This is a genomic window from Streptomyces sp. NPDC051684, from assembly GCF_044453445.1.
Classification (GTDB): domain Bacteria; phylum Actinomycetota; class Actinomycetes; order Streptomycetales; family Streptomycetaceae; genus Streptomyces.
Genome location: NZ_JBITCS010000010.1, coordinates 120,039 through 176,058 on the forward strand (window position 1 = coordinate 120,039; position 56,020 = coordinate 176,058).

Below are 56,020 nucleotides of genomic sequence, written 5' to 3' on the forward strand. Positions count from 1 at the left end.
ATGCGCAGCGGCGAGGCGCCGAAGACCCGCGCGGACTCCTCGTAGGACCGCGGGGTGGTGTCCATGAAGTCCTTGAGGATGAAGATCGCGGCGGGCAGCAGTCCGCCGGTCAGGACGAGGATCACGCCGAGGTAGGAGTCGACCAGGTTGAGGTCGGCGGCAAGGAGGAAGATCGGCACCATGGCCGCCGTGCCGGTGACGATCGACGACAGCAGCAGCAGCGCGTACAGCAGTCCGTCGCGGCCGGGGATGCGAACGCGGCTGAGCGCGTAGGCGGCGAGCGCCGACAGGACCACGACGAGGGCGGCCGTGCCGAAGGCGAGGATCACCGAGTTGGCCAGCGAGGTCATGGCGTTGGGGTTGTCGATGAGCCGTCGGAAGTTGTCCAGGGTGAACTCGGGCAGCGTGGCGGTGATGCCCGGGTGCTTGTCGAACGGCGCGGTCACCAGCCACAGCATCGGCAGCGCGAAGAAGGCGAGACCGAGTGCGACGAGGACGTATCTGCCGATGCCACGCAGCAGTGCGGCGACCGGCCCCTTGGGGTGTGCGGCGTTCATGCGGCCTCGGCCTCCTTCGCCGTAGCGCGTTCCTTCTTCTTGCGCCCGAGCAGCCGCAGGTACACGAACGCGACCACGAGGTTGACCAGCAGCATCAACAGGGAGATCGCGGCGCCGTAGCCGAGTTGTCCGCTGCCGAGGGCGGTCTGGTAGATGAAGACCGGCAGCGTCTCGGTCTTCCCGTCGGGGCCGCCCGCGGTGATGAGGTACGGGGAGAAGTCGTTGAACGTCCACAGGCTGATCAGCAGCAGGTTCGTCAGGACGTGGCCGCGCACGCAGGGGAAGACGACGTCGCGCAGCTGCTCCCAGCGGGACGCGCCGACGAGCCGGGCGGTCTCCAGGTGGGAGGCCGGTACGTTTCCGAGGGCGGCGCTGTAGAGCATCATCGAGAAGGCGGTGCCGCGCCAGATGTTGTAGACGATGATCGACAGCATCGGGTGGTCGAGCAGCCAGGCGGCGCCGGGCGTGTGCAGCAGGGCGTTGAGGGTGCCGCCGTCCCGGTCGAGGAACGCGATCCACAGGAACGCGACGACCGAGCTGGGCAGGATCCACGACAGCATGACAAGGGCCTCGAACAGTCCCTTGAGCCAGCCGGCCCGCTCGCGCATCCACCAGGCGAGGACGAAGCCGAGCACGGCCTGGCCGATGACGGCGGATCCGGCGACGAACAGCAGGGTCAACCACAGCGACTTGAGGAATCCGTCGTCGCCGAGGGCCTGCTTGATGTTGTCGAGCCCGACGAAGCTCGGGTCGATGGCCGGCAGGCCGGTGAGCCGGTAGTCGGTCGCTCCCAGATAGAGCGTCCACAGGGCGGGCGCCACCAGGAACAGGGCGATCAGTACGAGCGCCGGGGCGATGAACCCGGCGGCCCGCCTGCGGCCGAGTCCGACGGCGTCCGATGCGGGCGCGGGGGCCGGGGCCCGGGTCGGTTCGGCGGACGTCCCGGGTTCAGCCGGCGATGTCGTCGCTGCCACCGAGCACCTCCTTCAACTGTGCGGAGTACGCGGCCGCGGCCTGCTCGGGCGAACGCCCCGACACCACCTGCGCGGTGGCCTCCTGGAGCGCGATCGACACCTCGGGGTAGGCGGCGAGGCCGGGTCGGTACGTGGTGACGGGGAGCGCCTTGTCGGCGGCGAACTTCAGCATGGGGTCGCGGGCGAGGACGGCCTTGTTGACGTCGTCGCGTTCGGTGATCTGCGCGGTGTCGCCGAGGCGGGCGCGCAGCGCGGCGGGCGAGTGCAGTGCACACAGCAGCTCGAAGGCGAGGTCGGGGTGGCGGGTGTGCGGGTTGAGTACGTGCACGCCGCCGCCGGAGACGCTGACGAACTCCCGTCCGCCGAGGCCCTTTCCGCGGGCGCGGGCCGGGAAGAGGGCGTATCCGACATCGTTGTCACGCCGCTTCATCGGGGAGGTTCCGGTCTTCGGTGCGATCACGTCGCGCCAGAAGTAGTCGCCCTCGGCGAGGATGCCGACGCGGCCGTCGGCGAACATCTGGAAGGACTTGTCGCGCCCCTTGGCCTCCTGCTGCAGCCGGGGGTCACCGAGTCCCGCACCCTTGCCGTAGACGTCCTGGTAGAAGCCGAGCACGGCGCGCAGTTCGGGGGTGGCTCCCGCCCACTTGCCACCAGACTCGACACTCCCGCCGGCACCGGCGAGCAAGGGCAACAGCCCCTGCATGGTGGTGGCCTCGCCCATCGCCGTCCCGGCGTTGAGCTGCAGCGGCACCACGCCGTCGAGCCGCTTGAGCCGGCGCGCGGCGTCGAGGATCTCCCGCCAGTCGCGCGGCTGCCAGTCCTCGGGCAGCCCCGCCTTGCGGAACAGCACCTTGTTGTAGAAGAGGACGCGCGCGTCGGTGCCGGCCGGGATGCCGTAGAGCTCGTTCTCGAACGTGGCCGGCCGGCGCACCTGACGGCTGATCTGCCGCCAGCCCTCCCACCGCTCGAAGTCGGCCCCGACCACGGGCCGCAGCGGCTCGATGTACCCGGCCTGCGCGAACTCGCCGACCCAGATGCCGTCGAGTGCCATGATGTCGGGTCCCGCGTGGGCCTTGAGGTCGAGAGCGAGCTTCGTCTTGTACTGCTCGTCGTCGACGCCGCTGGGGGCGTACTCCACCCTGACCCGGCGCCCCTTGGCCCGCTGGGCGCGCTCGAACCGGGGGATCACCCAGTTCTGGATCCAGTCCGCCTCGTCGGCGTTCTTGCCACCGGACACCGCGTTCGTGGCGATCGTCAGCAGCATGCTGTCGCCCCCACCACCGTCCCCGTGTGTGAGGTCGAGCGCTGTCCCGCATCCCGAGAGCAGCATCGATCCCGCACCGAGAGCGGCCGCTGTCAACGCGGTTCGCCGCGCGACGACTTCCATTCGGCCTCCTTGCACGAAATGATCGTGCGCAAGATTCACACGACATCGCGTTGGCATGAAGACCTAATGTCTTAACATTTTGGCATCGCCCGTCGAGAGGTCGACGTGCCCGTCCTGGGAGGCACGCGAGGTGTGGACCGAGGTCGCGGTTCCGCCGGTTGGTGATGTCTCGCACCCGACGCCGCCTGGGCGGAGCCGGGCGCAACTCCCCTCTGAACGCGGCGGGTTCCGTATTTCCCCGATTTCCCCGCCGACGTGTCCCGACCGTTACGCCGCATGTGATGCCCGCCACAGCATCCTGGTACGTACCTTGCTGTGGTGTCCCCATGCGCATTCTTCGAAGACTTCTGATCGTGGCCGTGATCCTCGCGGCCATTCTCACGGGCGCCGACCGACTCGCTGTTCACATCGCCGAAGGGCGCGCCGCCGACCAGCTGCGCGCCTCGGCCGGATTCGGCGAGTCCACCTCGGTGTCCATCACCGGATTTCCCTTCCTGACCCAGATCGCGGCAAACGACCTCGACGAGCTGTACGCCCACGTCGACCACTACGAGTCGGCCCTGCCCGGTGGCGGTACCGGACGCGTTGATGATCTCGAACTGCGGCTTCACAACGTCCAGTTCGGCAACAGCTACCGCACCGCCGTCGCCCGCGACGCGACCGGCAGTGCGCTCGTCCCGTACGCCGAGTTGCTGCACGCTGCCCCGAACAGCGACCGGGTCAAGGTCACCTCGCTGTCCGACGGCGGCAAGGGCCGCGTCAGAATTGCCCTCCGGGCCGCCGACGGTGGCGAGCACACGCTCTACAGCTCCGTCTCCGTCGAGGGCGACACCCTGCGCTTGCGTGCCCAGGGTGTCCCACAGGTTCCCGGAGTCTCTGCGGACCAGATCCGCGCCGCGACAAGCATTCAGCAGACCCTCACCCGGCTGCCCGGCGGCATCAGCCTGAAGGACGCCAAGCCACTCCGCTCCGGCCTGCAACTGACGGTCGGAGGCTCGGACGTATCGCTGACCGGCTGAGGTGGGCACGTTCAGGGATCGAAGGGCGAACCGCATGCCCAGCCAGCGTGCATGGCATGCACCGGCAGGCTCGGAGACAGGGGTTGGCACGGACCGGAGTCCACGAACCCGGTTCGCCCGGCCGCGAACCGGGTTAAGTTGTGCCGCGTGCCGGAGACGATCTCCGGCCACAGGGGAGGGGCGAAAGTGGAGCAGAACAGGCGGGACGGTGTCTCGCGTCGCGGGCTGATCAGAGGCGGGCTGCTGGCGGTGGCGGCTTCCGGTGTGGCGGTGGTCGGCCTTGCCGGACCGGCGAGCGCGGCCGTGGTGAATCTCGGCCTCGACCGCCAGGGCGCCAAACGAATCCAGCGATGGATCCTCACCATGTACGGCTACACGGGCTCGATCGACGGGGCGCTCGGGACCAACAGCTGGAAGGCGATGCAGCGCTTCCTGGCCACCTGGCCCAGCCAGCCCTCGCCCTACAAGGGCTCGATCGACGGGGTCGTGGGGCCCAAGACGATCGTGTCGCTGCAGGCCAACCTGAAGAAGTTCCACGGTTACAAGGGGGCCCTCGACGGCGTCGCAGGATCGGGGACCCAGGCGGCGTTCCGGCGCATGGCCTACTCCAACCCGCCGGTCTGACCGTCTGGGGTCGAGGGGGACGCCGGCACGTCGGAGGTGCTGTTCTTGTTCAAGGTTGAGTTGGATCTCGTCGTGCGTGATCTGAAGCCCGCCGATCTGACGTCCTGCTCATGGGCCGGCTCCGACCAGCATCTCCAGGGTGTCGCACGGCAGTTGGAGCGGGCTCAAGCCGGTGACGTCGACTATCTGGCCGTCTGCACGCGCGCCAACATCCCGATCGCGAAGGGCGGTGTGGACTACCGGGCGACTGAAGGTGCTGGAACTCTGTGGCAGCTCGCCGTCCACCCCGCCCTGCAATCGTGCGGAATCGGAACCGTCCTCGTCGCGGCTGCGGAGCAACGCATCATGGACCGCGGTCTTCGGTGGGCGGAGCTGGGCGTGGAAGAGCGGAATCCACGTGCTCGCGCCCTGTACGAACGGCTGGGCTACATCGCGTACGACAGTCGGCCCGACTCGTGGGACGAGCAAGCCCCTGACGGAACCCTGCGACGATACGAAACCGTGTGCACGTTGATGCGGAAGCACTTGTCGTAGGCGGAGCATCGGTTGATGGACCCGGGCCGCGGGCGCCGATCGCGCACCCTCGGTCATCTGGGGCTGTTCGGGGCGTACTTGAGGGACGGACGTACGCGCGCCGGCGGGGTCCTCCGAGCCCCTATGTCTTTGGTCGACCTGCGTGGCTCACAATGCGGGCATGGATGATCAGGGTGGGGACTCGGTGTCGGTGTGGCGGGTGGGCAGGTCGGCTCGCGTGGCCGGCTTCGTGATCCCGGGGGTCGTCGGGGTGAAGGCGTTCATCGGCTGGGCGGGGTGGTTTTCCTCTCCCGAAGTGGACGGCGCGCGGTCGGCTGGGCTGTGGACGGGGCTGGCCGTCGGCGCGACGTTGTTCTTCTGGTGGGCGATTCTCCGGGTCCGACTTCAGGTGGGTCCTGACGGGATCGTGGCGGTCAATCCGTGGGGGACCCACCGCTTGGGGCTGGATGAGGTGGCCTCGGTGAGGCTTGGTGCGTGGGGCGCGGAGTTCCATCACCGAGACGGCTTCAAGACCACGGCGTATGCGCTGAGCGAGCTGGCGTCGGGAACCTCGCAGGAGGACCGGTTCGCCGAGTTGCTGGCTGTTCTGGAGGCGGAGCCCACTCGGTCACCGCGCGACGCGTGACGGAGCCTAGGGCTTGTCGTTTGGATCAGGCCGGATCAGGGAGCGGGGCCTGGTGCGTGCGATCGCAAGGCGGAGGAGGGAGGCGACGCGGAGCGTCGTCGACCGACGACAACGCCGCGAGCGTGCGTGCCAGGCCCCGCGAGCCCGGCCTGATCCAAACGACAAGCCCTAGCGGGGTGCCGAGGAGCCGGGCGAGCGGCCTGACGGCCTCGGGCAGGGTGCCGTACCAGAGCATGCGCTTGTCCAGGCCCGACACGTGTCTCGCGCCTGTGCAGGAGGAGGTTGAGGTGCGGGTCAAGTGGGTCGACGGCGCGTTGCCTTGTGTGCACCGGCAGATCGCCCGATTATCGCCGGTATGCACGAAGACTGCACAAAATCTGGACATGAGGGTCTGCGGGTCGGCTTGCGCAGAGTGGCCGTGGGGGCCGTTGTGGCCGTGACGGTCGGCTGTGCCGCCGTACCGGCTCTGGCGGTCTCCGCACCCCCCGGGCCCCCGAGTGTCGTCAGTGGCGAGAATCCTGTCCCGGAGGCCGGCGGCGGGTACGGGGCCTCGGACACTCCGCGTGAGGACCGGCCGCCTTCGACCGGGTATGGCGACGAGGGGGACGGCTACGGCTCGGAGAACGAGCCTTCCGGCTATGGGGAGGAAGAGACGCCCGCCCCTACGCCGTCGTCGCCGGTGGGAACCCCCGTCTCCCCTTCCCCGACCGGGAGCGGGCCGGTCACGCCACCCGCGACCCCGACACCGAGCGCACCGAGCCCGTCGAACCGGGGCGCAACGCCGCCCGCAACCCCCACCCCTCCGCCGGCTGTCACGACACCGCCGGCACCGTCACCCGCCTCCCCCTCCCGTAGGCCCCAACTCGCCGAGACGGGGCAGGAGTCCAGGAGCTACACCCTTGGGGGGATCGCCGCGGTGCTTGTCGCCGTCGGCGTCGGCCTCTGCGTCCTCGCCTGCAAAAGGTGGTCCGGCGTGTTCACGAAGCGCTTTGACCAGTAGCACGCGAAAGCTTGAAGGTCCTGCTCCGTCTGCGATGTGACCGTTCCTCGCCACCGTCGGGGTTCCAGGCGTGCCCGCCCGTCTGGAGCCCTGTCCGCCTTCGGAAGGTGCGCGGTCAGCTGGTCCAGGGAGGGGGCGACCGGACTGTCCAAACAGTCTCCAGGCAGGAAGTGCAGTGCGGCCATCTCGGAGAGATGCTTGAAGTGCCGGCGAGCAGCCACAGCCTGGCCGACCGCCGCCGAAGAAGCGGGGCCCGAGTCGCCGGAGCGGATGAGGGGTGGTCGCCCGCAGGCATGCGAAGGGACTTGAGTCTCCAGTAGGGGGAGACGCAAAGGTGGGGACATGCACGGTGACACGCTCTACTCGATCGGCGAACTCGCCCGGCGGACCGGTCTCACGGTCAAGACCATTCGGTTCTACTCCGATCGCGGAATCGTGGCGCCGACGGACCGCAGCCCGGCCGGCTACCGCCTCTACGGAATCGACGCCGTCGCACGCCTGGACCTCGTGCGGACTCTGCGCGAGCTGGGACTGGACCTTCCCACGATCCGCAAGGTCGTGGACCGCGAGCTCTCGCTTCCCGAGGTCGCCGCGGCGCACGCCGAAGCGCTGGCAGTGCAGATCCGCGTCCTGCGCCTGCAGCGTGCGGTGCTGACGGCGGTGGCCGAGCGCGGGTCCACACCTGAGGAGACGGAACTCATGCACCGACTGGCCCAGCTCTCTGAAGACGAACGCAGACGTCTGATCGGAGATTTCCTCGACGCCGTATTCGGTGGTCTTGACGCCGCTCCCGCATTCGCGGGGGTCATGCGCTCGATGACCCCCGAGTTGCCCGACAGCCCGGAGACGGAACAGATCCAGGCGTGGGTGGAGTTGGCTGAAATGTCCCTGGACCCGGGTTTCCGCGCCGCCGTGCGGCGGATGACCGAGGGCCAGGCAGCCGAGCAGGCCCGGAGCGGCCTGATGGGCCCGCGTCGCGACATTGCCGCAGCCGTCCGTGCCCAGGCCGGCCCGGCCCTGACCGCCGGAATCGACCCGGCCTCGGCCCAAGCGGATCCGATCGTCGCGGCGTTCACCGCGCACTACGCGGAGCTCCTCGGCCGCCCCGACGACGTCGAGCTTCGCCGTCGGCTGGCGACTCGGCTGGAGAGGGTGAACGACCCGCGCAGGGAGCGCTACCTCCAACTGCTCGCAGTGGTCAACGGCTGGCCGGCCCCGGAGAGTCTGGCTCCGGTGTTCGACTGGTCCGTCAAGGCTCTCCGCATCCGGACACCGCAATGACGGGGAGGTCGCAAGGCGGCAGGGCGGTCCCCTCGCCGCTCTCTCCCGCTCTCGTTCCTCGCCCCTGGCGCATGGCGGGCGCTTGAGGCACAACCCGGTTCGGTTCGCGAACAGTTGGTGGGCAATGCAGTGAGGGGGCGTCCTCAGTCCGACGCCCGTACCTCCAACCCACTGAGTTCCGCCGTGAACTGCGCACCGGCGAGCAGCGCCAGGTTGGACAACCACAGCCAGATGAGGAACACCACGGCGCCCGCCAGTGAACCGTAGAGCTTGCTGTAGGTGCTCAACTCCGAGGTGTAGAGCGCGAATCCGGCGGAGGCGCACAGCCACAGGGCGGCGGCCAGGGCGCCGCCGGGGATGCTGTGGGCGCGGGCGCGGGCCTGCGCGGGGCCGGTGCGGAAGACGATGACGACGAGCAGGGCGACCACACAGAGGAGCATGGGCCAGCGCAGCAGGCTCCACGCCCACGTGGCGGCGGTGTCGAGGCCGAGGTAGCGGCCCAGTGTCTCGGCGACCGGGCCGGTCATCAGGAGCACCAGAGCGCTGAGGACGAGGATGCCGAGCAGGGCGAGCGCCGTGCCCAGAATGCGGTGGGCCTTGTGCCAGGTCGAGCGGCGGTCCGCGACCCGGTGCATGCGGTGGACCGCGCGACGGAACACCGCGAGGTAACTGGAGGCCGACCACAGCGCGCTGACCGCGCCGCCGGCCAGCAGGGTCCAGGCAGCCGTGCCGTGGTACAGCGCTCGGGACAGGACGTCGTGGAGTTGGGTGCCGGACTGGCCGGGAGCGTACGCGGTGACATGGGCGATGAACTCCTCGGCCGTGTCCGGGCTGATGACGCTGAACGCCAGGGAGATGACCAGCAGGGAGGGCAGCACGGTCAGGATGGCGTAGTACGTGAGCGCGGCCGCGGAGTCCGACAGGTCGTCGCGCCACATCGACACCGGGGTACGGCGCAGCGCCGCACGCCAGGCGGACACGCGGCTGTCACCTCTTGAGGGGAGGGGGCGTGGGTCCCGCCCGTGCGGCGTTCCGTCGAGGGCGTGCGGGTCAGCGGACATGTGGTCTGCGGTGGGAGCGTGCGGAGAAGCGGATGTGCATGCGGAAACGGTACGGGGCGAGAGCGTCTCCCGTGTCGGAGGCGATCCTGGTCAAGTGGGGGAGGACGGTGGAGGGTGTGGTGTCGTGGTGGAGACGTACGCGGAGCACGGCGTCGAGTTGGCGTGCCCGTGCCGCGACCCGTACCCGGGGGCGACAGTGGGTGACGCCGTCGACGCTCTCCACGAGCGTGGCCAGTGTGTCCTCCAGGGCTCGGGTGCGCAGCTGGCTCCGTGAGGCGGGCAGGGTCATCAACCGCCGTTTCCCGGTGCGCAGTTGCCGCACACCCCACCAGGCGAGCAGGACGGCGGCGACCGTCGAGGCGGCCATGACGGTGGGCACCCACCACTCCTGGCCGCGCAGCGAGGCCAGGCGCTCAGGCGCGACGAGCGGGGTGTGGGGGCCGAGGGCGGACCACCGCTCCGGGACGGCGGACCGCCAAGATGAGCGCCCCAGGCAGAGCCGGCCGCCTGCCGCCACGGCGACCAGGCCGCACAGGGCCAGCGCGACCCGGTTCAGGATCGTACGGCTACGGGGCATCTGTGGCACGGCCCTTCTGCTGAGGTGACTCTTCCGTCGGCGGGGTGCCGTCGAGGGGCCGCTGGCCGTCGTCGCCGTCTCCCTCGCCCTGGTCCGCCTCGGCCGTCCAGGCGCTGTCGGCACGGACCTTGACGCGTACTCTCGGCGAACGCCGCAGGCAACAGCCGTCGAGGACCTCGCGTGCCGTGGTCTCGACGCCGCGTCGCGCCACTGCCCGTTCCCCGAAGGCCAGTTGGGCACGGACGGCGACGCGGCGCCGGTGTACCCGGACGCGTACGGCGCCGATCCCCGGGACGTCCCCCGCGGCGTCACGCACCACAAGTGCGAGGGCCTTACGGTCCATGGCCGCCCGCAGCTGTGCGGCAGGGGAGTCCACGCTGAGCAGCCCGCGGCGCCCGGGGGTGACCGCCAGGGCGATCATCAGGATGCCGAGGGCGGCGAGAGCACCCGCGGCGATGGTGGCGAAGGGGGCGTCCGGGCCGTGCCGCTCCAGCCAGTGGACCGTATCGGCGCGCCAGGAGGCGGCCGGGCGGTGTGCCAGATGCACCCTGACCAGGTCGACCACCAGCGCGCCGCAGGCGGTGGCGGCCGTCAGGGCGAGCAGTGCCGTTGGCAGTCTGCGCGGCGACCACCAGCGCAAGGGTGTGCGTCGGCCGGCGTCGCGATCCGTGGCGCCGGTGTCGGCGCCCGTCGTGGACACCGGCGCGGTCCTCGCGGCCGCTACGGGCAGGAGCCCGGTGACCTGGATCCGTGCCGCTCTGATGTGAAGGCCCGTCAACTCGCCTGTGCGCCGGGTGACATGGTCCTGGATCGTACGTGTCGCTTCGGGCAGGGGGGCCGGGAACGGCACCGCCACCTTCACCGCTACATCTGCCCGGCGTCCCCGCACGGTCGCGGAACCCGTCCCGCTGCCGCCGGGGGCGGGCACGGCCTCCCCGGCCGCACGCCCGGCGATCCTGCGTACGGCGCGGTCCGAGACGACCGTCGTGCCCCGCTCGGCGGCCTCGGTCATCGCCGGCTCCGTTGCCGGCTGTCGAGCAGCTCCTCGACACGCCCGCCGGTGTCGAACCAGTGGCCCACCGCACCGCCCAGAGCGCCGAGGGCGGCCACCAGCAAGAACGCCCCGAAACCCCCGAAGTACCCCGCAAAGGCCAACGCCGTCCCGGCGAGCATCCCGGCCATCGCTCTGGTCACTGTCATCGCTGCCACCTCACCCCTTCTCGGCCGGTGCCACGGGCCCGGCCGCCGCGTACGAGAAACCGGTCACTCCACGCGGTTCTCCGCGGCGGGTGCCTCGTCGTCCTCGGGCAGGTGGACGTCGTTGATCGTGACGTTCACCTCCACCACCTCCAGGCCGGTGATGCGCTCCACCGCGGAGATCACGTTCTCGCGCACGTCGCGGGCCAGGTCCGCGATCGGGACCCCGTACTCGACGACCAGGTCGATGTCGACGGCCGTCTGCCGCTCGCCGACCTCGACCTTCACACCCCGTCCGACGTTCGGCCGCCCGCCCGGCACCCGGTCGCGCACGGCGCCGATGGTGCGGGAGAGGCCGCCGCCCATGTCGTGGACGCCGGGGATCTCCCGCGCCGCGATCCCGGCGATCTTCACCACGACGACATCGGCGATGGACGTCCTGCCGCGGTCGGCGGCCGGCTGGTCGGCCCCCGTCGCGCCGCCGAACACGGCCGTCGTCTGCTCCGCCCGGCCGGACCGCTCCAGCGGCACGTTCTTGGCGGCCGGTGCGCTCTGCGTGTTCGTGGTCATGGCGTGTCCTTCTTCCTGCGGTCGGTGACATGTCCTTACGTGGATAGACCCGCCCCGGACGCATCTGTGACGCGCCGAAAGGAAGAACTTTTCGGGACGCCCCGGCCGAGGCGTCGTCCGTCGCGCCGGTTCCACCGGTTTCATCGATTGCGTCGATTCTTCGGCCACGTCGCGGCCGACCTCGAAATGCCGCGTCACAGATGCGGCGCAGGTGTGTCCAACAGTCAGGAAGACACGAGAGGAGCCACTCAGTGGCGGGTGCCCGCAGAGACACCGCACCGCCGGAGGGCGGCGGCGCGAACGACGACACGCTGCTGGCGGTCCGGGCCGCGGAAGGGGACGAGGAGGCCTTCGCCGTTCTCGTCCAGCGGCACGCTCCGGCGCTGCTGCGGCTGGCCACGCGCCTGCTCGGAACGCGCACTGAGGCGGAGGACGCCGTGCAGGACGCCTTCGTCAGCGCGTGGCGGCGGCTCCCCGAGTTCCACGGCTCGGCGTCGTTCGGCACCTGGACGTACCGCATCGTCACCAACCGGTGCCTGAACATCCTGCGCTCCCGCAGGCCGGTCGTGCCGCTGGAGACGGCCGCGGAGGTCCCCGCGCCCGAGCACACCGTCTCACCGGCCCGGATCACCGAGGCCCGCGACGCCGTACGCGAACTGGGCGCGGCCCTCGACCAGCTGTCGGCCGAACGGCGCGCGTGCTGGGTGCTGCGCGAACTGGACGGCAGACCCTACGACTTCATCGCGGACGCGGTCGGGATCAGCCAGGAGGCTGTCCGTGCCCGTGTCTTCCGTGCACGACGCTGCCTGACTCAAGCACTGGGGGCCTGGCGATGACCGCTCACACCGACCCGCCCAACACCCACTCCGAGGACGCCGACGACGAGCAGCTGCCCTGCGGCCGCCTGCTGTCCCAGGTGTGGTCGGCGTGGGAGGAGGGCGCCGACGACCCGCACCTGCACGCCTGCCCGCACTGCCGGGCCGCCGTCCAGGATCTCGATCAGCTGGAGTCCGCGGTACGCGACCTGCGCGGGCATCTCCTGGACGACGACCCCGGCCACGACGCCGCGGTCGCGCTGACCCGCCGCGTCATGGACGTCGTACGACTCGAACTGCGTCCCGGCCGCCCGCTGCCGCTGGGGGAGCCCGACGAGGACCTGTGGGTGATGGAGGCGGTCGCCGCGCGGACCCTGCGTGCGGCCGCCGAGACCGTGCCCGGCGTGCGGGCCGGTTCCTGCCGCCTTCGGCCGCTGCCCGGGCCGGAGACACCGGACCGGGTCGAGGTCGCACTCGAGATCCACGCACCGTTCGACGCCTTCCTCCCCGACCTCGCGGAGGATGTCCGTACGCGGGTGTGGCACGCGGCGGACCGCGAACTGGGCATGCCCGTCGCGGCCGTGGACATCCGTGTCACCGACCTCGCCGGCCTCATCGACGCCCCCGACAGCACGACCACCACCGATGGACAGGAGGGCTGAGCCCGATGACCACGACCGGCGCCCCCGACCACTTCACCGACGACATCGCCCGCGCCGTGGCCGATGTGCCCGGGGTGGCCTTCCTCAAGCCCGATCTCGCCGGGCGCCTGCGTTCCGCGCTCCGCGGGCCGTCGGGTGTGCGGCTCACCTCTCCGCGGGGTCCGGACGGTACCTGGCACATCGAGATCCAGGTCGTCGCGCTCGCCCGCTCCCGCACGGTGGACGTGGCCCGTGCCGTCTGCCGTACGGCCGAGGAACACCTGGCCAAGGCTGTCCCGGACCAGTGCGGTCGTGCTCACGTGACTGTCACCGTCACGGGACTGATCTGACCGGGAACGGTGTTGAAGGGCAGGCCGGCCCGTGGACCGGCCCGGTCGCCGACCAAGCCTTTCCACGGCGGGCGCCGAATGACCAGTAGCGGGCGTTCCACGGTCACGTCGTGGGGCAGAGAGGGGACACATGACCGAGTCCGGGCAAAGAACCACTGCGGCGGGTACCGGCGGTGCGCTGGTGCCGTACCGAACCCCGCCGGGGGCGCGCGCCGCCGTCCTGTTCCTGCACGGCGGCCGTGCGGACGGCCGTTCCCCGTCACGGCCCTGGCACCTCGCGGCGCTGCGCATGCGGCCCTTCGTGCGCGCGACCGCGGCGGCCCTGGCGGACGACCCCGTCCTCCTGGCGCGGGTGCGGTACCGGGTGCGCGGCTGGAACGGGCCCGACGCCGACGCCCTGCACGACGCGGAACGGGCGCTGGACGAGCTGACCCGGCTCGCCGGCGACGTGCCGGTGGTACTCGTGGGCCACTCCATGGGCGCCCGCGCCGCTCTGCGCGCCGCACGGGCGCCCCAGGTCGGGGCCGTGGTGGCGCTGGCCCCTTGGTGTCCGCAGGACGAACCCGTCGCGCATTTGAGGGGCAAGGACGTCCTGGTGCTCCACGGCGACCACGACCGCGTCACCGATCCGCGGGCCTCGGCCGCGTTCGTCCGCCGCGCGCGAGCGGCAGGCGCACGGGCGGACATGTCCTTCGTACCCGGCGGCGACCACGCGATGCTGCGCACCAGCACACACTGGCACCGCACCACTGTCTCGGCGGTCGTGGACTTCGTCTCCCGCGGGTAGTCGCGGTCCGGCGCGAGGAGGTGGGCGAGCGCCACGTCGCTGCGCCCGGCCGGGCACTCCGAACTGTCATTTCAGCCGAGCCTCTACGCGCGTTCCAGGACCGCCGACGAGACGAAACGGTGTGTCACGAGGGCGCGTCGGCCACCCTCAGTAGCCCCACCGCACGGACAAGGGTGCTCACCAGTTCGTCGGCCCGCTCGCGCTCGCACCCCGCGACGTACTGAAGTGTGATCCCCTCCATGCCCGCGACGACGAGTCGCGCCAGGGTTTCCGCCTGTGGGAGAGGGGCCTCGCCGGCACGGCGCGCGGCGGACGTGAGGATCTCGGTCATCGCCACCGCGTACTCCTCGTACGCGGAGCGGCTCCTGCCCTTGTCGCCCGGCAACCGCAGCCAGTGCAGCACGAGTTCCCAGGTGGCGACCTGCTCCTCGGGGTCCTCGCCCATCCGGGACCACGCGGCGCCGCATGCCGCCGTCACGGCGTCAGCGACACCGACGCTGTCTGCGGTCGCGGCCCGGACGTGGTCGATGAAGTCACCGACCACGTAGTCGTACACGGCCTGCATCAGCTCGTCCTTGCCGGAGAAGCAGTAGTGCAGGCTGGCCAGCGGCGCCCCGGCCTCCTCCGCGATCCGCCGCGTCGTCGCGCCGCTGACTCCGTACTTGGTCACGACCTTCGTCGTGGCGCGGACGAACTGACGGCGGCGCTCGGCCACCGGTATGTGCGCCATGCGATTCCTCTCTCCCGTTGATCCAGCTTCTTGATCCAACCTCTTGACGGTCAAGTTGGCCGGTCGACATAGTCGAGCGACCAACTTGACGTTCGCGCGCAACGTACCCACGCAACATGTCCCGTGAAAAGGGGAGTTCGACATGCCGGTCATTCAGGACTACGCGGATGCCATTACCGTCGCCGACCTGGAGCGCGACCCCTATCCGATCTACCGCAGGCTGCGCGCCGAGGCGCCGGTCTGCTACGTGCCCGCGGTCGACCTGTGGCTCGTGACGCGCCGGGCGGACGTGGCCGCCGTCGGCAACGACCCGGACACCTTCTCCGCCGCCCTGCCCGACGCTCCCGTCAACCGTGCCTTCGGCGAACCCAACATCCTCACCGCCACGGGTGAAGCGCACCGCGAACTGCGCGGCAGCCTGGAGGCCAAGTACAAGCCCCGTGAAGTGGCCCGCTACATAGACGAGTTGATCGAGCCGATCGTGGCAGAGCGGCTCAAGGCGCTGGATGGGCGGGCCGAAGCCGACCTGCTCGCCGAGTACTTCGAGCCGATCTCCGTGCGCAGCCTCGCCGAGGTGCTCGGCATGGGCGAGTTCTCCTCCGACACACTGCGCCGCTGGTTCCGCGGGCTCGCCGAGGGAGCCATCAACTTCGAGCACGACCCGGCCCGGCAGGCGGTGTCCGACGCCACCGTCCAGGAGATGCTCACCGCGATGGGCCCGCTCCTCGACCGGATGGAGCGCGAGCCCGACGACAGCACCATCGCGCACATGCTCTGGTCCGGCCGGAACGAGGCGGCGGACGGGCGTGGGCCGCGCGAGCGCGCGGCGGTGCTGCCCTCGCTGCGGGTCATCATCCTCGGCGGCATGCAGGAGCCGGGCCACGGCGCCGCGTCCACGCTCTACGGCCTGCTCTCCGACTCCGAGCAACTCGCCACCGTCCTCACCGACCCGGAGGGGTGCTGCGCGACGGCGGTGGAGGAGGGCATCCGCTGGGTGTCCCCGATCGGCACTCAGGCCCGCCTGGTGACCAGGCCGACCGAACTCGGTGGCGTTCAACTGCCCGCGGGCGCCAAGGTCAGTGCCGTCCTCGCCTCCGCCAACCGCGACGAGGCGGTGTTCGAGGACCCCGACCGCTTCCGGCTGGACCGCAGCTCGCGCCGGAGCATGCCCTTCGGATTCGGGCTGCACTTCTGCGTGGGCCACGCCTTCGCGCGCTCGCAGATGCGGATCGCGCTGACGCGTCTGCTTCAGCGTTTCCCGGATCTGCGGCTGCGGTCGGGGGAGCCGGTGGAATTCCGGGGGTGGGAGTTCCGGGCGCCGAGCAGCTTGTGGGTGTCGCTCGACGGCCGCGCGTAGCCGTCGGGCACAAGCGCGGGGGGAGCCAAGAGTTTTCCGCAACGGAGCCTTGCCGGAAAGTCGTTTGGGCCCGCATGATCTCTCTGTCGGTCCCCCGACGGAGCGCTTCGCCCCCATGGTGCCGCCGCACCGCGGCATGCCCCGCTCCGCCGTGAACTCCCCGGCTCTCTCCCGGATTTCCGTATGTGAGGAGCGCGACATGGCCGCAGGCCCACTCGCCGAACCCGCCGCCCCAGCCCGCCCCGCCGCCCCGGAAGGGGGTCGCCTGGGCACTGCGTCGATCGTGTTCTTCGTCGTCGCCGCGTCCGCGCCCCTGACCGTCGCGGCAGGCGGACTCCCGCAGTCCCTCGCTGTCACCGGCGTACTCGGCCAGCCTCTGATCTACCTGGGCCTCGCTGCCGTCCTGGTGGTGTTCGGCGCCGGGTACGCCGCCATGAGCCGGCGGATCAGTGGGGCGGGCGCGTTCTACGCCTACATCGCCGCGGGCCTCGGCCGTGCCACCGGCACCGGTGCGGCCTTCGTGGCACTGCTCGCCTACAACGCGATGCAGGTCGGCATCGCCGGGCTCTTCGGCTTCACCACGGCCGACTTCATCCACGCCAAGACGGGTGCCGACGTGCCGTGGTGGGTGATCCTGTTGGTGACCGTGGTCGTCGTCGGGGTGCTCGGCTTCCTGCGCATCGACCTCAACGCCCGCGTCCTGGTCACCCTCCTCACCATCGAGACACTGACCGTCCTCGTCTTCAACATCGCCGAGGTCGTCACCACCCATCACCCCCTCAGCACCGAGCCGTTCACCTGGGACGCCGCCACCACCGGCGGCGTGGGCTCGGCCGCCTGCTTCGCGATCGCCGGCTTCATGGGCTTCGAGTCCGGGGCCATCTACGGCCAGGAGTGTAAGGACCCGCAGCGCACCGTCCCGCGGGCCACGTATCTCGCGGTGGCACTGATCGGTGTGTTCTACGCCTTCACCAGCTGGGCCATGGTCGTGGGCACCGGAACCGACGACGCCGTCGGCATGTCCGCCAAGTACGGCCCCGATCTGCTCTTCGTGCTCTCCCGCGACAGCCTCGGCGGGCTCTTCGCCGACTTCGCCCACCTCTTCCTGATCACCAGCATGCTGGCGGCGCTGATCTCCTTCCACAACGCCGTCGCGCGCTACTTCCAGGTGCTCGGTCAGGACCGCGCCCTCCCGCGCCGACTGGGCCGCACCCACCCGCGCTTCGGCTCCCCGTACATGGGATCGCTCGCCCAGAGCGCGCTGGCCGTCGTCGTCGTGATCGTCTTCGCGGCGCTGGGACTCGACCCGGTCGCCACCCTCTTCACCTGGCTGACCAACGTCGGCGCACTCGGGGTGATCCTGCTGCTGGCCGCCACCTCCTTCTCCGTCGTCGCCTACTTCCGCCGCCACGACGCGAGCGGCACCACCTTCTGGTCACGGATGCTCGCTCCGGTCGTCTCCGGCGTGGTGCTCCTCACCGTCGCCGTCGCGATCTGGGACAACTTCCCGGTGCTGCTCGGCACGGAGGGCGACTCCTCGCTCTCCTGGATCCTGCCGGGCCTGGTCGTCTTCTGCGGGGCGGCGGGCGTCGCCTACGGGCTCGTGCTGAAGGCCCGGCGGCCGGAGGTGTACGCGGTGCTGGCGAGCGGGGAGGCGGAGCGCCGCGCTCGCTGACACCCTCACCCCGCCCGGTACACCACCTCGCCCTCCACCAGTGTCATGTCGACCGGCAGCTCCGGCAGTTCGGCCGGTGGTGTGCGCAGGAGGGAACCACCGAGGACGCACAGATCGGCGACCTTGCCCGGTTCGAGGGTGCCCTTCCAGCTCTCCGCGTGGTCCTGCCAGGCCGCGGTCGCGGTGCAGCTGCGGACCGCCTCGGCCAGGGTGACGCGTTCGGCGGGGCCGACCGGGGACGGCCCGCCACGGGTGTCGCGCAGTACGGCGGAGGAGATGCCGCGCAGCCAGTCCGGTTCGACGCACGGCGCGTCGGAACCGGTCGTCGCGCGCACACCCGCCGACAGCGCAGAGCGCAGCGGGAACGCGCGCTCGGCGTGGTCCGTGTCGAGCATCCTCACCATCATGTCGGAGGCCAGCCACCGCAGTCCGGGGTTCATGCTGGCGCCGATGCCGAGCCCCGCCATGGTGCGCAGCGCGTCCGGGGCGATGTCGGCGATCGCCGCTTGCGCGAGCGGCATGAACAGCCCGTACCAGGGGAGCAGGACGAGGATCACGAGCAGCGCGGGCAGACCGCCCAGCCGCGGCAGCAGGGCCATGCCCACCGCGCTCAGCAGAAGCACGACCGCCCCCGGCACGAGACGCGCCCGGCGCGGCCCGGCCCCGCGCAGCAGCAGCCGGTCGGCGAGCACTCCGACGAACAGACAACCGATGGTGAACACGGCCCAGAACGCGCTGTTGGCGATCCCCATCTGCGTCGCGGATTAGCCGAGCGCCCGGACCATGAACAGCGGCAGCCAGCTCGTCATGACGGAGGTGCCCCACGCCATCGCGAACATGCCGACCACGCACGCCCACCAGGTACGGCTGCGCAGCATCGCGCGCAGGTCCGCGCGGGCCCTGCCCCGGCCCGGGCGCGGGGCGGACGCCGTGGCGTACGGGCCGGTGCCGCCGAGGGTCAGCCACAGCACGAGCCACACCGCGCCGGCCACGGCCAGCACCGTGAACACGTTGTGCCAGCCGTGCCGTTCGGCGACCCAGGTCAGCGCCGGGCTCGCCACCATCACGCCGAGCCCCGTGCCGGTCAGCAGCAGCCCGCTCGGCAGCGTCCGCCGCCGGGTCGGGAACCACGAGAACGCCGCCGCCATCGCCGGCGGCACGCCAGGGCCCTCGGCGGCGCCCAGCGCCACCCGCGTCAAGAGCAGGACCGCGAAACCGGCGGAGAAGGCGAACGGAAGCTGCGCCAGCGACCACAGCACCGCGCAGCCGACCAGCAGCCGGCCGGCTCTCCACCGGGCGCCGAAGAGGCCGACGGCGATCGACGAGGCGCTGAAGAGGAAGTGGAACGCGCCGGAGAGCAGGCCGAACTCGCTGTTGCTCAGCCCGAGGTCACGCGTGAGTGGCTCCGCGACCAGGCCCAACGCGGCCTTGTCGGCGAAGTTGACGAAGACGAAGAGGAGCAGGATCCCGGTGACGGTCCAGGCGCGAACCGATCGCGAGCGAGGGAACACGGAATGCCTCCTGAGAGGGGCGTGGAAGTGCTGCGCACCCTCCCAGCGGCAGCCTGCGGCGACGTCATCCGGCAGGGGTGATCTCCCGGGTCACCTGCGGACGGCCGAGCCGTTCGGCGGCCTCGGCGCGGCAGGTCACACCGAGCTTGCGATAGATGTGCCGCAGGTGTGTCTTCACGGTGTTGACCGACACGAAGAGGCCGGCCGCGATCCGCTCGTTCGACGCGCCCTGAGTGAGGAGCGCCGCGACGGCCCGCTCCTGGACGGTGAGCGACGCCAGCGACGCGGGCACGTCCCGGGCCAGCTCCTCGGCCGCCGCCCGCGCGAAGCGGTGGAGGTGCGGGCCCTCCGGGGTGTCCGCGCACCGTGCGGCGGCCTCGGCGAGACGGTCGTGCAGATCCTTCGCGTCGTCCAGTACCGAGCGCACCAGACCGTGCCGCGCGGCGAGCGCGGCGGCCCGCCGCAGCGCGGGCACGGGGTCGTCGGCGGCACGGGCGCGCGCGAGCAGTGCCCGCACATGGTGGCGGGGCGCGCGGTGCGGATCGGACCCGGCGGCTTCGGCAACCGGCCTCGTCCAGCCGGCCTCCGCCGCGTACCCGGCGAGGGCGGCTTCCTCGCCCGAGGCCGACGGCGCGGCCGACGAGGAGGCGACCTCCGTGAACCAGGGATGGGCCGCCGCGGCATCGCCGGAGCGCAGCAGCGCCAGGGCGCGGCCGACGGCCACCGCGCGGGCCAGGGCGGGGTCGTGCGAGCGGTGCGGGTTGGCGCCGGCCGCGGCCTCGAAGTGCCGCTCCGCCTCCCGGGCCCGGCCCTGCCCGTGCAACAGCAGCGCCAGGTCCAGCGAGATGCGGGCCAGGGTCTGCGGCCAGGCCGCGCCGTGGCACAGCCGCAGGGCGCCGCGCAACGCGGCCTCCGCCTGCTCGGCCTCGTTCCGCTCGTGGTGCACGAGGCCCCGCGCGAGGAGGAGTTCGGCGCGGCCCGCGAAGTCGCTGAGGCCGTGCCGGTCGGCCAGGCGTTCCCCGGTCTCATAGTCCGCCTCGGCCTCGCGCAGGCGCCCGGCACGCGCCGCCAGCTGGGCGCGGATGCCGTGCAGCCGGATCGCGCCCGCCGGATGCTCCGACTCCGGCAGCAGACCGAGCGCCTCGCGGGTCGCGTCCTCCGCCTCCTCGGCGCGCCCGAGCAGCGTCAGCGCCACGGCGCGCTGCACGCCCAACGAGATGCGCTCGCCGACGGCGTCCTCCGCGTGGCCCTCCTCGGCGGCGAGCACCGCCAGGCGTCGCGCCTCGTCGGCCAGTTCGAGGGTGCGCTCCAGATCACCGACGGTCCGCGCGGCGAACGCCCGGATGGCGGCCGCACGCATCCGCACCAGCAGCGGCGCGTCCGCACCCAGCCGCGCCGCCCACGCCTCGGCCTCGTCGGGCGAGCCGCGCAGAGCGATGTTCCACGCCAGCTCGCTGGCCAGGGCGGGGCTGAGCTCGTGCCGCCCGGCGGGGCCGCCGTGCCGGGTGCCGAGTGCCAGCAGCCAGCGGTGCGCCTGTTCGGTGCGGCCCGTGCGCAACAGCCAGTCGCTGTGCCGTTCGAGGAGGCGGGCCGCGTCCCCGGTGGCGCCCGCCGCGACCGCGCAGTCGACCGCCGCGGCGATCTCACCCTGCTCCTCCAGCAGGGAGCACAGGCGCGGCACAAGACCCCGCGCGTCGGACGTGGCCCGCAAGGTGTGGCCCGCCGCGTGCAGTGCCTCACGCAGCAAGGGGTGGACGGAGCGGCCCCCGTCGGGGAGCACGCCCGTGTCCATGAGACGCCGCGCGGAGCCCGCCGCCTGCGGACCGACCAACTGCTCGGCGGCCACGGGATCGAGGCGGGGCGCGGCCGCGGACAGGACGAGGACGGCCAGTTCCGGGCCGCCGAGGAGGTCGATGATCTCTTCGCGCACATAGCGCAGGAGCGCGGGTGAGGCACCGCCGACCTCCTCGACCGGTGTCCCGTCCGCCCACGCTTCGAGGGCCAGGCGCAGCCCGCTCACCCAGCCCGAGGCCCGCGCCGTCAGCGCCCGCACCACACCCGGCGGGCACGCGGGATGCGCGGCGGCGGCGACCCGCCGGGCCTCGTCCTCGGTCAGCCGCAGCGTCCCCGCGTCCACCCGCGTCCGTACGCCCGCAGTGAGGACGCTGCCCGGCAGCTCCGGGAACTCCCCGCGCGCCGTGACGACGAGGCGCACACCCGGCGGCAGCCACCGCGCGAGCCCGGCCAGCGCCGACCGCAGCGGGCCGGGGTGACCGGGCAGCAGCCCGTCGACGACGAGCAGGGGTTCGCCGCCGCCGGCCCCCGCCTCCGAGAGCAGATCGACGACATCCGCCAACTCGGCCGCCTCGTCCGCCGCAGGGGCGGGAGCGGCACCGCCGGCCGCCACCGCCGCAGCCACGCGCGCCCACAGCCGGGCCGGCTCGCGGTCACCCGCATCCAGCGCACACCACGCGACCCGCCGCCCCCGCGCCAGCTCGGCACGGGCCCACTCGGCCACCGCCACCGTCTTGCCGTATCCGGCGGGCGCGGTGACCAGGACGACCGGGCCGCGCGCCGCGTCCAGCCGGTGCAGGACGCCGGGCCGCGGCACACACAGCGCCGCCGGGCCCGGCAGGGTCACCTGCGTCGTCAAAACCCGAGCCACGTGTATCTCACCCCTGACATCACCCACCGGGGAGGACGCCACGCCTCCCGCGTCCCACGACCATGCACAGCATGCCGCACCCCAACGCATCCCCGCGCCGCCCCGACCTGGTGGTCTTCATCGCCGACCAACTGCGCGCCGACCATCTCGGCTTCGGCGGCAACAGTGTCGTGCACACCCCGCACCTCGACGCGCTCGCGGCCCGCTCGGCCCGCTTCGACCACGCCTACGTGACCTGCCCGGTCTGCATGCCCAACCGCGCCTCCATCGTCACCGGACGCATGCCGTCGGCCCACGGCACCCGGCACAACGGCATCCCGCTGCACCGTGACGTCCAGACCTTCCCGCGGCTGCTGCGCGAGGCCGGCTGGCGCACGGCCGCCGTGGGCAAGCTGCACTTCCAGAACATGGGGTGGGGCTGGGAGGACCATCAGCTCGCCGACTTCGAGGCGGCCGGGTTCCGTGGCACCGGGTGGCTGGAGCGGCCCGGCGACCGCGACTGGTACGCCTACGAGGACCTCCATCGCCACCTCGCCGAACGCGTGGCCCTGCCGGGCGACTACTACGGGTTCGACTCCGTCGACCTGGTCGTGGGCCACTCCGACTTCGCGAGCGGGCACTACGCGCACTGGCTCGCCGACCGGGGCATCGACCCGCGCGGCGCCCGCGGCCGGGCCAACTCGCCCTCTGCGTATGACGGGTGGGAGCAGGTGTACGCCTCGGCGCTGCCCGAGGAGCTCTACCCGACCCGCTTCGTGACCGAACACGCCACGACCCGGCTCAAGGAATTCGCGGCGGCCCGCGCGGCGGGCGATGACGCGCCGTTCCTGCTGTTCGTGTCCTACCCCGACCCGCACCACCCGTTCACCCCGCCGCGCCGCTGGTACGAGCGGTACACGGCGGCCGACATGCCGCTGCCGCGCACCTTCGGTGGGGCCGAGGGGCCCGCCATGCCGCACTTCGCCGCCATGGCCGAGCGCCGCGGCACCCCGGACCGGGACGCGACGGTCACCTGGGCGATCGCCGAAGAGCAGCTGCGGCACGCGATGGCCGCCGAGTTCGGCATGATCTCGCTGCTCGACGAGAGTGTCGGTGACGTGCTCGCCACCCTCGACGAACTCGGCCTCGCCGACGACACCGCCGTCGCCTTCACCAGCGACCACGGCGACATGTTCGGCGACCACGGGCTGATGCTGAAGCAGTTCACGCACTACGAGGGGTGCGTACGCGTGCCCCTGACGCTCGCGCTGCCCGGCGCCGACGCCCCGCGCGGCGAGCGGAACGCGCTCGTGTCCTCGCTCGACCTCGCCGCGACCGCCCTCGACCTGGCGGGCCTGCCGCGCCACCACGGCATGCAGGGCCAGAGTCTCCTGCCGCTCACCCGCGACCCCGAAATCCGGCCGCGCGAGCAGCTGTTGATCGAGGAGGACGAGCCCTTCGGCCTGCAAGGGCTGCCGGGACCGGTCCGCATGCGCAGCCTGGTCACCGAATCGGCCCGGCTGACCGTCTACGACACCGTCCCCGGCGGCGAGCTGTACGACCTGGCCGTCGACCCCGACGAGACCGTCAACCTGCACGCCGGCAAGGCGCCCGCGCTCCGCGCCGAACTGACCGAACGCCTCGCCCGGGAGCTCGTCGCCGCCAACGACAGCGGCCGGGTGCCGAGCGCCACCGGATGACCCGACCCTCTGCCACTCCTCCCCGTGGAGTTCCCCGTGACCGTCCTCACCCCGCAACCCGTCCGCGCGGCCGCGCCCTCCCGCGCCCGCGCCTGGGCGATGACCCTGCTCGTCACCCTGTTCCTGTTCCTCAACTTCGCGAACAAGGCCTCCCTGGGCCTGGTCGCCCAGCCCTTCACCCGCGAACTGGGGCTGTCCAACGCCGAGTTCGGCCTCATCGTCGGCAGCACGTACTTCCTGTTCGGCGCCGGCACCCTCGCCGCCGGGCTCGCCGGCTCGCGCATCCGCACGAAATGGCTGCTGGTCGCCTGCGCCATCGGCTGGGTCGTCACCCAGGCGCCGATGACACTGGCGCTCGGCCTGGGCGGGGTGCTCGCCTGCCGCATCCTGTTGGGTGCGTCCCTCGGCCCGGGCGGCGCGCTGGCCAGCGACGTCGCGTACAGCTGGTTCCCGCTGGAGCGGCGCGCCTTCCCCGGCGGCATCGTCATGGCGGGCACCAGCCTGGGCGTCGCCGTGTCGAGCCCGATCCTTGCGTGGGTGATGGTCGAACACGGCTGGCGCACCGTGTTCACGGTCCTGGCCATCGCCTCGGCCGGCTGGGTAGTGGTGTGGCTCGCGGTCGGGCGTGAGGGGCCGTTCTCCGTGGGTGATCCGACGGCCACCGAGAAGCGCGAGAAAGCCGACTACCGTGCCATGTTCCGCTCCCGTACCTGGATCGCCTGCGTGATCGGCCTGTTCGGGGCGTCGTGGACGGCGGCCGTCGTCACCAACTGGCTGCCCACGCTGATCACCCGGGTGCTGCACGTCGAGGGAACCGCCATGGGCTTCGTCAACGGTGCGACATGGACCACCGACGTGTGCTGCACCCTCTCCCTCTGCTTCCTCGCCGACCGCGCGTACCGCAAGAAGGGCTCGGCCCGCGCCGCCCGCTCGCTGCCCGGCGGCCTGCTGCTCCTCGGCAGCGCCGTGTCCATGCTGGCGCTGCCCCTGCTCGGCGACGGATACCTCGCGCTCGGCGTGGTCGTCCTCGGGTTTCCGCTCTATGGCGTGTTCATCCCCTTCGGCCTGGCCTCCATCGCGGAGGTGGCGCCGGTACGGCAGCGCTCGGTGGCGCTCCTGACGGGCTTCGGCCTCGGCCAGCTGTCCGCGCTGGTCGGCCCGTGGCTGGTCGGCGTCCTCGTCGACGCCGCCCCGGACGGCAACACCGGCCTGTACGCGGCCTTCGCCCTCACGGGGGCGCTGCTCCTGGTCGGCGCCGCGGCGATGCTGTTCCTGGCGCGCCCCGACCGGGACACCTGGCCGGCCCGGTGAACAGCAGGGTGGCCCCGGCTCTCCGACGCCGGGGCCACCCACATGTCAGCCGACCAACCGGTCGACCTTGCGCACCACATCCCGGCAGAACGCGCCGACCGCGTGCGGGTCGTCGGTGAACTGCGACGGCTTGACGCAGAAGTTGCCGAAGCCCTCCGCCCACTGCTCGGGCACGGCCTCCAGGGCGCGGTCGAGGTCGGCCGTGACATCGGGGCCGTCGAAGACGGCACGGGTGCCGCCGATCAGCTCCAACTCCCGTATGTCGCGGCCCGCTTCGGCCATCGCCGCCGCCAGCTTCTCCATCTCGCCCGGTGCCGGCCGGCCCAGCGGGTTGAAGCCGTGGCCGTGGCGGGCGATGCGGCGCAGCAGCGCGGGGTGCAAGGTCGAGCCGCCGAACCAGAGCTGGGGACCGCCTTCGCGGTACGGGCCCGGTTCCAGGTAGGCGTCCTCGAAGCGGTAGAAGTCGCCGTGGAAGGTGGTGGGTCCGGGCTTCCACAGCTGCGCCCAGGCCGCGAGGTGCTCGTCGAGGAGCTTGCCCCGGTGCTCGAAGGGGACCTGGAGCGCCGCGTACTCGTCGCGGCTCCAGCTCACCGTCGGCAGGACCACCAGGCGGCCGCGCGAGAGCAGGTCCAGGGTGGCCATCTCCTTGGCGAGGAGGAGGGGGTGGCGCAGCGGGGCCAGGATCGCCGCCGCCGCCAGGCGGACGTGCTCGGTCACCGCCGCGATCGCCGACAGGAGGACCAGCGAGTTCGGCCACGGGGTGTCCGGCGGCTGATTTCCCGGGAGGGCGTACTCGCGAGGGTTCGGCATCACGCCGTTCGCCCCCGCGTCCGGGCCCAGCACGATGTGCTCGGAGAGCATCACGGCGTCGAACCCGGCGTCCTCCGCCTCCCGTGCCCAGCGCACCAGCGCGTCGAGGTCGCAACGGCCGCCGGTCATCGTCCAGTTCTCGGACAGGACGAGGGTCAGGCGCGGGCGGGCCCGGTCCGTCGTCTCAGGCGTCTCAGGCAACGGTGACCTCCACCGGGAGCTTCTTGATGCCGTTCACGAAGTTTGAGCGCACGCGCGGCACCTCGCCCGTCAGACGGATCGAGGAGATCCGCGGGATCAGCTCCTCGAACATGATGCGGATCTCGGTGCGCGCCAGCAGGTTGCCCAGGCACAGGTGCGGGCTGCCCTTGCCGAAGGTGACGTGGTCGTTGTCGGCGCGCGTGACGTCGAAGTCGTACGGGTTGGTGAACACGGCCTCGTCGCGGTTGCCGGAGGCGTACCACATGACGACCTTGTCGCCCTCCTTGATGTGCTTGCCGCCGAGCTCCACGTCGCGCGTCGCCGTGCGGCGGAAGTGGTAGACCGGCGAGGCCCAGCGCAGGAACTCCTCGACCGCCGTGGGGACGAGGGAGGGGTCCTCCTGGAGACGGGCCAGCTGCTCGGGGTGCTGGAGGAGGGCCAGCATCGAGTGGGTGATGGTGTGCCGGGTCGTCTCGTTGCCGGCCACGACCAGGAGCAGGAAGTAGTTGTCGAAGTCCTGGGCGGAGAGGGGCACCCCGTCGCGGGGGGTCTGGTTGACCAGACGGGAGACCAGGTCCGTGCCGTCGCCGCCGCGCCGCCGGCGCGCCAGCTCCCGGCCGTACTCGAAGACCTCGAGCGAGGCGGGGGAGCGGAAGGGCAGGTCGCGGTACTTCTCGCTCTCCTCGCTCTCCAGGAGGACGTCGGCGTAGTCCGGGTCGGTGTTGCCGATGATCCGGTTGCCCCAGTCGATGAGCTGCTGGTTGTCCTCCGGCGGCACGTCGAGGAGGCGGGCCAGGACGTTGATCGGGAAGTCCGCCGAGACCTCCTTGACGAAGTCGAAGCTGCCCTTCGCGAGCGCCGCGTCCAGCGTCTTCGTGGTCAGGCCGCGCAGGAAGTCGGCGTAGCTGTTGATGACCTTCGCGCCGAACTGGCGTTGCAGCAGGCTGCGCATGGCCCGGTGGCGTACGCCGTCGAGTTCCAGTATCGAGGCGCGCTTCTTGATCTGGTCCTCGTCCACCTCTTCGAGGTTGGTGAACTTGGTGGAGGTGAACGTCTCGGCGTCGCGGTCGACGCGGGCGATGTCGGCGTGCCGGGTGACGGCCCAGAAGCCGGAGTTGGGGGCGGGTTCCTCCTGCCAGTGCACCGGATCCTCGTGACGCAGCGTGTGGAACATGCGCCAGGGCGTGCTGCCGTCGGCGAAGTTGTCCAGGTCGGCGAGGTTCACGTCGGCGAGCGGCAGCGGCTCGGCGGCGGTACCGGCGATGTGGTCGGGGGCGATGGTCATGGGGTGCGGCCTCCTCGGCTCATGGGTGTGCGGGTGTCACAGGTGCGGGTGCACACGCGTCACAGGTGGTAGGCGTACTCGACGAACTCCCAGTCGGTGACGTGCCGTTGGAAGCGCGCGACCTCGTCGCGCTTGTACGAGAGGTAGGAAGCGGTGAAGCCCTTGCCGAGCACCTCGGTGAGGGCGGTGTCGGCCTCGAGCGCGTCGAGTGCGTCGGGCAGTGTCGACGGCAGCAGGGCGGAGCGTGCGGTGTCGTAGCCGTAGCCCTCCAGCGGGGCGGGCGGCTCCTCGGCGGCCCGCACGCCGAGGAGGGCGGCGGCGAGCGTGCCGGCGATCAAAAGGTACGGGTTGGCGCTCGCGTCGCCGAGGCGCAGTTCGATGCGGGAGCCGCTGCCGCGCTCCGGCGGGATGCGGACCATCGCGCTGCGATTGTCCAGGCCCCAGTCGATCAGCCACGGCGCGAGGGTGTCGGGGCCGAACCGCTTGTAGGAGTTGACCGTCGGGTTGGCGAGGGCCGCCAGTGCGGGCGCGTGCGCGAGGATGCCGGCGATCGCGTGCCGCGCCGTGGCCGACAGGCCGTGCGCGCCGGACGGGTCGTCGAAGGCGTTGCCGCCGTCCGCGTCCGCGCAGGACAGGTGCAGATGGAAGCCGGAGCCGCCGACGCCGTTGAAGGGCTTGGCCATGAAGGTGGCCAACCGGCCTTCCTTGCGGGCGAGTTCCTTGATGGCCGACTTGAAGCGGAAGGAGCGGTCGGCGGCGTCCATGGCCTCGGAGTGGGTCAGGTTGATCTCGAACTGACCGCCGTCGAATTCATGGTTGCCGTTGCTGACGCCGATGCCCAGGTCGCGCAGCAGGCGCAGCGTGCGCAGCAGGTGGTTGTCGCCGTCCGCGCGCAGGCCGGCCGTGTAGACGACGCCCTCGGCGTCGCTGTAACGCCGCCAGCCCTGCGGGGAGTCGGGTGCCGCGTCGCACAGGAAGTACTCGAGCTCGGGGCCGACGATCGGGCGCAGGCCCTGCTCGGCGCACCGGTCCACGACCGCGCGCAGCAGGTCGCGCGGCGACTCGGGCGCGGGCTGCCCGGTGGCCGGGTCGGTGACATCGCCCAGGCAGGTGGCGACGCCCGGCTCCCACGGCAGCGTGGTGAGGGTGTCGAGGTCGGGGCGGACGCAGATGTCGGGAAGCCCGGCGTCCAGGCCGCCGGACACGTCGACCACATCGCCCTGCGGGCTGGTGTGGTAGACGGCGCGGCAGAAGGCGAGGCCGTGGTCGCAGACCGCGGGGAGGTGGTCGAGGAGGACATCCCGGGCCCGGTCGCTGCCGATGAGGTCGGGATAGGTCACCCGGACCACATCGATGCCCTCGGCTGCCAGCCGTGTCATGTGCTCGCGGACGGGAGGGGTTTTGGATCCTGGTGCGCTCACCGTTGTCTCCTCTGCGGGAGTGGAGGGGGAGGGCGGCCTCGAACTGCGCTGCTGCGGCGGGCCGTTCACTCGTTTGACCGCAAACGGTATGGAGGCCGGGCGGCTCCCCGCAAGGGTTCGACGGCAGAAATTTATCCAGGCGGATAGGTATTGACCAGACCCCGGTAGCTTCCTATGTTGTTTGAAGCCAAACGAGTGCATCCCTCGGAACAACGAGTGCATCCGCCGGAACGAGCGCATCCCTCAGGAGGACCGCCATGAAGGTCGTCGTCGACATGAACAAGTGCCAGGACCACGGCCAGTGCGTCTTCGCCGCCCCGGACGTCTTCAGCTTCGACGACGCCGGGCGCCTCGCTTATGTCTCCGACCCGGACGACGCGCTGCGCGACGACGTCGAGGAAGCGGCCGACGTGTGCCCGCTCCAGGCGATCCGGATCGAGGCCTGAGCCGGTGAGCGCGGTCAACGCGCCCATCGTCGTCGCCGGCGCCTCCATGGCCGGTCTGCGCGCCGCCGAACAGTTGAGGTCGGCGGGGTACACGGGGCCGGTCACGGTGATCGGGGACGAGCCCCACATGCCGTACAACCGGCCGCCCCTGTCGAAGGAAGTCCTCGCCGGGGCGGCCCCGTTCGAATCGCTGGCGTTCCGGCCGCGCGCCGCGGTCGCCGATGTCACCTGGCGGCTCGGGGTCAAGGCCGTGAGCGCCGACCTGGACCGCCGCACCGTCACCCTCGACGACGGCGACACCCTCACCTACGGTGGCCTCGTCGTCGCCACCGGCATGCGCCCGCGGCGCCTGCGCTGCCCCGGACCCACCGCCGGACGGCACACCGTCCGCACCCTCGACGACGCGCAGGCACTGCGAAGTGACCTCCAGCGCCCCGGAGTTCGCGTGGTCGTGGTCGGCGCCGGGTTCATCGGCTGCGAGGTGGCGGCGACGGCGCTGAAGCTCGGCGCCGCCGAGGTCACCGTCGTCGACCCGCTGCCACTGCCCATGGTCGGGCCGCTCGGCGAACTCCTCGCGCGGGCGCTGAGGCAGCGGCACGAGGAGCACGGCGTGCGCTTCGCGCTCGGCACCGGAGTCACCGCCTTCGAGGGTAACGAGAGGGTCACCTCGGTAGCGCTGAGCGACGGCACCGCCCTGCCCGCCGACGTCGTGGTGGAGTCGGTCGGCTCGATCGCCAACACCGAGTGGCTCGACGGCAACGGGCTCGACCTCACCGACGGCGTGCTCACCGACGAGCACCTGCGTGCGGGAGGCCGTGCGGACGTCATCGCCGTCGGCGACGTCGCCCGCTTCCCCAATGCCCGCTACGACGGCGTGCCCCGCCGCGTCGAGCACTGGTCCATCCCCACCGACACCGCCAAGCACGCGGCCAGGGCGCTGACCCACGGGGTCGAGAACCTCGAACCGTTCGCGCCGCTGCCCACCTTCTGGAGCGACCAGCACGACTTCCGGCTCCAGTCCTTCGGCTCGCCCGTCCTCGGCAAGGACGACGTGCGCGTCCTGGACGGCGACATCGGCGGCGACGTGCTCGCCGGATACCACCAGGACGGACGCCTCGTCGGCGTCGTCGCCCTCGGCGGCAGAGCCGCCGCCGCGGCCGCCGCGAAGTACCGCGCCGAACTGATGAAGCAGCCCGCCCTCACCGCGTAGCCCGCCCCCATCGCGTAAGGAACCCCAAGTGACCAGTGTCCGTGGATACTTCACCCCCAAGACGGCGACGGGCGCCTCTTCGCTGATCCCGTCCCCGCCGTGGCGCTACTCCGGCGACCTGCTCACCATCGAGTACCGCACCGACCCCGCCCGTGTCCGCGAACTCCTGCCGGAGCCACTGGAGTTGGCCGACGACGACCCTGGCGCCGTCGCCCTCATCTGGGCCGACTGGCAGTCCTGCTCGGCCGAAGGTCACGAGCTGCTCGACCCGGTGCTCGCCCAGTACAAGGAGGCCTTCGCGGTCGTCCGATGCCAGTACAAGGGACAGACGTACACCCGCTGCGTCTACATCTGGGTCGACAAGGACTTCGCCATCGCCCGCGGCCTGCACCAGGGCTATCCCAAGAAGCTCGGCTCGATCCACCAGACCCGCCCCCACCCCTACGGGCCCGCCCCGCGCATCGAGGCCGGCGCCCGCTTCGGAGCCACCCTCGCCGCCGCCGACCGGCGCCTGGCCCAGGCCGTCGTGACCCTGCGCGAGCCGTCCGGGACCAACGGGTTCGTCAACGGCCACCCGATGGCCCACCACCGCTGGCTGCCCAGCATCGAAAAGGGCAAGGGCCTCGCGCTCGACGAGCTCATCGAATCCGGCGCCGCCTCCTTCGAAGGCGGCCAGGCCTGGGTCGGGGACGCCGAGCTGGAGCTGTTCGAGGCACCCACCGAGGAGCTGGCCCGCCTGGAGATCCGCGAGCCGATCGCCGCGTACTACCGGCAGGTCGGCGTCGTCTGGGACGGCGGTCGGCTCCTCGAATCCGGTACCTCCGCCGCCGAATAGACACCCCGTCAGGAGCCCTCAGCCATGACCGATCGCAAGATTGACCAGCACACCGTCACCGTCGCCGGTGTCACCGTCGACACCCGCCACTACATCGGCGGCGAACGCGTCGCCTCCGCCGACAGCTTCACCGACGTCTCGCCCATCGACGGCTCCGTGCTCGGCGAGATCGCGCGCGGCACCAAGGCCGAGGCCGACGCTGCCGTCGCCGCCGCCAAGGCCGCCTTCCCCGGCTGGGCCGCCACCCCGTCCGCCGAGCGTGCCCGCCTCCTGCACGCCCTCGCCGACGGCGTGGACAAGCGCATCGAGGAGCTCGCCCTCGTCGAGACCACCGACAACGGCGCCCTGCTGCGCTCCCACCGCCGCGGCGTGATGCCGCGCGTCGCGCACAACTTCCGCTTCTTCGCGGACTGGCTGACCGACGGCCTCGGCCACGACGACTTCGAGACGCGCGGGCACACCAACCACGTGACCTGGGACCCGGCGGGACCCTGCGTGCTCATCACGCCGTGGAACGCCCCGCTGATGCTGTCCAGTTGGAAGCTCGCCCCGGCCCTCGCCGCCGGCAACACGGTCGTCCTCAAGCCCGCCGAGTGGACCCCGCTCACCGCCTCGATCTTCGCGGACATCGCCGCCGAGGCCGGCATCCCGCCCGGTGTCATCAACGTCGTGCAGGGCTACGGTTCCGAGATCGGCGACGCGCTCACCTCGCACCCCGACGTGCGCCGCGTCAGCTTCACCGGCTCCGTCCCCACCGCTCGGCACATCGCGGCGCAGGCCGCCCCGAACCTGACCCCGCTCAGCCTCGAACTCGGCGGCAAGTCACCGCTGCTGGTGTTCGCCGACGCCGACCTCGACCTGGCCGTCGACCTCGCCGTCGAGCAGTACGACAACGCCGGTCAGGTCTGCCTCGCCGCCACCCGGATCCTGGTGGAGGAGTCGATCGCCGATGAGTTCACTCGTCGATTCATCGGCAGGGCGGCGCAGCTGAAGCAGGGCGACCCGCGCGACGAGGCCACCGACATCGGCCCCAACATCCACCCCCGCCAGCTCGACAAGATCGACGGCTTCGTGCGGCGGGCTCTCGCCGCCGGGGCGCGGGCCGTCATCGGCGGCGAGCGCGGTGAGGGCAACCACTACGCGCCCACCCTCCTCACCGACGTCGCCCAGGACTCCGAGATCGTCCAGGAGGAGGTCTTCGGCCCGGTCCTCACCCTCCAGACCTTCACCGACGAGGACGAGGCCGTCCGCCTCGCCAACGACACCCGCTTCGGCCTGGCCGCCACCCTCGCCACCGGTGACCGCACCCGAGCCGACCGCGTCACCGCGCGACTCGTCGCCGGCACGGTGTGGGTCAACTGCTTTTTCGTACGCGACCTCCAGGCGCCCTTCGGCGGCTCCCGCCAGTCCGGCGTCGGCCGCGAGGGCGGCACATGGAGCTTCGACTTCTATTGCGACCTCAAGAACACCGTGAGCGCGCCGAAGGGCTGGACCAACCATGGGTGAGATCGTCGGCGCGGGCCTGCTCGCGCACGTCCCCACCATCGTGCTGCCGGAGGCGGACCGCCTCGAACTCAACGAGGGCAAGGAGATCACCCTCGTCACCGGCCTGCACCAGCTGCGCAAGGACGTCTTCGAACGCGACGACTACGACACCGTGGTCGTCCTCGACTCCCACTGGGCGACCACCGTCGAGTTCGTCGTCACCGCACAGCAGCAACGGGCCGGCCTGTTCACCTCCGAGGAACTGCCGCGCGGCATGTGCCGGATGCCCTACGACTTCCCCGGTGACCCCGAACTCGCCGAGAACATCGCCCAGTTCGCCGACAAGCACGGCACCTGGATCACGCCCATCGACGATCCGTACCTGCCGATCTACTACGCCACGATCAACCTGTGGAAGTTCCTCGGCGAGGGCCTGCCCGACAAGCGGTGGGTCACCATCGGCGTCTGCCAGACCGGCGACACGGAGGACCACCTGCGGCTCGGCCGCGCCCTCGCCGACGGCATCGCCGCCACCCCCGGCCGTCGCGTCCTGATCATCGCGTCCGGCGCGCTGTCGCACACCTTCTGGCCGCTGCGCGAGCTGCGCGACCACGAGGCGAGCGACCCGCGGCACATCCGCACCCCCGAGGCGCGCGCCGCCGACGAGGAGCGCATCGCCTGGTTCAAGGAGGGCCGCCACGACAAGGTCCTCGACACCATGGACGAGTTCGCGAGGTTCAAGCCCGAGGCGAAGTTCTTCCACTACCTCATGATGGCCGGCGCGCTCGGCGAACGCGCCTGCACCGCCAAGGGCCGCCAGTACGGCGCGTACGAGAACTCCGTCGGCACCGGCCAGGTCCACCTCTGGTTCGACCGCCCGGCCGACGGCTGGACCGCCGCCTCCGCCCCCACCCCCGCTTCCGTACAGGAGACCGTACATGCCTGAGTACCGCCGCATCCTCCTCGACGGCGCCGCCGTCGAGGTCACCGTCGACGGGGACGAGCTCGTCGCCGGAGACGGCCGCCGCGTCAAGACCGACGAGGCCCACCACCTGCCGCCCGTCGTGCCCTCCAAGGTGGTCGCGGTGCACCTCAACCACCGCAGCCGCGTCGACGAGTTCCGGATCGGCCTGCCCGACACCCCCACGTACTTCCACAAGCCGACCTCGGCCCTCAACTCCCACAAGGGTGCCGTCGTCCGCCCGGACGGCTGCAAGTGGCTCAACTACGAGGGCGAGGTCGCCATCGTCATCGGGAAGACCGCGCGCAACATCTCCCCGGAGCAGGCGGGGGAGTACATCGCCGGCTACACCGTCGCCAACGACTACGGCCTGCACGACTTCCGTGACACCGACGCCGGCTCCATGCTGCGCGTGAAGGGCTCCGACACGCTGTGCCCGCTCGGCCCGGGACTCGTCACCGACTGGGACTTCCACGGCAAGCGGCTGCGGACGTACGTCAACGGCGAGGTCGTCCAGGACGGCTCTACCGACGAGATGAAGTGGGACATGCACTACCTCGTCGCAGACATCGCCCGCACCATCACCCTGTACCCCGGGGACGTGCTCCTCTCCGGAACGCCCGCCAACTCGCGGCCCGTACAGCCCGGCGACGTCGTCGAGGTGGAGGTCGAGGGCCTGGGCCGGCTCACCAACCACATCGTCACCGGACCCACCGCGATCCGCGCCGACGTCGGCGCCCAGCCGACCGAGTCCGAGGAAGTGCTGTCCACCGCGCTCGGCGGCGACTGGGAGTTCCGCGGCATCAGGCCGCCGAAGCGCTGACATGACCGCCGACACGGTTGCCGCGCAGGCCGGTAGGCTCGACACCATGTCCGACTCCGTCGAGCCGACCAGCGGCGAGCAGAGCCGGTCCCGCAAGCGCGTGAAGAACTACGGGACCGGCCGCACCGCCCTGCTCGACGCCGCCGTCCGCGTGGTGGCCCAGGGCGGCCTGCGCAAGCTCACCTACCGGGCCGTCGCCCAGGAGGCCGGAGTCACCCACGGACTCGTCGTGCACCACTTCGGTTCGCGGGACGCACTCATCGAGGAGGCGGTCAACCACGCCATCCACTCCTCGCTGGGCAGCAGCGCCCTCGGCGACGGCACCGGCCGGCCCGCGGACTTCTCCTCCGGTCTGGTCGACATGGTCGAGTCAGGGCCCGAACTCCAGGCGTTCCAGTACGAGTTGCTGTTGGAAGCGCGCCGCAGGCCGGAGCTGCTCCCGCACCTGCGCAGCCTGTACGAGGAGTACTTCGAGGCCACGCGCCGCGAGCTGGAGCGCATGCTGCCGGGGCCGGTGGACCGCGGCACGTACCGCCTCGTCTTCGCCGCCCTGGAGGGCCTCGTCCTGCACCAGCTCGTCTTCGGCGAGCGCGAGGCCACCGAAGAGGCCCTCGACCGCCTGCGGTCGCTGCTGACGGACCTCGCGCAGGGCTGACACCTCACACCTCTCCTCGGTGTCCCGTGGGACACCCCGTGGTCGGGAGGACCACCGCTGATGCCCCCTGCCCCCACCCATGACACCTGGCTGCGCCGGGCCAAGGACCTCACGCCGAACGGCGCCCACTTCATCGACGGAGCCGGCGAGGCGGGCGGCGGCGCCACCTTCGCGGCCGTCTCGCCCCGCGACGGCCGGATCCTCGCCGACGTCGCCGACGGCGGCGAGGCCGAGGTGAACACCGCGGTCGCAGCGGCCCGCAGCGCCTTCGACCACGGGCCGTGGCCGCGCCTGGCACCGGCCGAGCGCGGTCGGGTCCTGATCCGGATCGCCGACCTCCTCGAGGAGCACCGCGTCGAACTCGCCCTCACGGTCAGCCTGGAGATGGGCAAGACCATCACCGACGCGCACGACATCGAGCTGCGTGCGGTCATCAACACCTTCCGCTGGTACGGGCAGTTGGCCGACAAGCTCGCCGACGAGTCACCGCACACCGCGTCCGACGCCCTGGCCCTCGTCACCCGCGAGCCCGCCGGGGTGGTCGGTGCGATCGTCCCGTGGAACTTCCCGCTGACCATCGCCGGGTGGAAGGTGGCGCCCGCGCTCGCGGCCGGCTGCACGGTCGTCCTCAAGCCGTCGGAGAACTCCCCGCTGTCGGCCCTCCTGCTCGCCCGCATCGGCCTGGAGGCCGGGCTCCCGCCCGGGGTGCTGAACATCGTGAACGGCGAGGGACCGGTCGCCGGCCGCGCCCTCGGCCTCCACCCCGACGTCGACGTGCTCGCCTTCACCGGCTCCACCGCCGTCGGCCGTCACTTCCTGCGCTACGCCGCCGACTCCAACCTGAAGCGGGTCTGGCTCGAACTCGGCGGCAAGTCGCCCAACATCGTCCTGCCCGACGCCCCCGACCTGGAGCGGGCCGCCGCCACCGCCGCATGGGGCATCTTCTTCAACCAGGGCGAGATGTGCACCGCCCCGTCCCGCCTGCTCGTCCACTCCTCCATCGCGGAACAGGTCACCGAGGCCGTCGTGGCGCGCGCCCGCGCCCTGCGCGTCGGCGACCCGCTCGACCCGGCGACCGACATGGGTGCCCTCGTGAGCGAACGCCACCTCGACCGGGTGCTCGGACACGTACGGGACGGCGTGGACAGCGGGGCCCGCCTGCGGGCGGGAGGGGGGCGCACACTGCCCGACACCGGCGGTGTCCACCTCGAACCCACCGTCTTCGATCGGGTCGCCCCCGACAGCCGCCTGGCCCGCGAGGAGATCTTCGGCCCGGTCCTGTCGGTGCTCACGTTCGACGACGTGGACGAGGCGATCGCGCTCGCCAACGCCACCGAGTACGGGCTCGCGGCCGGCCTGTGGACCTCCGACCTGTCCACCGCACACCGGGTCTCCCGGGCGCTGAAGGCGGGGACGGTGTGGGTCAACTGCTATGAGGAGGGCGACCTTACGGTGCCCTTCGGCGGCATGAAGCAGTCCGGCAACGGCCGCGACAAGTCGGCCCACGCCCTGGAGAAGTACATGGAACTCAAGACGACCTGGATCCAGCTGTGAGCCGACTCCCCGCCGGGAACCGCCCGTTGATCGCGATCCCCGCCCGTTTCTCGGCGACGACCTCCGCCCTGCGCTACGCCGCCGAGGTCAACGCCCGTGCCCTCGTCGAGGCCGTGTGGCGGGCGGGCGGCGAACCCGCCACCATCCACCCGCACGCCCCCGGCGGCACCGCCGACCCCGCCGAGGTCGCGGCCCGCCTGGCCCGCTTCGACGGGCTCCTCCTCCCCGGCGGCGGCGACCTCGCGCCGCACCGCTACGGGGCGGCGGACGCCCACGAGACGGTGTACGACGTCGACGACGAACAGGATGCCTTCGACCTGGAGTTGGCCCGCCGGGCGCTCGCGTCGGACCTGCCGCTGCTGGCCGTCTGCCGCGGCCTGCAAGTGGTGAACACGGCCCTCGGCGGCACCCTCCACCAGGACATGGGCGGACCCGACCGGGAACACCGCCACCTGCGCCACCCGGTCTCGCTCACCCCCGGCTCGGCGGTGGCCCGTGCCACAGGAGCAGACAAGACCGAGGCCTCCTGCTACCACCACCAGCATGTGGAACGTCCGGGGGAGGGCCTGCACATCACCGCGCGTGCCGCCGACGGCACCGTGGAAGCCCTCGAACTGCCGGCCCGCGACGCCCTGCTCCTGGCGGTCCAGTGGCATCCGGAGGACACGGCCCACGAAAATCCGGCCCAACAACGGCTGTTCGACGCGCTGGTGGCGGCGTCGGGCAGCTGATCCGGTCGACCCGGTGGCGGAAACGGCGGCGCCGCCCAGTACGGAAAGCGGGTGCCACGACGGTCGCGGCGGCGGGCCAGGACCTCGCAACGTCAGGACCTGGCCCGCCGCCCGCTGCGCCGCGGGGCCGGCTCCGCCCCGTCCAGGAGAGCCAGCCTGCGCTCCTCACCGTGCTGTTCCACCTGCATCACCACGCGTCGCAGCGCGTCCGCGACCAAGCGGCACTCGTCGTCGTCGAGCTGCCCGGCGACGAAGGCCTCCTCGTCGTTGAAGCGCGGGAACAGCTCGGTCATCATCGCCTCCCCGGTGTCGGTGAGGCTGAGCAGCACGAGCCGACCGTCCTCCGGGTGGCCGGTCCGGCGCACGAGCCCGCGCGACTCCAGGGTGCGGACGACACCGGTGAGCGTGCCCTTGGAGATCCCGGCCTCCTCCGCCACGCGTCGGGTCTCGGACTCGCCCCACACCCAGACCACCCACAGCACCACGAACGCGGTCCAGGTGAGGTCGGCTTCGCGGAGGACCGAGTTCTCCAGGTGCTGTCGGACGGCCGCGGCGGCACGGTGGATATTGGCCACCACCGCCATCTGCTCGCGCCGGATCGGCAGCCCGCCGAGCTTCGCCTCGGCAAGCTTCTCGGCCGCGCTGATGGATTGTTCGCCGGGCACGCTCACACTCCTTCGCCGCCGCCGCGGCGCTGTCCGGGCGGCGATTTCGTTCGGGTGCAAATTATAGGGAGCGCCGAGCGTCGCCCATAGTGCGGCCCTTTGTCACCCGCCCGCGCCGTCCGTCGCCCGACCACGGCACTGAGCAGCCCTCCTCGGCTCCGCCACGACCCGGCATGCCGAGCCGACAGCGTTCACCGTCACGGCGTCCGGCGACAAGGTCGAGGACGAGGGCGGCAACCGGATGACGGACCTCGCGGTCACCTTCCACGTCACGTTCCCCGAGGGGCCGGAGGGGGACCGGTCCCGCGCGATCCTGCCGCGCGCCGTGAAGAGCTCGCACGACCGTCTGTGCACGGTGAGCCGCACCGTGGAGGCGGGCACACCGGTCACCGCGACCGTGGCGCCGGACGCGTAGCGATCCTCAGTCTTTACGGGGGCCCGTGAGGCGGATGCCGCGCAGGTTTTCCTGGGGGTCGAGGAAGGCGAGCGTCCGGCCGGCGGCCAGCGGGTCGCTGTTGCCGATGCTCGCCGTGAACTCGCCCTTCCACAGCGTGCGCCCGTCGGCGGAACGCAGGACGCGTACCGTCTGCCGGCTCTGGAACAGCCGGGCGGTGCGGGTGTACCGGATCATCGTGCAGGCGCCCGCGGAGGCGATGTCGAGGTCCGTACCGCCCTCGGACCGCCAGCGTTCCCTGCCGTCGTCGGCGTTGAGACAGACGACGCCGTCGGCTGTGGGCAGGACGAAGCCGTCCGGGGTGGCCACCGGGTCGGGGGCGGTGCCCCCGGTGGGAGCCTCACCCTTGAAGGTCCACTTCTGCTTGCCGGTGCGGACGTCGACGGCCGTGGGTCCGCTGCGCTCGCCCTTGAGGCGGGGGAGCAGCAGGGTGGTGCCGGAGAGCGGGGCCGCCGGGGGGTCCTTCTCCTCGAGGCTGCCGGGGGCCACGGGCGTGACCTCGGCCAGGGGGATGCGCCATTTCTCGTTTCCTGTGCGGGCACCGAGCAGGACGAGGTCGATGCGCTTCTTGGTGACCTTGTCGTGGAAGAGGACGGCATCATCCGTGCGCTGCGGCGCGCTGATGCGCTGTCCCAGATCCGTGTACAGGTTCATGCCGGGCCGGTCCCACAGCGGCTTTCCGGTCGCTCCGTCGAGTGCCGTCGAGCCCACCAGGGCCAGGTCGCCGATCCCCGTGATGGTGCCTGAATCGTCCATCTGCTGGGTCCAGCGTTCCTTCCCCGTACGTGCGTCGAAGGCGGTGACCGTCTGCCGGTTGGGGTCGCCGCTGCCGAAGAGCACCAGTCCACGGCGGTCGAGGACGTGCAGGCTGTAGTCGTCCTTGTCGTACAGTTCCCGCTTCCAGCGGGTTCTGCCGGTGGCGCCGTCGAGTACGTGCAGCATCGCGATCAGGTCCTGGGGCAGTTGCACCAACGCGAGCACGGTCTCGCCGTCGTCGATCGCGGCCGCCTCCGAGTCCCCGGCCAGAGGCCATTCGAGGCCCAGGTCGCGTTTCCACAGATGCTTGCCGTCGGCGAGGTCGAACGCCTGGAACGCGCCGCCGTTGTGGGCGGGGACGAAGCAGCGTGTGCCGGACCGGAGGGGCTGGTCCCAGCCTTCGCGGCGTTCGCCGAGGCTGTGCGACCAGGCGAACGCGTCGTGTCCGGGGTCGGCGGAGAGGTAGACCCCCGCCGAAATGGCGGCCGTGGCGACCGCGGCGAACCCGGCGCCGCCCAGCAGAAGTCCGCGGCGGCTCAACTCGGGGCGGTTGCGCGCTGCCGGGGTGCTGTGCCGCGTAGACGTGACGGTGACGGCGGCATCGAGGGGTACGGCGGCGGGCTCGGCCTCCCGGTCGACCACGGTGGGCGGGTGTTCGGCGCGTGGTGCCGGCACCGGTGTCGCGGGGGCGGCCCGCTCCTCGAGTTCGCGCAGCGCGTCGCCGAGTTCGATGGCCGAGCCGTACCGATCCCCAGGGTCCTTCGCCAGCAGGCGCAGGATCAACGAGTCCCAGGCGGGCGAGAGGTCAGGCGCGAGGCTGCTCGGCACGGGTGGCGCGTCGTTGAGGTGCGCCGTCAGGAATCCGAGGGTGTCGGGTGCGGTGAACGGCAGCCTGCCGGTGCGCAGTTCGAACAGGACACAGCCCATCGCGTACAGGTCGCTGCTCTGCTCCGGGTAGCCGCGGGCCTGTTCGGGGGCCATGTAGGCGGCCGTCCCGATGACCAGTCCGGTGCGGGTCAGCCGGCCGTCGGTGGCCGAGGCGTCGGCGGCCCGCGCGATCCCGAAGTCCAGGACCTTGATCCGGTCCGACGGTGTAACGAAGAGGTTGGCGGGCTTGATGTCACGGTGCAGCACACCCGCGGCGTGCGCCTCCGCGAGCGCCTCGCAGATCTGCCCGCCCCACCGGGCCGCCTGCGCCCCGCCGACCGGGCCTCGCCGGACGGCGGCCTCCAGGCCCTCGCCGCGCAGCAGCTCCATGACCAGGAAGGGGGTGCTGCCCTCGGGGGTGACGGCCGTGCCGACGTCGTGCACGGTCACGATGTGCGGGTGCTGCAGCGCGGCGGTGATCCGCGCCTCGCGCAGAAAGCGGGCGCGCGCCTCGTCGGCGGTACTGCCGCCGCCCGCGAGCATCGAGATCACCTTGACCGCGACCGGGCGCCCCAGGATCTCGTCGCGGGCCTCCCAGACTTCCCCCATCCCGCCCTGGCCCAGCGGCCTCACGAGCCGGTACCGGTCGGCCAGTATGCGATCCACCACGTCTCAAGTCCCCCAGATCGCACCGTGGTTCAGCAAAGTGATCGCAGCGTAGCCCTCCGGCTTCGGGCGTGTGCACGGTCCGGTGTATGGCGAAACCATGGAGGTCGTGGCTCGCACACGTCCACCACTCGAACGCCGGCTCCCTTGCGGTACGGGAACGGGGCGCACCAGCATGCCGTCATGACACCCGCTGACGCCTGGGCCGACATCGAAGCCTGGCTGCGGCCCAACGCGCCGGCCACCTTCGCCTCACTTCCCGAAGCCGCAGGCGAGCAGGGACTGCGGAGCCTGGCAGCGCACGTCGGTGGCGGAGTGCTGCCGGCCGAACTCGAAGGCGCCCTGTCGTGCCATGACGGCTCCGGCGAATTCGTGCTCCCGGGCTTCCACCGGTTCAGCAGTACGGACATCATTCGCCGCGAGTACGTGGCGTGGGGAGCGGCGGACGAACGCCGCATTCGACAGCTGAGGGACAAACACCCGCGGAACCCAGGTCAGTATCCGCGCCCACTGCCCGGCGACCACCCCCTGTGGCACCCGGGCTGGATTCCTGTCTGTCACGACGAGAGCGGGAGTCTGCTCTTCGTCACCCACGCAGAAGGCGAAGAAGCGGGCAGGGTGGGCGTGTTCGAGCACGGCGACGGTGCCTCGTTCCCGGAAGGCCCGGCCTTCGGCAGCCTCACCCGCCTCCTGGAGGCCACCGCGCAGGCCCTGCGCTCCTCCAGCTTTGCGATCTGGGGAGGGTGGGAGCCCTCCGTGGACGACCAGGGCTTCCTGGAATGGCGGGAAGCCTGAGGCTGCCGGTCGGGTGCAACTCGCGTTACGTTACTGGGCGCTGCTCCACCCGCCCGCTCTGGAATACGAGTCCACCAGGTCCACCACGAAGACGAGGGTCGAGCCCCTTTCTTCGTCGGTTCGCGCATTGCCGTCTCAATGCCTTCCGCATGGGGCCCGTGCAGCGGATGCCCACGCCACCGAGGATGCCGATCCACGGAGCACGTCCCGTCCGGCAGCCGTGCTCAGGAGAACACGACGAGCGCGTACAGCAGGAACGCCATCAGGTGCGCGCCGCCGTGCACCGCGGTTACCTTCTTGCCGAAGAAGGATGTCACCGTCAGGAGCAGGGTGACGCCGAGCAGCACGAGGTTCGCGGGCGTTTCGGCGAGGTGGACGGTCTGGCCGGTGAACAGGCCGATGGTCAGGACCGCCGGGATGGTCAGGCCGACGGTGGAGACCAGGGCGCCGTGGCACAGGTTGCTCACACGCTGGATCTCGCCCGTGTACGCGGCACGGATCGTGGTGATCGTCTCCGGCAGGAAGACGATCATCGCGATGAGGATGCCCGACAGTTCCACCGGGGCGCCGACGCGGCCGAGTCCTTCGTCGAGGAGGGTGGCCATGTCGTGAGAGAGCAGCACGACCGGGATGACGGTGAGGATCAGGACCACGGCGCGTGAGAGCACCTCGGTCCGGTGGGTCGACAGGACCTGCTTGATGCCGGGCCGGGCGGGGGCCCCGCCGGATGAGGAGGAGGCGGCCGGCGCGGTGGTGACCTCCTGGAAGTCTCCGCTCTGCGGCCCCATCTGACGCCAGAGGAAGAACACGTACAGCGCCAGGGTCGAGACGAGGATCGGCACCTCTTGGCCGGCCGTGTACGCGCCGTCCGAACCGATCAGGCCCGGCAGGGCGAACGCCGTCGCGAGCAGGACCACCAGCAGCGACACGTACGAGGACACACCGGCACGGTTCGGCCGCAGGCTGCCGTGGCGGATGCCTGCGACGAGCAGCGCGATGCCGACGACGAGGTTGAGGATGATCATGGATACGGCCATCACCGAGTCACGGGCGATCGTCGCGTGTTCCCCCGGCCCGAGCATCACGGACGAGATCAGGATGACCTCGATCACCACGATCGACAGCGTCAGGACCAGGGTTCCGTAGGGATCTCCAAGCCGGTGGGACAGGCGCTCGGCCTGGGTGACCACGCCGAAGGCGCAGGCCACGATCACGAGGACGATCACCGCGAGCAGCCCGAACAGCACCGGTGTCGAAAGGGGGGCTTTCAGGGCGGGGCTTGCGACGAGCAGTGCGCCGAAGGCGATCCAGCCGAGCAGCAGCTGCGCCAGCGCCCGGGGGGTGAGGACTTTTCGGATGCCAGAGACGACCGACACGGGTCAGATCTCCCAATCTGCGGGCCGTCCCGGCGCTTGTCTCCTACGCACGGGCCGTCCCGAGCGCACCTACTGCTGCACAGGATACCTGAGCGCGGGGCGCGTCGGCGCTGGGTGAGCGGGTGGCGTCCCGCACCCCTTGTCCCCTCCCATCCATTCCGATACCGTGTTTATTAAAGCCGGTTTCCATATCGGGATGGGGGCAATGGACACTGCACGGGAGGCCGTTCAGGCGGAGCGGGCCGCGAATCAGGTCGCGTGTCTGGGGGTGCTGGCGGAGGCCGACGAGGCGCGCACCATCGGGGTGATCAGTGAGGCCACCGGCCTGTCGCGGCCGACGGTGCGGGCCGTGCTCGACGACCTCGTCGAGCTCGGAATGGTCGAGGGTGTCAGCGCCGCGACGGCAGGGCCCGGCCGGCCGGCGCGTGCCTTCCGGTTCGCGCGGGAGGGCGGGCTCGTCGCCGGGGTCGACCTCGGGCCCCGAGGGGCGCGCGCGGTCGTCTGTGACCTGTCCGGTCGCCGGGTGGGCTACGCGGAAGAGGCACCCCGCGAGCACGCCGACCTCGCGTTGGTCTCGCGCGCGCTCGACGCTGCCGCCGGTTCGCTCGACCTCGGACGGCTGCGTGCGGTGGGTGTCGCCCTGCCCGGTGTCGTCGAGGCGGACGGGCGGCTGCGCGCCAGCCTCGCGATGCCGGACCTGGCCGGTCTGCCGGTCGCGGAGCTGCTCGCGAAGGGCCTCGGCCAAGAGCCCGTGGTCGTGGACAACGACATCAAGCTGGCCGGACTCGCGGAGCAGCGCGCGGGGGCGGGGCGCGGATATTCCGATGTCGTCTATCTGCAGATCGGTCATCGGCTGTCCGTGTCGATCGTGCTGGACGGTGCGATCCGGCAGGGCAGTCACCGCCTCGCGGGTGAACTCGGCGCGCAGCGCGGCATGCGCTGGACGCGGAACGCGAGACGGGGGCAGCTGGTCTGGTCCTCGCGCCGCACGAGCGCGCAGGTGCTGAGCGCCGCCGCCGCGGGCGACGCCGACGCGCAGACCGAGGTCGAGGACTTCTGCGCGCAGATCGCCGAGCGGGTCGCGACCGTACTGCTGGTCGTCGACCCGGAGGTCGTGGTCGTGCGGGGCGGTGCGGCGAAGGACGTCGGAGCACTGCTGCGGCCGCTCGAAGCCGCCATCGAGAAGGAGTTGGTCTCTCCCGAGCGCCCGTCGTTCGTCGCGTCCGGCCTGGGGCGCGAGGCGGTGGTGCTCGGCGCCGTCGGCAACGCGTTCGACCAGTGCGGTTCAGAGATCTACGGAGTCCACGGCTATCCCAGTCCGTGGGCCCGCATCACACACGACGTGGAGGGGATCACCAAGTGAAGCTCGGAGTCAGTTCCTACTGCTTCCGCCAGCTCATCGGCAGCGGCGAGATGGACCTGATCGGTGTTCTGGACTGGGTCGCGGCCTCGAAGGCCGGGCACATCGAGATCGCCGCGACGGACGGTGCGTACTACCTGGAGAACGAACGCGTCGTACGGGACACGGCGAAGCACGCCGAGGAGGTCGGCGTACCGATCGTCAACTACCTGGTGAGCGGCGATCTGCGGGAGGCGGACGGCAAGGAAGTCGACCGGCTGCGGAGGCAGTTGGACGTCGCGCACGCCTTCGGCGCCGGGATCTTCCGGCACGACGTCGCGCCGTGGGCCTGGCGGGAGCGGGACCCGGGGGAGTTCGAGGCGACCTTCGAGAAGGTCGTCGAAGGCTGCCGCGCGGTCGCCGATCACGCGGCGGAGCTCGGCATGGTGTCGACCATCGAGAACCACGGCTTCTTCATGAACGGAGGCGACCGTCTCGCCCGCCTCGTGCACGCCGTGGACCGCCCGAACTTCCGCGTCACGCTCGACCTCGGCAACGGCCTGTGCGTCGGCGAGGTGCCGGGGAAGACCGCCGCCGACCTGATCGACGTCGCGGCGTCCATCGGCGTGAAGGACTTCCACACTCGCCGCTCCGCGGGGGAGGGCTGGCTGAAGACGCTCGCCGGCGACTACCTCCTCGGCACCGTCTCGGGCCACGGCGACGTCGACCTGCCCGGCCTGCTCGCCCTGGTCGCCACCAAGCCCGACGTGCCGGTGAGCCTGGAGTTCGAGGGCATGGAAACGCCCCTTCAGGCCATCGAGCAGTCCCTTACGAACATCACGGACATTCTTCGACCGACGACGGAAGGCGTGGCCTGACATGACGACCCGTATCGCTGTGATCGGCCTCGGGGCCATCGCCACCGAGCACTTGAGCGCCTACCAGAAGAACGACCAGGCTGAGCTGGTCGCCGTGTGCGACATCGACCCGGAGCGGGCCAAGGCCCGGGCCGAGCAGTTCGGCGTGGAGCGGGCCACGACCGACTTCCAGGAGGTCCTCTCCGCCCCGGACGTGGACGCCGTGAGTGTCTGCGTGCCGAACACCCTGCACGCCCCCATCGCCGAAGCGGCGCTGCGGGCCGGGAAGAACGTACTCATCGAGAAGCCGATGACGGTCACCGTCGCGGAGGCCGAGTCGCTGGTCCGGGCCGTCGAGGAGACCGGGAAGGCGCTGCAGATCGGCTACGTACGGCGGTTCGCGCCCAACGCGCTGGTCACCAAGCGGTTCCTGGACGCGGGCGAGTTCGGTGACATCTACGCCGCGCGGGCCACGCTGCTGCGGGCCGCCGGGAACCCGGGCGGGTGGTTCGGCGATGTGGAGCTGTCGGGCGGCGGCCCGCTGATCGACCTGGGCGTGCACATCATCGACCTGTGCTGGTACCTGATGGGCAGCCCGAAGGCGGTGTCCGCGTCCGGTGTCACGTTCGCGCCGCTGGGGGCGCGGGACAACATCCAGAACCTCAAGCGGTACCGCGCCGCGTCGGCGGCCCGGGCCAACACCGTGGAGGACTACGTCACCGCGCAGATCCGCTTCGAGGACGGCCAGGTGCTCGATGTGGACACGTCGTACTCGCTGCACGCACGCAACGAGATCAGCGTGCGCATCCACGGAGACAAGGGCGGCGCGGAGATCGAGCCCGAGCTGCTGATGCTCACCGAGCGGCACGACACCCTCCTGCATGTGAAGCCGCAGATCGATTCCCTCGGCTTCGACTTCAAGACCGGGTTCGCGAACCAGATCGACCACTTCCTGCGGATCTGCCGGGGCGAGATCCCGGCCGACGCCACCGCGGAACAGGGCCTGGAGATGGCCCGCATGCTGAGCGCGATATACGACTCGGCGAAGAGTGGCGCCGAGGTGAAGATCGAGCGCTGACCTGCCGGTTCAGTTGCCCGGGAGCGCGACCGGTCCCGGGTGACTGGCATGCCCTGTCTGGTCCTTCACCGCTGCCCGGAACCGCCTGCGCCACCCCTGCGAGCCGCACGCTCTGCAACGCGGATCACAGTTCAGCCGCCACTTCCCAATGGGTCTAGACCTCCCGATGAGAACGTGATGAGAATCTGCGTGCTCACGGGCAACACCACTTCCCTGCTGTACTGCTGTAAGAGGAGCCACCACCCATGAACCGACGCGTCATCGCAGCCACCAGCACCGCCCTGGCACTTGGGCTCGCCGCCACCGCCTGCGGAGGGGGCGGCTCGGAGGCCGACGGCGGGACCGACGGCAAGGGCAAGACCCTCAACGTCTGGATCATGGAGGGGACCAACCCCGACGCGAAGCCCTTCTTCAAGGAGGCCGCAGCCGCCTTCGAGAAGAAGACCGGCGCCAAGATCAAGGTCGAGTACCAGCAGTGGGCCAGCGCCCAGCGGAAGTTCACCACCGCCATCGAGGGCGGCGCCGACCAGGTGCCCGACGTCGCCGAGGTCGGTACGACCTGGGTGCCCGGCTTCGCCGACAAGGGGGCGCTCGTCGACGTCTCCAAGGAGGTCGACGAGGCCGGCCTGACCGACGACCTCGTCCCCGCCCTCAAGGACGCGGGCACCCTGGGCGGCAAGCAGTACGGCATGCCCTGGTACGCGGGCGTCCGCTCGGTCGTCTACCGCAAGGACATCTTCGAGAAGCACGGCATCAAGCCCCCGACCAACTGGGCGGAACTGACGTCGGCCGCCAAGACCCTGAAGAAGGAAGAGCCGAAGATGCTCGCCTTCCCCGTCGCGGGCGGCGCGGAGATGTTCGCCACGCCCTTCATCTGGGGCGCGGGCGGCGAACTCGCCGTGAAGCAGGGCGGCAAGTGGAAGTCGGGCATCAACTCGAAGAAGTCCGTCGAGGGCATCACGGCGTACACCGACCTCGCCCTGAAGGACAAGGTGTCCCCGGCCAAGGTGAACACCTGGACCGAGAAGGAGGTCGGCGACGCCTGGAACAAGGGCGAGGTCGCCATGTCCCTCTCCGGCAACTGGACCCCGAAGGCCTTCACCGCGGCCAACCCCGACCTCAAGGGCAAGCTCGGCGCCATCCCGATCCCCGGCAAGGACGGCGGCATGGCCCCGTCGTTCCTCGGCGGCTCCTACCTCTCCGCGTTCAAGACGGACAAGCAGGCGCTGTCGTGGGAGTTCATCAAGCTCCTCACCACCGGCAAGTTCGCCAAGAAGTGGGCCGAGCAATCCAGCTACCTGCCGCCCACCAACACGGACCTCGACAAGATGCCCGACAAGGACGACGAACTGGTCAAGCCGTTCGTCAAGCAGTTCAAGGACGGCGGCGCGAGCGTCCCGAAGGCCAAGTCGTACACCGAGATCCAGGCCACCCAGGTCATCCCGAAGATGATCCAGTCGATCCTGGCCGGCAAGTCCACGCCGCAGCAGGCGGCCGACAAGGCGGCCAAGGAAATGGACGCCATCTTCGCGCAGAGCGAGTGACACTCAAGTCTCCCCGCCCGTCCGACCATTGAGAGCTCCATGAACCGCACGCTCGCCACCAAGGACGTGGCTGCCCCGGAGCGCCAGGGCAGCCGGCCGCCCGGGCCCTCGCCCGAGTCAGAGCGCCTGCTGAGGCGCAAGCGCCGGACCACGCTCACCCGGCCCTGGCTGCTGCTGGCTCCCTCCCTCGTCGTCCTCGCAGGACTGCTGCTGTGGCCGATGATCCAGGTCGGGATCCTGTCGCTGCAGGACTACGAGGTGAAGTTCGGCGGCGGCGTCGCCACCTTCACCGGCTTCGACCACTACGTCGAACTCCTCAGCGGGGAACTGCTCTGGAAGACGGTGCTGCCCAACACCGCGTTCTTCGCGGTGGCCTGTGTCGGCCTGACGGTGGCGCTCGGCACCGCGATCGCGCTGCTCCTGAACCGGCTCGGACCGGTCTGGCGGACCATCTGCTCCACCGCGATCATGGCCGCCTGGGCGATGCCCGCGGTGACCGGCACGTACGTGTGGATCTGGCTCTTCCAGCCGGGCGACGGCCTGTTCAGCGCCCTGGTGGGCGGCTCCGACTCCAGCAACTGGTTCACCGACCGCCTCTCCTTCTACGCCATCGGGACCCTCAACGTGGTCCACCACGGCTTCCCGTTCGTCGCGATCACCGTCTTCGCCGGGCTCCTGACCATTCCCAAGGAGCTCTACGAAGCGGCGATGCTGGACGGCGCGAACGCCTGGCAGCGGTTCTGGAAGGTCACCGTGCCGGCCATCAAGTCGGTGTTCGTCGTGGTGACCATCCTGTCGACCATCTGGGACTTCAAGGTCTTCACGCAGATCTTCCTGATGCCCGGAGGCCAGGGGCAGAACGAGCAGGTCGAGAACCTCGGCGTCTACTCGTACCTCGAAGCCTTCGCCAAGGAGGACTACGGGATGGGCGCCGCCGCGGCGGTCCTGCTCACGCTCCTCCTTCTCGCGATCACCATCATCTACATCCGCACCCTGTTCAAGCAGGGGGAGGAGGACCTGTGAGCACCACCGACATGCCCGCCACGACGCGGTCCTCCCTCGGTGCCAAGGTCGGTCTGCCGGTGGCCGTTGCCGCACTCCTGATCTTCGCTCTCTTCCCGGTCTACTGGATGGTGTCGACGGCCCTGGACCCGAGCGCCCAGAGCCGCGGAGCGAGCCTGCTGCCCAGCGGCCTCACCTTCGACCACTTCACGACGGTCTTCGACCGCGGCAACTTCGGTACGTACTTGCTGAACTCGGCCGTCATCGGCCTGGGCACGGTCGTGGTCTCGGCGGCCCTCGCGCTGTTCGCGGCGGTCGCGGTCGCCCGCTTCAAGTTCAAGTTCCGCACGTCCGTGCTGGTCATGGTCCTGATCGTGCAGATGGTGCCGCTCGAAGCGCTCGTCATCCCGCTGTTCATCCAGATGCGCGACTACGACATGCTCAACAGCCTCCTCGGCCTGACCATCGTCTACGTCGCGCTCTCGCTGCCCTTCGCCATCTGGACCCTGCGCGGCTTCGTGCAGACCGTGCCCAAGGACATCGAGGAGGCGGCGTACATCGACGGCTGCTCCTGGTGGCGGATGTTCCGCTCCGTGCTGCTTCCGCTGGTCGCGCCCGGTCTTGTCGCCACGTCGATCTTCGCGTTCATCACCGCGTGGAACGAGTTCGTCTTCGCGTACACCTTCATGAAGAGCAGCGACAAGTACACGGCCGCGGTGGGCATCTTCCAGTTCTTCGGTGAGAACACCACGAGCTGGGGCCCGGTCATGGCCAGCTCCACGCTGGTCACGGTGCCGGTCCTGATCTTCTTCGTGGCGGTCCAGCACCGGCTCGCGTCCGGGCTCGCCGCGGGGGCGGTCAAGGGCTGACGCCCCCGCGGCGAGGAGGGGGCCGGGTTCAGCCGGTCGCGGCGTCGTCGACCTTGAAGCCCATGCTGACCCGGCCGTCGACGACCGACTTCGCGGTGACCGTCACCCCGTACTGCTTGCCCTCCGAGGCCAGTTGGCAGTGGACGACGGCGCCCACCTTGGCCGGGAGGTCCTCGGGGCAGGTGAAGGAGTCGGGCTCCTTGCCGACCTGCGCCGTCAGGGCGGCCTTGCCCTGACGGGCCACCTCCGCGCTGCTGACCGACCCACCGCCGGTGCCGGTGCTGCTCGGTGCCTCGGTGGGCTCCGGATCCGCGGAGGCGCCGGAGCCCGCGGCGTCGTCGACCTTGAAGTCCATGTCGACCTTGTCGCCGTCGACCGACTTCGCGGTCACCGTCATGCCCATCCGTTGGCCGCCGTCGGTGAGTTGGCAGCGTACGGTCGCGCCCACCTCGGCCTTGAGGTCCTCCCCGCAGACGATCTTGTCGGGCTCCCGGCCGACCTGCTTGCCCAGGGCCGTCTTCGCCTGCTTCGCGACCTCCTCCTTGCTCACATTCTTCGACCCCACGCTTGCCGAACAACCCGCCGCGAACGCCACCGCCAACAGTGCTCCTGCTGCTCGCACGGCGATCCGTCGGTTGGCCGACTGCTGCATGGGGACTCCTCTTGAGTCAAAGAATGTTCAGGTCAACCTCGGGGACGCGCAAAGTCACCCCCCGGTTCCGGCCACCATCATCGCTCACAGAATCTTCCCGACGGCCGCCACCTCAGCAACGTACGGTTCGCCGCCCTGCCCGTGGCGCGCAGTGGCAGGACCGCGAGACGCATCAGGACCAGGGTGTTGTCGTCGCCCGCGACGCGGTTGGTGGACAACTCGCCGCACGCAAGGCACTCGTGGACGATCAGCCACTCCCCGTCCGGGCGGCAGGACACCGTCAACGCGTCCATCCGGCCCCGGCAGTCCGACGCGCGGTCACCGGGGATCCGGGCGTCCACGTGCAGGCTGGTCAGACAGTTCGGGCAGTGGTTGCGGTGGCCGCTGCCCGGGGCGTCCAGGGACACGTCCAACCGGCAGCCCGCGCAGCGGAAGTCGCGGCTGCGGTGGCCGTCGCGCTGGTCGTGGAGGACGTCCTTGTCGCGCTGCCGGCGCCGCCGGGAGGCGGGGCCGTCGGACGACGTTCGGTTACGGCGTGGCATGCCGGGCCTCCCCGCTCACAGCGTCCCGAACGTTTCGAGAGGGAAGGGCGGTTGGGCCAGCGGCCGAACCGCCATCCGCATCAGCACCAGCTGGTTGTCGTCCGCGCCCACCGGGTTCGAGGTGAGCTCGTCGCACCGCACGCAGCGGTGGACGATCATCCAGTCGCCGGTCCGCAGGACGGCGATGGCGATCGGGGACATCCGGCCGTGGCAGTCGGTGCGGCCGCCCTGAACGTGGTCCAGGACGTGGCGCGAGTGCAGACACGAAGGGCAGTGGTTACGCCCGCGGCCGTCCGGATCGGCGAGGGTCACGGTGAGACCGCACCAGGCACAGACGAACGTACTGATCTTGAGGGTGGGGCTGGGGTTCGGGTTGGGGGTGTGCTCGGACACCTGTGCTCCTTGCTGGGGAGTTGGTCATCGACAGCAAGAGCAGGCCGAGCGGCCTCGACGGCTGATTCGGTCGGCTATCCGCGGTGTGTATCGGCAGTACGTGTACGTGTACGTGCTGCGTCGCGGTGAGGCGCGCTCGGCGCGGGCCGGGTCATCAAGACACCCTCTCGGTGGGCACGGTGGCCCGATGGTTCGGCCGCATGGGCAGGGTGTGCCGGTGCGGGGGAAAACAGCGGAGCAAGCGTAGGCAGGCCGGCGAGGCTTATGCGAGCGAATATTTTCGCAGGGGGGTGTGCCGCACCGCGCGCCCGGATGTCCAAGTGCTCGTCGGCGATGTCCATGGACCTCGTCCAGTGGAGCGGGGAATCCTCGGGCCCATGTTGACCGAGTCGCGCACGACACCGACCGTCCGGCGCCGCAGACCGTGTCTCGCCGGTCTGGCCGGCGCCACCCTCGTCCTCCTCGCCGGGGCCATGCCCGTCTCCGCCACGCCCCGGGCGTCGGCGCAGACAACAGCCCCGCGAACCCTGCCCGCCCTCGACAACTGGACTCCGGACGCCGGGAGTTACACGTACGGCGACCGCACCCGGCTCGTCGCCGACGACGCGGCCTCCCGCCGCGTCGCCCGCACCCTCGTCGGTGACCTGCGCGCGGCGGGGCACGGCACCGTGCCCGTCACCGGCGGACACGCCCGGACCGGCGACATCGTCATCGACGTCGCCCCCGGCCGCAAGCAGCTCGGGGCCGAGGGGTACGAACTGCGGGTCGGCGCCCGCCTTGAGATCACCGGCGCCGCCGAGACCGGCGCCTTCCACGGCACCCGCAGCCTCCTCCAGATGCTCGCCCAGGGCGACGCGATCCCGGCGGGCCGAACCGTCGACGTACCGAAGTACAAGGAGCGCGGTGTCGGCGTCTGTGCCTGCTACGTGCACATCTCCACCGACTGGCTGGAGAACCTGGTGCGCGAGATGTCCTACCGCCGGCTCAACCAATTGCTCCTCGAGATCAAGGTCAGGAGCGACCGCCACCCCGAGGCCAACACCTGGGGCTACTACACGAAGAGCGAGATCCGCAGGCTCGTCGCGCTCGGTGCCAAGTACCACGTCGAGATCGTCCCCGAGATCAACTCGCCCGGTCACATGGATCCGTGGATCGAGAACCGCCCCGACCTCCAGCTCGTCGACAAGGACGGCAAGGCCCAGCCCTCCCGCCTGGATGTGACGAAGCCCGAGGCGTTCACCTACTACAAGAGCCTGATCGACGAGTACGCCGAGGTGTTCCCGTCCGGCTGGTGGCACATGGGTGCGGACGAGTACATGCTGGGCTCCGACTTCGCGAAGTATCCGCACGTGCTGGAGTACGCCCGGGCCAAGTACGGCGCGGACGCCACGCCGCAGGACGCCTTCATCGACTTCGTCAATCGCGTGCAGGCCTACGCCGCGAGCAAGGGCAAGCGGCTCCGCATCTGGAACGACGGCCTCACCGGCGCCAACACCGTGCCCGTCGCCCCCGGCACCACCGTCGAGCACTGGCTTGACGTCGACGTGAAGCCGAGCGCCCTGATCGCGCAGGGCCACCCCGTGATGAACGCCGCCTACTCCCTCTACCTGGTGCGCGGAGGCTTCCACACCGACACCCGCAAGCTGTACGACCAGCGGTGGGACCCGCGCAGTTTCGAGGGCGAGAAGCTCACCTCCGACCGCGGGATCACCGGCGCGAAGATCAGCCTGTGGCCGGACAACGGACGCGGCGAGACCGAGAACGAGGTCGCCCGGGCCGCAACTCCGGCCCTCGACCACATCGCCCAGGCCACCTGGGGATCCGCCCACCCCGACGCCACCTACGACGCGTTCACCGCACGCGCCGCCGCGACCGGCACCGCGCCCGGCATCCGTGACCTGACCCGCGTCCCGGTCGCCGACGGCACGTACACCTTGGCGGATCGTGGTGGCCGCACCGACGCCCGCACCGTCCGGATCGACCGCACCGCCGACGGCTACGCGACAGTCGCCGACGACACCGGCGGTGGGTGCCTGGAGACCCGCAGCGGCAAGCTCACGCTCAACGTGCCGCTGCAGCCCGGCTCCGCCGCCACCTGGGAGACGTGCGATCCGAAGAACACGCTCCAGCGGTGGCGGATCGCGCGGGTGGCCGGCGGCTACACGCTCACCAACGCCATCACCCGCATGACCCTCGACACCACCGCCGACGGAGGCCTGGCGCAGTACCCGCCGGACCAGAAGACACCGACGACCTGGACCCTCGACCGGAGTTGACCGGAGTTGACCGGAGTTGGCCGGACCCGGGCAACGGGCCCGGCCAGTACGGGAGTTCAGTCGTACTGCCACTGCTTGCTGTCCTGGCCCGGGTCGGGGATCGGGCCCAGGAGGGTCCAACCGGAGCCGAGGGAACGGGTGGTGCGAAAGCCGCGGGGGTCCGCGTACGCATCGGCGTCGGTGTCCGCGGGGGTGTGCATGAGGGTGTAGATCGGAGGGTCGTTTCCGTAGAAGCGGAAGAAGACGCGGTCCTCGTCGTGCGACTGGTGCAGGATCACGTCGGTGCCCCACCGGGCGTCGTACGTGGCCTTGTCCCGCGCCGTCGTCGGATCGCACTCCTCGCGGCGGCCGGGCTGCCGGACGCAGATGCGGGGCTGGATCCAGGTGATCACTTCGGCCTTCGGGTGCGCGGCCGCCAGCTGGCGCATCCGGGCGTCGGCCTTCGCGAAGGCGGCCTGTCGGTGCTCGATCTGCCGCTCCAGCTTGTCGAAGCGCCGCTCGTCGAAGCCGCTGCCGAAGTGCCACCCGAGCATGCAGAGGACGGCGACCCGCCAGGCCAGGATTCCCGCCGCCACGACGATGAGCGTGACGAGCAGGATCCGGCCCGGCGAGCGCCGCCTGGTGCGCCGCTCGAGTCCGAGGGCGTCAGAACGACCCACTGATGGGTACCTCGACGTCTGCCTGGGCGATCGGCGGGGTGTACTTCCCGTCGAACCGGTCGTAGTGCCGCAGCGTAAACCAGTCGATGAAGCCGTACGTGGTGATCTCGTCGTCCGGGTCGAGGCCGAAGTGGCCGTAGGAATGGAAGCGCAGTGTCCCGGAGAACGTGTTCCCGCTGACCGTGTAGTTCTTCAGCTCGATGGTGTGCCCGTGGAACTGGTGGATGGCGATGGACAGCGCCCGCTGGTTGTCGTTGGTGGGGAAGACGCGACCGCCCGGGACAGGGCGGTGCCGGAGCCGACCGTCTGGAAGCGGGACGGGTCGAAGTTGTCGTCCACGGAGACGGTGCCGGCGCTCCGGCCGCCGCGGCCGTAGCGGAATCCGTTGTCTACGACGACCAGTGCCGTCGTTCCGACGCCGTGATCGCCCGCATTCCGTTGTCGACGCCCCCGCGGGGCCATCACCCCGGACCCCTGGGGGACGAACTCGTCGACCTGCGCGGGATCCTGCGGCCCGGCCCTGACCGAGAGGGCCGGAGCTCCGCCGACACGGAGCTCCGGCCGATGTGTCCGTGGCTGTCGGGTCCTCCCGCCACTCGACCTGCCGGGACACGGAGCACGCGGACGGAGCGGGCGGGCAGTGCGGGGCTCCGTCTTCGTGCTCCCGGCCGCCGTCGGCGCAGAGCGATCAGTTCCGGCGGCGGTCGAACCTTGTTGCGGCGCGCGGGAGTTGCGGCTCCTGGCTGTGGGTTCGCTTCTTGTGTCGAGGATCTGCCTGATCGAGTACGACGACGATGTTGCCGTCCCCGGCAGCCGCCGTCAGTGCACCCAGCGAAGTTCTGGGGACCTCGCCCGCCGCTTCGGCCGAAAAGCGAAAACGGCGGCAGGATGTGCGGTCAGGGTCGTGTGCCCGAAGTCGTCTTCAGGGTGGCCGACGGCGAGCAGCCGTACGCGCTGCGGTACTGGACGGCGAATCGGCCCGGGTGACCGAAGCCTCAGCGCAGGGCGATGTCGGTGACGGTGGTGCCCGTGGAGGGGGAGGCGTTCAGGAGGTCGCGGTGGGCCTGGCCGAGGCGCACGCTTCGCAAGTAGCGCATGGGGTCTGGTCCAGATGCCGAGGCCGCCCGTGTCACACCACGAGCACTGCAGTACGCCTTCCGGCGGTCAGCGCCAGCACCGCCAGATGCTGTGCGAACGTCTCGTAGACGAGGGGATGCGCCAGAGCGTCCGAGGCGCAGAGTGCGCGCAGGTACTGCCGGGCTGACTCTCAGGTGGCCGCGTCCTGGGCGGAGCCTGCGACGAGCTCCGTGAAGCGCAGCCGTTGCCGTCGACGGGGATGGACCGTCGCCGCTGCCTGGTCGAGCAGGTCGGGATGCAGACCGAGGGGGGGGCTGCCTGGAACATGTGAGTGGAGGCCGAGTACGGGCGGTTGGGCGCGTTGGCCAGCCACACGTCGCCCGGGCGGAACGTCTCCTGAGCCGAGTTCGAGCTCGCCCTCAGTTGCCGGGACCGCCACCGCCGAAGCTTGAGTCGTCACCCTTTCGGTGCTCGGCCGGGTCCTGCGCGGGGCGGGGGTGCGTGCCGGAAGTGCCGTACCCCTCGTGGAGCTCGTGCGGTGTGAGCCGGCCGCCGTCCCGCGGCACTTCGTCCGGGTCGCGGTACTCGCGGGTCTCGAGGACCGGGCCGCTGTCGGGCAGCTTGGGCTGCTCCTCCGGACGCGGCGGTCCGGGCTCACGCGCTCGAATGCGGCGCCCCCAGATGAAGGCCGCGATCAGCACACCGGCCACGACGAGGCCAATGATCCACATGAGCAGTGCGGTGTTCGACGACATGGCGGTTCCCACGGTTGTTTGCGGCGTTGTTCTCATGGTGAGTCCGTCGCACCG

54 protein-coding genes and 1 pseudogene (1 of these 55 running past the window's edge) are annotated in these 56,020 nt (G+C 71.0%); 31 read left to right on the plus strand and 24 right to left on the minus strand.

What is annotated here, in order from left to right; translation table 11 throughout:
* The 3 genes in view from ACIA8D_RS14775 to ACIA8D_RS14785 are tightly spaced (each overlapping or abutting the next) and all read right to left on the minus strand, a layout consistent with a single transcriptional unit that may run on beyond the window.
* Window positions 1–557, minus strand: the 5' portion of a protein-coding gene (locus ACIA8D_RS14775) for a carbohydrate ABC transporter permease (RefSeq protein WP_399232044.1). 286 nt of this gene lie to the left of the window's left edge; 557 of the gene's 843 nt are visible here — the first part of the coding sequence; it begins with the start codon at window positions 555–557; its stop codon lies off the left edge, out of view.
* Window positions 554–1,531: a carbohydrate ABC transporter permease gene (locus ACIA8D_RS14780; protein ID WP_399232046.1), complete on the minus strand. Its 978-nt coding sequence runs from the start codon at window positions 1,529–1,531 to the stop codon at window positions 554–556. The genes ACIA8D_RS14775 and ACIA8D_RS14780 overlap by 4 nt, the downstream gene beginning before the upstream one ends.
* Window positions 1,506–2,795 (minus strand): extracellular solute-binding protein, encoded by a 1,290-nt coding sequence (locus ACIA8D_RS14785; protein WP_399232048.1) that lies wholly within the window; start codon window positions 2,793–2,795, stop codon window positions 1,506–1,508. Before ACIA8D_RS14785 ends, ACIA8D_RS14780 begins: the two co-directional genes overlap by 26 nt.
* Window positions 2,796–3,244: 449 nt before the next feature.
* Here ACIA8D_RS14785 and ACIA8D_RS14790 point away from each other — a divergent pair, with 449 nt between their 5' ends.
* From ACIA8D_RS14790 to ACIA8D_RS14810, 5 genes are all read left to right on the plus strand, one after another.
* On the plus strand, window positions 3,245–3,937 hold the full coding sequence (locus tag ACIA8D_RS14790; protein WP_399232050.1) for a DUF2993 domain-containing protein: 693 nt from the start codon (window positions 3,245–3,247) through the stop codon (window positions 3,935–3,937).
* Window positions 3,938–4,123: 186 nt separating this feature from the next.
* Window positions 4,124–4,561, plus strand: coding sequence for a hypothetical protein (locus ACIA8D_RS14795; RefSeq protein WP_399232223.1), 438 nt, complete (start codon window positions 4,124–4,126; stop codon window positions 4,559–4,561).
* A gap of 45 nt (window positions 4,562–4,606) precedes the next feature.
* Window positions 4,607–5,095: a GNAT family N-acetyltransferase gene (locus ACIA8D_RS14800; protein ID WP_399232052.1), complete on the plus strand. Its 489-nt coding sequence runs from the start codon at window positions 4,607–4,609 to the stop codon at window positions 5,093–5,095.
* Window positions 5,096–5,255: 160 nt separating this feature from the next.
* Window positions 5,256–5,720 (plus strand): PH domain-containing protein, encoded by a 465-nt coding sequence (locus ACIA8D_RS14805; protein WP_399232054.1) that lies wholly within the window; start codon window positions 5,256–5,258, stop codon window positions 5,718–5,720.
* Window positions 5,721–7,062: 1,342 nt separating this feature from the next.
* The gene (locus ACIA8D_RS14810) at window positions 7,063–8,001 is read left to right on the plus strand and encodes a MerR family transcriptional regulator (RefSeq protein ID WP_399232056.1); all 939 of its coding nucleotides are present in this window, start codon (window positions 7,063–7,065) and stop codon (window positions 7,999–8,001) included.
* 143 nt (window positions 8,002–8,144) lie between these two features.
* Here ACIA8D_RS14810 and ACIA8D_RS14815 read toward each other — a convergent pair whose 3' ends face one another.
* The 5 genes from ACIA8D_RS14815 to ACIA8D_RS14835 form a co-directional block, all read right to left on the minus strand.
* Window positions 8,145–9,062 (minus strand): YihY/virulence factor BrkB family protein, encoded by a 918-nt coding sequence (locus ACIA8D_RS14815; protein ID WP_399232057.1) that lies wholly within the window; start codon window positions 9,060–9,062, stop codon window positions 8,145–8,147.
* Complete coding sequence (locus tag ACIA8D_RS14820) at window positions 9,052–9,639, minus strand: hypothetical protein (RefSeq protein WP_399232059.1); 588 nt, start codon at window positions 9,637–9,639, stop codon at window positions 9,052–9,054. The genes ACIA8D_RS14815 and ACIA8D_RS14820 overlap by 11 nt, the downstream gene beginning before the upstream one ends.
* Window positions 9,629–10,651 carry a DUF6286 domain-containing Asp23/Gls24 family envelope stress response protein gene (locus tag ACIA8D_RS14825; RefSeq protein ID WP_399232060.1) on the minus strand — a complete coding sequence of 341 codons (1,023 nt, stop codon included), beginning with the start codon at window positions 10,649–10,651 and terminating at the stop codon, window positions 9,629–9,631. The genes ACIA8D_RS14820 and ACIA8D_RS14825 overlap by 11 nt, the downstream gene beginning before the upstream one ends.
* Window positions 10,648–10,839, minus strand: coding sequence for a hypothetical protein (locus ACIA8D_RS14830; protein WP_399232236.1), 192 nt, complete (start codon window positions 10,837–10,839; stop codon window positions 10,648–10,650). Before ACIA8D_RS14830 ends, ACIA8D_RS14825 begins: the two co-directional genes overlap by 4 nt.
* 63 nt (window positions 10,840–10,902) lie before the next feature.
* Entirely contained in the window at window positions 10,903–11,406 is a 504-nt protein-coding gene (locus tag ACIA8D_RS14835) for an Asp23/Gls24 family envelope stress response protein (RefSeq protein ID WP_399232061.1), read from the minus strand.
* Window positions 11,407–11,657: 251 nt separating this feature from the next.
* Here ACIA8D_RS14835 and ACIA8D_RS14840 point away from each other — a divergent pair, with 251 nt between their 5' ends.
* The 4 genes from ACIA8D_RS14840 to ACIA8D_RS14855 all read left to right on the plus strand — a co-directional run bounded on the left by ACIA8D_RS14840 (window position 11,658) and on the right by ACIA8D_RS14855 (window position 13,999).
* A complete protein-coding gene (locus ACIA8D_RS14840; protein ID WP_399232062.1) occupies window positions 11,658–12,242 on the plus strand; it encodes an RNA polymerase sigma factor in 585 nt (194 codons plus the stop codon).
* A complete protein-coding gene (locus tag ACIA8D_RS14845; protein ID WP_399232063.1) occupies window positions 12,239–12,883 on the plus strand; it encodes an Asp23/Gls24 family envelope stress response protein in 645 nt (214 codons plus the stop codon). The genes ACIA8D_RS14840 and ACIA8D_RS14845 overlap by 4 nt, the downstream gene beginning before the upstream one ends.
* Window positions 12,884–12,888: 5 nt before the next feature.
* The gene (locus tag ACIA8D_RS14850) at window positions 12,889–13,212 is read left to right on the plus strand and encodes a hypothetical protein (RefSeq protein ID WP_399232064.1); all 324 of its coding nucleotides are present in this window, start codon (window positions 12,889–12,891) and stop codon (window positions 13,210–13,212) included.
* Between the two features lie 181 nt (window positions 13,213–13,393).
* On the plus strand, window positions 13,394–13,999 hold the full coding sequence (locus ACIA8D_RS14855; RefSeq protein ID WP_399232066.1) for an alpha/beta fold hydrolase: 606 nt from the start codon (window positions 13,394–13,396) through the stop codon (window positions 13,997–13,999).
* 124 nt (window positions 14,000–14,123) lie between these two features.
* On the opposite strand, the gene ACIA8D_RS14860 is transcribed toward ACIA8D_RS14855, so the two are convergent.
* Complete coding sequence (locus ACIA8D_RS14860; protein ID WP_399232068.1) at window positions 14,124–14,729, minus strand: TetR/AcrR family transcriptional regulator; 606 nt, start codon at window positions 14,727–14,729, stop codon at window positions 14,124–14,126.
* A 142-nt stretch (window positions 14,730–14,871) separates the two neighbouring features.
* Between ACIA8D_RS14860 and ACIA8D_RS14865 the strand changes: the two genes are divergently transcribed.
* Window positions 14,872–16,086, plus strand: coding sequence for a cytochrome P450 (locus ACIA8D_RS14865; protein WP_399232070.1), 1,215 nt, complete (start codon window positions 14,872–14,874; stop codon window positions 16,084–16,086).
* Between the two features lie 199 nt (window positions 16,087–16,285).
* Window positions 16,286–17,761: an APC family permease gene (locus ACIA8D_RS14870; RefSeq protein WP_399232072.1), complete on the plus strand. Its 1,476-nt coding sequence runs from the start codon at window positions 16,286–16,288 to the stop codon at window positions 17,759–17,761.
* Window positions 17,762–17,766: 5 nt separating this feature from the next.
* Here ACIA8D_RS14870 and ACIA8D_RS14875 read toward each other — a convergent pair whose 3' ends face one another.
* The 3 genes from ACIA8D_RS14875 to ACIA8D_RS14885 form a co-directional block, all read right to left on the minus strand.
* Window positions 17,767–18,513 (minus strand): amidohydrolase family protein, encoded by a 747-nt coding sequence (locus ACIA8D_RS14875; RefSeq protein WP_399232073.1) that lies wholly within the window; start codon window positions 18,511–18,513, stop codon window positions 17,767–17,769.
* A gap of 12 nt (window positions 18,514–18,525) precedes the next feature.
* Window positions 18,526–19,272 (minus strand): MFS transporter, encoded by a 747-nt coding sequence (locus tag ACIA8D_RS14880; protein WP_399232075.1) that lies wholly within the window; start codon window positions 19,270–19,272, stop codon window positions 18,526–18,528.
* A gap of 64 nt (window positions 19,273–19,336) precedes the next feature.
* The gene (locus tag ACIA8D_RS14885; protein ID WP_399232077.1) at window positions 19,337–21,925 is read right to left on the minus strand and encodes a LuxR C-terminal-related transcriptional regulator; all 2,589 of its coding nucleotides are present in this window, start codon (window positions 21,923–21,925) and stop codon (window positions 19,337–19,339) included.
* An 83-nt stretch (window positions 21,926–22,008) separates the two neighbouring features.
* Between ACIA8D_RS14885 and ACIA8D_RS14890 the strand changes: the two genes are divergently transcribed.
* Together ACIA8D_RS14890 and ACIA8D_RS14895 are read left to right on the plus strand one after the other, a co-directional pair.
* Entirely contained in the window at window positions 22,009–23,616 is a 1,608-nt protein-coding gene (locus ACIA8D_RS14890) for a sulfatase (protein ID WP_399232079.1), read from the plus strand.
* Between the two features lie 36 nt (window positions 23,617–23,652).
* Window positions 23,653–24,927: an MFS transporter gene (locus tag ACIA8D_RS14895; protein WP_399232080.1), complete on the plus strand. Its 1,275-nt coding sequence runs from the start codon at window positions 23,653–23,655 to the stop codon at window positions 24,925–24,927.
* Window positions 24,928–24,972: 45 nt separating this feature from the next.
* Here ACIA8D_RS14895 and ACIA8D_RS14900 read toward each other — a convergent pair whose 3' ends face one another.
* The 3 genes from ACIA8D_RS14900 to ACIA8D_RS14910 are packed head-to-tail and all read right to left on the minus strand — an operon-like array spanning window position 24,973 to window position 28,602.
* A complete protein-coding gene (locus ACIA8D_RS14900; RefSeq protein WP_399232081.1) occupies window positions 24,973–25,938 on the minus strand; it encodes a TIGR03619 family F420-dependent LLM class oxidoreductase in 966 nt (321 codons plus the stop codon).
* Entirely contained in the window at window positions 25,931–27,223 is a 1,293-nt protein-coding gene (locus ACIA8D_RS14905; RefSeq protein ID WP_399232083.1) for a cytochrome P450, read from the minus strand. Before ACIA8D_RS14905 ends, ACIA8D_RS14900 begins: the two co-directional genes overlap by 8 nt.
* A 59-nt stretch (window positions 27,224–27,282) precedes the next feature.
* A complete protein-coding gene (locus ACIA8D_RS14910) occupies window positions 27,283–28,602 on the minus strand; it encodes a glutamine synthetase family protein (protein ID WP_399232084.1) in 1,320 nt (439 codons plus the stop codon).
* Between the two features lie 299 nt (window positions 28,603–28,901).
* On the opposite strand from ACIA8D_RS14910, the gene ACIA8D_RS14915 reads away from it, so the two are divergent.
* The 9 genes from ACIA8D_RS14915 to ACIA8D_RS14955 are packed head-to-tail and all read left to right on the plus strand — an operon-like array spanning window position 28,902 to window position 37,344.
* A complete protein-coding gene (locus tag ACIA8D_RS14915) occupies window positions 28,902–29,090 on the plus strand; it encodes a ferredoxin (protein ID WP_399232086.1) in 189 nt (62 codons plus the stop codon).
* Between the two features lie 25 nt (window positions 29,091–29,115).
* Window positions 29,116–30,300 (plus strand): NAD(P)/FAD-dependent oxidoreductase, encoded by a 1,185-nt coding sequence (locus ACIA8D_RS14920; RefSeq protein ID WP_399232225.1) that lies wholly within the window; start codon window positions 29,116–29,118, stop codon window positions 30,298–30,300.
* A 28-nt stretch (window positions 30,301–30,328) separates the two neighbouring features.
* Window positions 30,329–31,135 (plus strand): acetoacetate decarboxylase family protein, encoded by an 807-nt coding sequence (locus ACIA8D_RS14925; RefSeq protein ID WP_399232088.1) that lies wholly within the window; start codon window positions 30,329–30,331, stop codon window positions 31,133–31,135.
* 24 nt (window positions 31,136–31,159) lie between these two features.
* Window positions 31,160–32,641, plus strand: a complete 1,482-nt coding sequence (locus tag ACIA8D_RS14930; RefSeq protein ID WP_399232090.1) for an aldehyde dehydrogenase — start codon at window positions 31,160–31,162, stop codon at window positions 32,639–32,641.
* Entirely contained in the window at window positions 32,634–33,566 is a 933-nt protein-coding gene (locus tag ACIA8D_RS14935; protein WP_399232092.1) for a 3,4-dihydroxyphenylacetate 2,3-dioxygenase, read from the plus strand. The genes ACIA8D_RS14930 and ACIA8D_RS14935 overlap by 8 nt, the downstream gene beginning before the upstream one ends.
* Window positions 33,559–34,404 carry a fumarylacetoacetate hydrolase family protein gene (locus ACIA8D_RS14940; protein ID WP_399232094.1) on the plus strand — a complete coding sequence of 282 codons (846 nt, stop codon included), beginning with the start codon at window positions 33,559–33,561 and terminating at the stop codon, window positions 34,402–34,404. The genes ACIA8D_RS14935 and ACIA8D_RS14940 overlap by 8 nt, the downstream gene beginning before the upstream one ends.
* A gap of 46 nt (window positions 34,405–34,450) precedes the next feature.
* Window positions 34,451–35,059: a TetR/AcrR family transcriptional regulator gene (locus ACIA8D_RS14945; RefSeq protein WP_399232227.1), complete on the plus strand. Its 609-nt coding sequence runs from the start codon at window positions 34,451–34,453 to the stop codon at window positions 35,057–35,059.
* A gap of 60 nt (window positions 35,060–35,119) precedes the next feature.
* Entirely contained in the window at window positions 35,120–36,613 is a 1,494-nt protein-coding gene (locus ACIA8D_RS14950; protein WP_399232095.1) for an aldehyde dehydrogenase, read from the plus strand.
* On the plus strand, window positions 36,610–37,344 hold the full coding sequence (locus ACIA8D_RS14955) for a gamma-glutamyl-gamma-aminobutyrate hydrolase family protein (protein WP_399232097.1): 735 nt from the start codon (window positions 36,610–36,612) through the stop codon (window positions 37,342–37,344). The genes ACIA8D_RS14950 and ACIA8D_RS14955 overlap by 4 nt, the downstream gene beginning before the upstream one ends.
* Window positions 37,345–37,436: 92 nt before the next feature.
* On the opposite strand, the gene ACIA8D_RS14960 is transcribed toward ACIA8D_RS14955, so the two are convergent.
* Complete coding sequence (locus tag ACIA8D_RS14960) at window positions 37,437–38,009, minus strand: MarR family winged helix-turn-helix transcriptional regulator (protein ID WP_399232099.1); 573 nt, start codon at window positions 38,007–38,009, stop codon at window positions 37,437–37,439.
* A 160-nt stretch (window positions 38,010–38,169) separates the two neighbouring features.
* Here ACIA8D_RS14960 and ACIA8D_RS14965 point away from each other — a divergent pair.
* Window positions 38,170–38,424: pseudogene (locus ACIA8D_RS14965) on the plus strand (OsmC family protein); the annotation flags it as partial.
* Window positions 38,425–38,430: 6 nt separating this feature from the next.
* Here ACIA8D_RS14965 and ACIA8D_RS14970 read toward each other — a convergent pair.
* Entirely contained in the window at window positions 38,431–40,755 is a 2,325-nt protein-coding gene (locus ACIA8D_RS14970) for a PQQ-binding-like beta-propeller repeat protein (RefSeq protein WP_399232101.1), read from the minus strand.
* 180 nt (window positions 40,756–40,935) lie between these two features.
* On the opposite strand from ACIA8D_RS14970, the gene ACIA8D_RS14975 reads away from it, so the two are divergent.
* On the plus strand, window positions 40,936–41,547 hold the full coding sequence (locus ACIA8D_RS14975; protein ID WP_399232102.1) for a hypothetical protein: 612 nt from the start codon (window positions 40,936–40,938) through the stop codon (window positions 41,545–41,547).
* A gap of 224 nt (window positions 41,548–41,771) precedes the next feature.
* Here ACIA8D_RS14975 and ACIA8D_RS14980 read toward each other — a convergent pair whose 3' ends face one another.
* Window positions 41,772–42,923, minus strand: a complete 1,152-nt coding sequence (locus ACIA8D_RS14980) for a calcium:proton antiporter (protein WP_399232103.1) — start codon at window positions 42,921–42,923, stop codon at window positions 41,772–41,774.
* 205 nt (window positions 42,924–43,128) lie between these two features.
* Here ACIA8D_RS14980 and ACIA8D_RS14985 point away from each other — a divergent pair, with 205 nt between their 5' ends.
* The 6 genes from ACIA8D_RS14985 (at window position 43,129) to ACIA8D_RS15010 (ending at window position 49,612) form a co-directional block, all read left to right on the plus strand.
* Complete coding sequence (locus ACIA8D_RS14985; RefSeq protein ID WP_399232105.1) at window positions 43,129–44,286, plus strand: ROK family protein; 1,158 nt, start codon at window positions 43,129–43,131, stop codon at window positions 44,284–44,286.
* Complete coding sequence (locus ACIA8D_RS14990; protein WP_399232107.1) at window positions 44,283–45,140, plus strand: sugar phosphate isomerase/epimerase family protein; 858 nt, start codon at window positions 44,283–44,285, stop codon at window positions 45,138–45,140. The genes ACIA8D_RS14985 and ACIA8D_RS14990 overlap by 4 nt, the downstream gene beginning before the upstream one ends.
* A 1-nt stretch (window position 45,141) precedes the next feature.
* Complete coding sequence (locus tag ACIA8D_RS14995) at window positions 45,142–46,197, plus strand: Gfo/Idh/MocA family protein (protein WP_399232109.1); 1,056 nt, start codon at window positions 45,142–45,144, stop codon at window positions 46,195–46,197.
* 245 nt (window positions 46,198–46,442) lie between these two features.
* Window positions 46,443–47,741: a sugar ABC transporter substrate-binding protein gene (locus ACIA8D_RS15000; protein WP_399232110.1), complete on the plus strand. Its 1,299-nt coding sequence runs from the start codon at window positions 46,443–46,445 to the stop codon at window positions 47,739–47,741.
* Between the two features lie 39 nt (window positions 47,742–47,780).
* The gene (locus tag ACIA8D_RS15005; protein ID WP_399232112.1) at window positions 47,781–48,764 is read left to right on the plus strand and encodes a carbohydrate ABC transporter permease; all 984 of its coding nucleotides are present in this window, start codon (window positions 47,781–47,783) and stop codon (window positions 48,762–48,764) included.
* An 11-nt stretch (window positions 48,765–48,775) separates the two neighbouring features.
* Complete coding sequence (locus ACIA8D_RS15010; protein WP_399232229.1) at window positions 48,776–49,612, plus strand: carbohydrate ABC transporter permease; 837 nt, start codon at window positions 48,776–48,778, stop codon at window positions 49,610–49,612.
* Window positions 49,613–49,640: 28 nt separating this feature from the next.
* Here the strand turns inward: ACIA8D_RS15010 and ACIA8D_RS15015 are convergent, their stop codons facing one another.
* The 3 genes from ACIA8D_RS15015 to ACIA8D_RS15025 form a co-directional block, all read right to left on the minus strand.
* On the minus strand, window positions 49,641–50,264 hold the full coding sequence (locus tag ACIA8D_RS15015) for a DUF4333 domain-containing protein (protein WP_399232114.1): 624 nt from the start codon (window positions 50,262–50,264) through the stop codon (window positions 49,641–49,643).
* 77 nt (window positions 50,265–50,341) lie between these two features.
* A complete protein-coding gene (locus tag ACIA8D_RS15020) occupies window positions 50,342–50,806 on the minus strand; it encodes an RNHCP domain-containing protein (protein WP_399232116.1) in 465 nt (154 codons plus the stop codon).
* Window positions 50,807–50,821: 15 nt separating this feature from the next.
* Window positions 50,822–51,199, minus strand: coding sequence for an RNHCP domain-containing protein (locus ACIA8D_RS15025; RefSeq protein ID WP_399232118.1), 378 nt, complete (start codon window positions 51,197–51,199; stop codon window positions 50,822–50,824).
* Between the two features lie 377 nt (window positions 51,200–51,576).
* On the opposite strand from ACIA8D_RS15025, the gene ACIA8D_RS15030 reads away from it, so the two are divergent.
* Complete coding sequence (locus tag ACIA8D_RS15030; RefSeq protein ID WP_399232120.1) at window positions 51,577–53,475, plus strand: family 20 glycosylhydrolase; 1,899 nt, start codon at window positions 51,577–51,579, stop codon at window positions 53,473–53,475.
* A 56-nt stretch (window positions 53,476–53,531) separates the two neighbouring features.
* Here ACIA8D_RS15030 and ACIA8D_RS15035 read toward each other — a convergent pair whose 3' ends face one another.
* The 3 genes from ACIA8D_RS15035 to ACIA8D_RS15045 all read right to left on the minus strand — a co-directional run bounded on the left by ACIA8D_RS15035 (window position 53,532) and on the right by ACIA8D_RS15045 (window position 55,966).
* Complete coding sequence (locus ACIA8D_RS15035) at window positions 53,532–54,134, minus strand: hypothetical protein (protein ID WP_399232122.1); 603 nt, start codon at window positions 54,132–54,134, stop codon at window positions 53,532–53,534.
* The gene (locus tag ACIA8D_RS15040) at window positions 54,121–54,747 is read right to left on the minus strand and encodes a DUF3289 family protein (RefSeq protein ID WP_399232123.1); all 627 of its coding nucleotides are present in this window, start codon (window positions 54,745–54,747) and stop codon (window positions 54,121–54,123) included. The genes ACIA8D_RS15035 and ACIA8D_RS15040 overlap by 14 nt, the downstream gene beginning before the upstream one ends.
* A gap of 883 nt (window positions 54,748–55,630) precedes the next feature.
* The gene (locus tag ACIA8D_RS15045) at window positions 55,631–55,966 is read right to left on the minus strand and encodes a DUF6479 family protein (protein ID WP_399232125.1); all 336 of its coding nucleotides are present in this window, start codon (window positions 55,964–55,966) and stop codon (window positions 55,631–55,633) included.
* Window positions 55,967–56,020: the final 54 nt, after the last annotated feature.

Coding starts and splice junctions, on each gene's coding strand:
- ACIA8D_RS14785 (WP_399232048.1), bottom strand. CDS start 2,795: ATGCTGCTGACGATCGCCACGAACGCGGTGTCCGGTGGCAAGAACGCC.
- ACIA8D_RS14790 (WP_399232050.1), top strand. CDS start 3,245: ATGCGCATTCTTCGAAGACTTCTGATCGTGGCCGTGATCCTCGCGGCC.
- ACIA8D_RS14805 (WP_399232054.1), top strand. CDS start 5,256: ATGGATGATCAGGGTGGGGACTCGGTGTCGGTGTGGCGGGTGGGCAGG.
- ACIA8D_RS14810 (WP_399232056.1), top strand. CDS start 7,063: ATGCACGGTGACACGCTCTACTCGATCGGCGAACTCGCCCGGCGGACC.
- ACIA8D_RS14815 (WP_399232057.1), bottom strand. CDS start 9,062: ATGTCCGCTGACCCGCACGCCCTCGACGGAACGCCGCACGGGCGGGAC.
- ACIA8D_RS14820 (WP_399232059.1), bottom strand. CDS start 9,639: ATGCCCCGTAGCCGTACGATCCTGAACCGGGTCGCGCTGGCCCTGTGC.
- ACIA8D_RS14825 (WP_399232060.1), bottom strand. CDS start 10,651: ATGACCGAGGCCGCCGAGCGGGGCACGACGGTCGTCTCGGACCGCGCC.
- ACIA8D_RS14830 (WP_399232236.1), bottom strand. CDS start 10,839: ATGACAGTGACCAGAGCGATGGCCGGGATGCTCGCCGGGACGGCGTTG.
- ACIA8D_RS14835 (WP_399232061.1), bottom strand. CDS start 11,406: ATGACCACGAACACGCAGAGCGCACCGGCCGCCAAGAACGTGCCGCTG.
- ACIA8D_RS14845 (WP_399232063.1), top strand. CDS start 12,239: ATGACCGCTCACACCGACCCGCCCAACACCCACTCCGAGGACGCCGAC.
- ACIA8D_RS14850 (WP_399232064.1), top strand. CDS start 12,889: ATGACCACGACCGGCGCCCCCGACCACTTCACCGACGACATCGCCCGC.
- ACIA8D_RS14860 (WP_399232068.1), bottom strand. CDS start 14,729: ATGGCGCACATACCGGTGGCCGAGCGCCGCCGTCAGTTCGTCCGCGCC.
- ACIA8D_RS14865 (WP_399232070.1), top strand. CDS start 14,872: ATGCCGGTCATTCAGGACTACGCGGATGCCATTACCGTCGCCGACCTG.
- ACIA8D_RS14870 (WP_399232072.1), top strand. CDS start 16,286: ATGGCCGCAGGCCCACTCGCCGAACCCGCCGCCCCAGCCCGCCCCGCC.
- ACIA8D_RS14875 (WP_399232073.1), bottom strand. CDS start 18,513: ATGGGGATCGCCAACAGCGCGTTCTGGGCCGTGTTCACCATCGGTTGT.
- ACIA8D_RS14890 (WP_399232079.1), top strand. CDS start 22,009: ATGCCGCACCCCAACGCATCCCCGCGCCGCCCCGACCTGGTGGTCTTC.
- ACIA8D_RS14905 (WP_399232083.1), bottom strand. CDS start 27,223: ATGACCATCGCCCCCGACCACATCGCCGGTACCGCCGCCGAGCCGCTG.
- ACIA8D_RS14910 (WP_399232084.1), bottom strand. CDS start 28,602: ATGACACGGCTGGCAGCCGAGGGCATCGATGTGGTCCGGGTGACCTAT.
- ACIA8D_RS14915 (WP_399232086.1), top strand. CDS start 28,902: ATGAAGGTCGTCGTCGACATGAACAAGTGCCAGGACCACGGCCAGTGC.
- ACIA8D_RS14930 (WP_399232090.1), top strand. CDS start 31,160: ATGACCGATCGCAAGATTGACCAGCACACCGTCACCGTCGCCGGTGTC.
- ACIA8D_RS14935 (WP_399232092.1), top strand. CDS start 32,634: ATGGGTGAGATCGTCGGCGCGGGCCTGCTCGCGCACGTCCCCACCATC.
- ACIA8D_RS14940 (WP_399232094.1), top strand. CDS start 33,559: ATGCCTGAGTACCGCCGCATCCTCCTCGACGGCGCCGCCGTCGAGGTC.
- ACIA8D_RS14945 (WP_399232227.1), top strand. CDS start 34,451: ATGTCCGACTCCGTCGAGCCGACCAGCGGCGAGCAGAGCCGGTCCCGC.
- ACIA8D_RS14950 (WP_399232095.1), top strand. CDS start 35,120: ATGCCCCCTGCCCCCACCCATGACACCTGGCTGCGCCGGGCCAAGGAC.
- ACIA8D_RS14975 (WP_399232102.1), top strand. CDS start 40,936: ATGACACCCGCTGACGCCTGGGCCGACATCGAAGCCTGGCTGCGGCCC.
- ACIA8D_RS14985 (WP_399232105.1), top strand. CDS start 43,129: ATGGACACTGCACGGGAGGCCGTTCAGGCGGAGCGGGCCGCGAATCAG.
- ACIA8D_RS14995 (WP_399232109.1), top strand. CDS start 45,142: ATGACGACCCGTATCGCTGTGATCGGCCTCGGGGCCATCGCCACCGAG.
- ACIA8D_RS15000 (WP_399232110.1), top strand. CDS start 46,443: ATGAACCGACGCGTCATCGCAGCCACCAGCACCGCCCTGGCACTTGGG.
- ACIA8D_RS15005 (WP_399232112.1), top strand. CDS start 47,781: ATGAACCGCACGCTCGCCACCAAGGACGTGGCTGCCCCGGAGCGCCAG.
- ACIA8D_RS15010 (WP_399232229.1), top strand. CDS start 48,776: ATGCCCGCCACGACGCGGTCCTCCCTCGGTGCCAAGGTCGGTCTGCCG.
- ACIA8D_RS15015 (WP_399232114.1), bottom strand. CDS start 50,264: ATGCAGCAGTCGGCCAACCGACGGATCGCCGTGCGAGCAGCAGGAGCA.
- ACIA8D_RS15020 (WP_399232116.1), bottom strand. CDS start 50,806: ATGCCACGCCGTAACCGAACGTCGTCCGACGGCCCCGCCTCCCGGCGG.
- ACIA8D_RS15030 (WP_399232120.1), top strand. CDS start 51,577: ATGTTGACCGAGTCGCGCACGACACCGACCGTCCGGCGCCGCAGACCG.
- ACIA8D_RS15045 (WP_399232125.1), bottom strand. CDS start 55,966: ATGTCGTCGAACACCGCACTGCTCATGTGGATCATTGGCCTCGTCGTG.